The sequence below is a fragment of the Paraburkholderia heleia NBRC 101817 genome (genome assembly GCF_000739775.1).
Lineage (GTDB): Bacteria > Pseudomonadota > Gammaproteobacteria > Burkholderiales > Burkholderiaceae > Paraburkholderia > Paraburkholderia heleia.
Map to the genome: position 1 here is coordinate 1 of NZ_BBJH01000035.1, position 57,201 is coordinate 57,201.

A 57,201-nucleotide genomic window follows, 5' to 3' on the forward strand; every position below is an offset into this window, starting at 1 on the left:
TCGCGGCCGGCAGCGGAGGTTTCCGGCGGATAGTCCCGTCTCATGATCTCCGCCAGAAACGCCGCCACCGCCGTGATTCTCGGCACCCGCCGAAGATATTGATGCGAACTCATCCATACGTCGCGCGTGACCTTTATCTGCTCGGCCAGTACCGGCGCGAGCCCGAACCGCTTGGGCCGGGCGAAAGTCGGCAGCATCACGATGCCGGCGCCGGCGGCCGCCGCGAACATCTGGGAGATCATGCTGGTCGAATGAAAGGCAATCGGCGGGTTGGCGACTGCATCGTCGAGCCAGCGTACGGCATCGAGCTGGATCAATTCGTCGATGTAACCGACGAAGCGGTGGCGGTTCAATTCGCCGGCAGTGTTCGGCGTGCCGAATTCAGCGAGATAGTCGGGATGCGCGTAGAGATGAAGCGCGAAGCGGCCCACCCGCGTGATCTCCAGATTGCTTCCCCGCGGTTCGAAAAATCCGATGAAAAGATCCGCTTCGCGATGGGAGATGCGCACGTCCGTCGACGAGGTGACCAGTTCGATCGTGATACCCGGTTGGCGGCGTTTGAGCGTTACGAACTGCTCGCTCAGGTAAAGCGAAGCGATGCCTTCCATCGTGGCGATGCGCACGTGACCGGCAAGCCCCGGCTGTTCTCCATTCAGCAAATCCCCCAGCGTCAGCACGTTCGCCTCGACGGCCTCGACGAGCCCCAGCATTTCGCGGCCCTGCGGGTTCAATCGGTATCCTTGTCGGTCGCGTTCGAAAACCGGCGTGCCGAGCGCGAATTCGAGCGCCGAAACCCGCCGGCCGACGGTCGCGTGGTCGATGCCGAGCAGCCGGCCGGCCTTCGACAGGCTTCCCGCGCGGGCGACCGCGAGAAACACGCGCAGGTCGTCCCAACTCAGGCGATTCAGGTTCATGGCGGCACCTACGTTTTTTTCCGCCACCATTCTCGCTGTGCAAAATTGCACAGGCCATAGATTGTTTTCCGGTTCGTGGGACTTTGCGACTTTCATAGACTTTCGGGGTGCCGCCGGAGGTCCGGTTCGGCCGCAATTGACCACCTGACGGAGGAATCTGATGACCGACCTCGATCCCGACTGGGAGGCCGTACTGGCAAGCGAGCGCTTCAGGCAGGCGGCACGCCGGCGGCGTCGCACGATCGGCATGCTCGGCGTCCTGTCCGCGCTGTATTACTTTTCCATTCCCGCGCTGATCGCGTGGGCGCCCGACGTGTTCCGGATCCGGCTGGCCGCCGGGATCAACCTCGGCACCCTGTTCGCCGTGTCGCAATACCCATTCGGAGGACTGATCGTCTACGTGTTCATGCGCCGCACGGCCGCGATCGATCGCGCGGCCGCCGACCACGAGACCGGCAACGCGTTCGCGGAGGAACACCATGCGTATTAGCCTGCGTGTCGCCGCCGCCGTTTGCTGCGCATCGGCTGCGTCGGCCCATGCGGCGAACGTGACCGGCTCCGCCGTCAGCCATCGACTGCTTACGTGGCTAGTGTTCGGTCTTGTCATCGCGTCGACCCTGCTGATTACCTGGTTCGCATCGCGCAGCAACCGTACGGCCGGGGACTTTTATACAGCGGGCGGCACCATTGGCCCGGTGAAGAACGGCCTCGCGATCGCCGGTGATTATCTGTCGGCCGCGGCCTTCCTCGGCGCGTCGGGACTCATCGCGCTGTACGGTTTCGACGGGACAATCTACCTCGTCGGATTCTTCGCGGCGTTCATTCCGGTGCTGCTGTTCGTCGCCGAACCGTGCCGCAATCTCGGCCGCTATACGATCGGCGACGTACTGGTCGCACGCAACGGCTTTCGCGCGACCAAGGCGGTGTCCGCCATATCGAGCGTGGTTGTCGCGCTCGCGTACATGATTCCGCAGATCGTCGGCGGCGCGGTTATCGTGCGTGCGCTCGTCGGTATCGACTACGACGTCTCCGTATGCGGCGTCGGCGGCCTGATGCTGATCTACGTCGCGTGCGGCGGCATGAAGGCGACGACGTGGGTGCAGGTGATCAAGGCCGTGCTGCTGATCGGTGCGTCGTTTTTCCTCGTTGTCCTCGCATGGCTGCCGTTCGGGTTCCGCGTTCCCGCGTTCATGGATGCGGTCGTGCACAGCCCGTTGGTGCAGGCGCACGTCGCGTCTCTCGTGGCTGCTCACGACGCGACCGGCCCGACCGGCGAAGCGCTCGGCTGGCGCTTTCTCGAACCGGGCCTGTATCTGAACAAACCGCTCGAACTGTTTTCGCTCGGCCTCGCGCTCGTGCTCGGCACCGCCGCGATGCCGCACATCCTGATGCGTCTGTTCACCGTGAAGGACGCGAAGGCCGCGCGCCAGTCGGTGATGTGGGCGATGCTCGGCATCGGCGTCTGCCATCTGTCGATCATCGTGATCGGATTCGCGGCCGCGTATTTCGTCGGCGCGCCGCTGATCGTCTCGCTCGACAAGGGCGGCAACCTCGCGGCGCCGCTGCTCGCGCAGGCTTTGACAGGCGGGCAGGGCAGCGTCGGCGGCGATCTGATGCTCGCGTTCATCGCCGCGGTGGCGTTTGCGACGATCGTCGCCGTGGTGAGCGGACTCACGCTGGCCGCCGCGTCGGCGCTCGCGCACGACGTCTACGTCGGTGCGATCAGGCAAGGCCGGGCCACGGACAGGCAGCAGGTTGCGGCCGCGCGCGTGGCGACGCTTGCCGTGGGCGCCGTCGCGGTCGCCGTCAGCATCCTCGAGCGCGGCCAGAACGTCGCGCAACTGGTCGGGCTCGGCTATGCGGTCGCCGCGTCGGCCAATCTGCCCGCGCTGGTGCTGACGCTCTACTGGCGGCGGACGACCACGCAGGGCGTGCTCGTCGGCATCGTCGGCGGAACGCTGGCGGCCATCGCGCTGGTGCTGGTGTCGCCGAACATGACCTATCCGTCGATGGTGCGAGACGACGCGTTGCGGCAGATCGCGGCCGTTGATGCGCAACTCGCCGCCACGCCGCCGTCGGCCATCGAAAAAGTCCGTCAGTTGACGCAGCGCCGCGCAGCCGCTCAGGCTGCCGCCGATGCGATCCCTGCCGACGCGACGAGCATCGTCGGGCTGAGAGCGCCGCTCATCGGCCTGCGCAATCCCGGGATCATCTCGATTCCGGTCGGTTTTCTCCTCGTCGTCCTCGTCTCTCTGTTCACGCGCGACACGACCGCCCGCAAACGCTGGGCGGAACTGGTCGTACGCCGCGAAACGGGCTACGGCGCGATTTCCGCAGTCGATCACTGAACCACCCGATCTAACCCGCTGAGCCGATACCATGTCCAGTCTTCCGACCGTCAAGGTCGCTGCAGTCCACGCAGCCCCCGTTTTCCTCAACAAGCGCGCGACCGTCGCGAAAGCGGTCTCGCTGATTCGCGAGGCGAGCCGCCACGGCGCGCAACTGGTCGCCTTTCCCGAGTCCTACATTCCTGCATTTCCGGTATGGGCGTCGCTGTGGGCGCCGATCGACAATCACGATCTGTTCGAACGTTTCGCCGAGGAGAGCCTGTACGCGGACGGCGGCGAACTCGCCGAAATCGCCGCGGAAGCGCGGCGCAACGGCGTGTTCGTATCGATGGGTTTCAGCGAGCGGTCGCGTGCGAGCGTCGGCTGCCTGTGGAATTCGAACGTGTTGATCGACGATCGTGGCGAAGTGCAAAACCTGCATCGCAAACTCGTGCCGACGTTTTACGAAAAGCTCGTATGGGCCGCGGGCGACGGCGCCGGTCTGCAGGTCATCGATACCCGCATCGGCCGCATCGGCAACCTGATCTGCGGCGAAAACACGAATCCGCTCGCCCGCTATACGTTGATCGCGCAGGGCGAGCAGATTCATATTTCGAGCTGGCCGGCGCTGTGGCCGACGCGCCGGCCCGTCACCGGCGGCAATTTCGACAACGTGGCGGCGAACCGGCTGCGCGCCGGGGCGCATTCGTTCGAGGCCAAGGCGTTCGGCATCATCTGCGCGGGTTATATGGATGCCGGAATGCGCGACTTTCTCGTTGCCCGCGACCCCGGTGCAGCGGCGGTGCTCGACGGTTCGCCGCGTGCGGTGACGATGTTCGTCGATCCGACCGGCACGCCGGTGGGCGATTCGCTGAGCGACGAGGAGGGCATCGCGTACGCGGATTTCGACCTGAATCGCTGCATCGAGCCGAAGCAGTTTCACGACGTGGTCGGTTATTACAATCGCTTCGACGTGTTTTCGCTGCGGGTCGATCGCACGCGGCTGCAGCCGGTAAGCTGGGCGGAGCCGGCCGCGGCCTCCCTGCCCGAGGCGGTTTTCTCTGCAACTTCGCCGGTAGGGGAGGAGCAATGACTTTGCCGAGGCCCGCCTCCGCGGAAGTGTTTTCGCCGGGGCGGGTCACGACGGAAGGCGGGATGAAACGCGGTACCGCTGGGACAGGCTCTATCGGTCCGACCTGTTCGTCGGGATAAGTCAGTTTGACGATGGCATTATCGCCAAAGCCAGTTCCGTTTCGGGCGGGACTGTGACCCGATAAAAAAGAGCTTCGCATTCACGGCGTGCGAGGCAGCCGGCGCTCATGCCGCGCGTCTTCGATCTAGCTCCCGGCGACAGGATTCCGTGGCACGTTCGTCGCCTGCGCCCCGACCACTATTTCGTGCTGTCGGGAACACTGACGATTACGACCGGATTTCCTGCCGGCAACGTCGAGCTGGGAGCGGGGGAGCGCTGGCGGGTAGAGCCGGGTACTCATCACGAAGTCTCGAACGTGAGCGATGCGCCGGTCAGTTTTTTGCTGCTTCAAGGTACCGATCTGCCCATGCAGTCGAAGCAGCAAGTCATGGGGCCGATGCTCCAGTCCCGTGCGCAACCATCCCGGCGAGGAACTGCGCAGCGCGCTGGTCGTCGGTGCCTTCGATTTTCGGCAGCTTGTCGAGCACCGATCCGAGCCGCTGCGGATAGACCTCGATCGTCACGATCGACGGAAAGCGCTGCGTCGCCGGATCATAGTCAAGCTTGCGCCGCTGCACGCGCCCGATGGTCGCCTGCTCGTGCCCGCACGGCGGCTCGGCTATGACGCGCTGGTCATCGCGATCGGCAGCGAGGCCAATGATTTCGGGACACCCGGTGTGCAGGAGCACTGCTTCCGCATCGATTCGCGCCGGCAGGCCGACGCGTTCAATCAGGAGGTGCGGATCAGAATGCTGCAGTGTCTCACGCGGGAACAGGACCTGTCGATTGCGATCGTCGGCGGCGGTGCAACCGGTGTGGAACTCGCGGCGGAACTGGTGCAGCTGACCGAGGCCGCCGTGGCATACGGCGCAAAGGGACTGGCGTCGCGGATTCGCATTACCCTGATCGAAAGCGGTCCGCGTCTGCTGGCGGCTTTCCCGGAGGACATCTCGGCTGCTACGCGCGCACGACTCGGAACGCTGGGTATCGAGGTCATGACGGGTACGCGGGTAACGGCGGCCACGGCCGATGGATTCGAGCTTGGTGGTGGTGGACGGGTGGAGGCGTCGCTGAAAGTCTGGGCGGCGGGCGTGAAGGCACCGGAATTTCTGGCCGGCCTCGACGGTCTGGAGACGACGCGCGGCAACCAGCTTGTCGTGCAGCCTTCGTTGCAGACGACGCGCGACCCCGCGATTTATGCGGTTGGCGACTGCGCAAGCTACACGCCGGCCGGCGCTGAAAGGCCGCTCGCGCCGACCGCGCAGGTCGCCCACCAGCAGGCGCAGCATCTGATCCGTCATCTTCCGGGTGCGGTGCTGCGCGGACAGCCGATTCCGGATTTCGTCTATCGGGATTTCGGGGCGCTGGTGTCGCTGGCCGATTACGACGCGTTCGGCTCGCTCGGAAAATTCGGGCTGTTCAAGCGGACGACGATCCGGGGACGGCTCGCGCAGTTCAGTCACGCGATGTTGTATCGAAGCCATCAGGCGCGCCTGTACGGCTTCTGGCGCGGCGGACTGGTTTGGCTCGTCGACCGGCTGAACATGCGGCTGCGATCGTCGATCCGGCTCGACTGACTCATCTTCGCGGGCTTTCGCCTGACCGGCAAGGTGCCCGATGCCTCGACGTTCTCGCGGAATCGTCGGCGGCGCTTCACCGACACGACGGCGTATCAGGCAATCTTCGACGGGATCGTGCGCCAGGCGATGAGCCGCGGCATTACTGCCGTGAAGCAAATTCGCGAGGCGACACGCCAAATCTCTTTTTAAAAATTCGCGAGTAATGCGAGGCATCGTTGAACCCCCATCGCATCGCAACGGCAAGGACGCCACGGCACGCGGGGCTCTGCAGATCGCGCGCGCTTCGCAACAGACGCTGCTCGCGGATCAGGCCACTGACAGATAGCGCACTATCTTCAAACAAGCCATAAAGAGTGCGACGCGATACGCCGAATCGCATGGCAATCGTATTGGGGCTCAGCAACGGATCGGCCAGATGGTCGCTGATGTAGGTCTCGATGGCCCGTCGAAATGCTTCCCGCACAGGTTGTCGGTCGCCCTCCTGAGAGGCTAGCGTTGCCCCCAATGTGATGGCGATAACGCTATTGAGAGCTGTACTCAGCCCCTCCTGAGCATCAATGCCGGTGTCCGTGTTGATACGCTCAAGCGAACAGGCGAATCGGGACGCAACCAGGCCCAGGCCGCCCTTTCCATCTACAGCACGTGCCATCGCCTGCCGCGGTGACGCGAGGCGTGAAATCAACTGGCTCCTGGGAATTCGAAACGACAAGACACGCCAATCCTCGCGGAAATCCAGATAGTAAGGACGCGTTGAGTCTACGACAGCGAAGCCGCCCGGGCTTACGAGTGTTTCCTGGCCATCCTGGCGCACGACACAAGAGCCTTCCAGCTGAAAATTGGCAAAGCAGTACTCCACCGGATTGCGTCGAATTTCCTCCCAACGCCGGTTGATGAACTGTCCGCGGGAGAAAATCTGCGTCTGTGCGGTTTGGTAGAGATCATGGGAACTGACTCGCCCCAGGAATGGCTGGTCGTTTGGCTTGATCACCGGGTCAAGCGAAACAAACGCTTCGCATAAGACCTCCCGCCAATAGGCGAACTGCTGGTCTTCCGGCCGCACGTCGGTTTCCCATATCCGCATGTCATCGCTCCATCCGCTTTTTCCATGATCAGGGTGTCGCTGATTGCCCGATTTGCACAGATATTCAAGGTCTCCTGCACAGTTAGCCAACTACACCGGAAGCCTCCTTGCATGCACCTTCATTACGCAATTCATCGGCTAAAAAGTCAGCTATATGCACCTTTTTTGTGATGAATGTCTCTGCTTTTTTCGCACCGTAGATCAAGCAACTGTCATGCCAACGCGTATTCATGTTCCATGGCATCCATTGGTTTTAATCGGCCTGACATCAGTTGCACTTTTCGGCAATTGGCTTTGCGCGAATCGCCGCGACTCTGCGGAAATCGCCGTGCAGACTGTGTGTTCATTCACACCGTTGGGAGAATTTCCATGGCAATTGATTTCCAGCTCGGCGAATCGCAGCAAGCGCTGCAGGCGGAGGCGCGCCTCTTTGCCGCTCAGGTGCTCAGCAAAGTCCAGCAGACCGTCGCACCCTTTCCCAAGCCGGAAGACCGGTTCTATGCCACGCGACCGTTCTACGCAGCAATGGCCGATGCCGGCTTTATCAAAGCGTTACTACCCGCCTCGGTCGGCGGCGCGGCACTCAGCACGCTGGACTTCGCGTTGGCGGCTGAAGAACTAACGACCGCCGATGTGAACGTGCCTTCGGCCCTGCTGGGCACAGGCCTTGGGTTGCACGCAGTGATACACCATGGCACCGAGGAACAGAAAAAGCGCTTTCTGCCGGAATTCGTGGAAGATGGATCTCGCCTGGCTGCGCTGGCCTTCACCGAAGTCACCGGCGGCTCCAATTACGACAGCACAGATCCGGCTGTCGGGGTACGCACCTTCGCCCGACTCGAAGGTGACGAGTGGGTCATTAATGGCGCCAAGCACTACACCACGAACGGAACCGGTTGGGATGGCAATGGCGCGCACTTATACAGCGTCGTCTGCCGCACCGACCCAGCCCTGCCGCCACAGCAGTCGCTGGCGGTCATCATGGTGCCCGGCAGCGCCCCCGGCATCGAAATTGCCGGCATTCTTGACACAGTCGGCCATCGCGCGACGGTATCTCCGCGGATCCACTTCAACAATGTTCGAGTACCGGCATCGAACATCATCGGTCAGCCAGGCGATGGCATCGGCGTCGTGGAAGATGCTTTCTCCTGGACTGCCGCGCTGATCGGCGCAGCATGTGTAGGCGTGATGCGAGCAGCCTTCGACGTGGCACTGAAGTTCGCCCGTACCGACAACCGTTCCGGTCCAGTGCCCGTAATCGAATATCAGAATGTCGGATTCATGTTGGCCGATATCAAGATGCGTATCGAGGCGTCACGCTATCTAACCTGGAAAGCTTGCCATCAGCTCGATCTCACCGATCGACGCAGTCGTGAACTCGCGATCATGACCAAGGTTTACTGCTCCGAACTATGCGTGCAAGCCGTCTACGACACCATGCGCGTGGTTGGCGTCGATGCCTACACTGACCTGTATCCTCTGGCCGGCCTCATGCAAGACGCGCTTTGCTTCCCGCTGTACGACGGTGGCAACATGGGCGTGCGGCGGCGCCAACTTCATGCGCTCTTGCGCTCGGAGGCCTACGACCCCATGGCGTCAGCGGAGGCACGCGGCTGAGGCGGCTGGGTAACCTTTGAATGGAACCCGCGGCGTAGCGTTGAGCGCGCCGGGCAGCCGCCGGGACGTGATCCGCGGCGCAGAGAGATTGACAATCGACTGGGGGTGAGGGGCACTCTCAGTCACTACCCAGACTTTTACTGTCTTCGATAACGGTGAAAGTCTTCCCCGGAAAGCTCGTTTTACGCGGCTTTCCGGGCATCAACAGGTTTCCCGGTTCGTCATATGCCGGCGTCGTTCAGCGATACCGTCATTGTCGGGTCAATTCCGGTCTGGTTTTGCACCGAGTTTTTCCTCCAATCACGAGGCGACATGTCGAAACACTCTCGAAATGCACGGCTGAAATGAGACATATCATTAAATCCCCATTTCATGGCGATGTCCGAAATTCTCGCGTTCGAACTGACGGGGGCTGCAAGTTCTTTGGCGCAATATTCCAGGCGGGTGTGCCAGACGTAGCGCATCAAGGAGGAGTCTTCCGCCTCGAAGAGTTTGTTGATGTATCTGGGAGAAAGCCCGACCGCGTCGGCTACCGTTTGCGCATCGAGCTCGGGGTTGCCGAGTTGTGTACGGATTTGAGCCTTCACGCGCGTCAACGTAAGCGCCTTTACCCGTGACTGAGCGAGGTCGTTGCTCTTGAGCTTGCCGAGCGCCATCGACAGCAGCGTGATGGCGGTATCCGACAGCTGCTGCATTTCCTGATCGTTGACCGCGCCGATCTGGGATGACATGCCTTCCAGATAGGTACGCAGGATATTGCCTACGCCTTGCGATGTATCGATGGGCGTCGCCGTGCGTTGCTCCACACCGGCGACGAACTGGTCTAGCGTCGCGCGGGGCACGCTGACCACGATTTCCCGCCAGGGTTGGTGAAAAGTCAGGAAGTGAGGGCGGGTCGCGTCATAGAGCGCAAAATCGCCAGGTTTCAGCGTGACTACCTTACCGTCCTGTTCGACGGATTGCGTGCCTTCGAGCATGAGGATGGCGAAGTACTTATCCTCGTATTCCGCACGAGCGTGATTGTATCGACGGTTGACGGTCTGGTCTGAGGACTGGATGTCTGAAAGGCGAAGTCGGTCGCACTTTTGAGAGCGAACGTGTCCAACGAAATCTTGCTTCTGGATCGCCGCGATCTGCACGTCGGCAAACAGGCGCAGGATCATTTCCCGCCAGAAGTCGATGCGCTGGCTCGTCGATCCGTTTGCGCTGATTTCGACGCAGGATGTATCCCATTCGACGGTATCGCCGCGGGTCACAAAATGTGGGGCCGTGGTAAGCGCGCCACCCTGTTGCGACATGGCTGGTGCCCTATAGAAAAAAACTGGACGGGAAAGCGTAATCGTCCAAAATCGTCACGTCCAGATATAGACGACGCATGGTCGCCGCTTTGGCGTGAAAATTCACATGCCACCTGTCACCGGGCGAGCTACCCGGGGACAGAGCACAGCTTCGGCCCACGCCCGCTGAGTATCGGGCGCCGGAGATTTTGGTCTCCGACGCCAACAATACACTGACCGGACTTCAGGAATTCGGCCAGTTGATGCCGACACTTTTCATGCCTTTCGAAACATCCATTTCGGGGTGTGCGAGTACGACGTCCCGATAGGACGGACTGCCAATGACAGCCGGTTTAAACCTGGTCAGAAAAGCAGTGACTTCCTCCCGAATGTCGGCCGGAACCGCGAAGTTCTCGTAACACTCGTCCATACACTCGAGCACCGCTTGCCAGTGGACCTCCGTCAGGCCCATTCCTCGGTGCGCGGTCACCATATCGCGCCCTCTGTATTGGGCATTTCCTCCCCAATGTACAACGAGAAAATCGACAAAGTTAATGTGTTCCTTTTGAAAAGTCGATTCGGACATGTGACTCCAGATATGGCCAATGTCCGGATGCTTCATGCAGGTCCTCAGAACTTCTCCCGCAAATTTATAAATTGCGTCATAACCCCCGAGACGCTCGTAGAGGGAAGGCTTTTGTTCCGCGGATGCTTGTGCGTCGGTCATGTTGCAGATTCTCCATTGGTGTGATTTCTCGATCTTCCGATTTGCATAGGATTGGCTCTGTGTGCAAGCCGAAACACGGAGCGCAAGCAATCGGGCTTTTCATGTCGATGGCCGCGAGGAAGCTTGCTGTATCCCATGGTAGGCCGGGGGAGGCCGTTCGGGCTTGCTTTTGGCGGCCAATCTGTTTGGCAAAAAAAGACAGCGCCGTGGTCGGCTGCTTTACACCTGAATCAACCCGCCTCCGTGTCGCTTGGCTGGTGGCGGAAGGGCGGATGCCTCCCGTCGGTCGGCGACGTGCTATCAGTGACAGCGCAGCGCGCCGCCGTGTGCACCTTACCTGCCAGATCCGCTGCAGCACAATTTTTGTTCCCGTCTGGCACAGAAGGTTTTATTTCGGCTTTTTAATCTCCAACCCATGCAAACGACATGGCTTCCCGGCGCGCATGGCCGTGGATCCATAGCGGAGTGCGAGCCGGATTCGGATCGAAGCGCGGTTAGCCGATGTCTTCGCACTGGTTGTCCCTCATCCCTACACACTGGAGCAAATAATGGAATCCGCGATCGACAAGCATTTGCAATGTCCGCGCACACTCTCCCGCCGGGTGGCCGACGATTACAAGCCGCCGTTTCCGATGTATGCGGCGCGTGCCGGCGAGGAAATGAGCCAGGTCGTCATGGCCTATTTCGGTGTGCAATACCACGGCTCCGAAATGCGCTCGCGGGCGCTGGAAGCCCTGCGGAAAATCGTCGCCGACTTTGGCCTGGACGATGGTCCTGCCCACTACGACCTGACAACCCATCCGGACAACGAGGGCTACGACAATCTAATCGCTGTCGCGTACTGGCGTGATCCGGCGGCCCATCATCGGTGGCTTGCAAGTCCGAGCGTCAGCGAATGGTGGAACTCGGATGAACGGTTGAAGGATGGTATCGGCTATTTCCGCGAAATTGCCGCGCCGCGCGCCGAGCAGTTCGAAACACTCTATGCGTTTACCGACAACTTTCCGGGGGTCGGGGCAATTATGGACGGAGTGAGCGGCGAAGTTCAGGAGCATGGCTACTGGGGTTCGATCCGGGATCGCTTCCCGATCTCCCAGACCGACTGGATGCGCCCGAACGGCACGCTGGAGGTCGTCCACGGCAAACCGGAGCTGAGTGGCCGGGTGATCGTGCGCGGGCACGACAACGTCGCGCTGATCCGCTCGGGCCAGGAATGGCGCGAAGCTGGCGAGGACGAACGCCAGCTTTACCTGGGCGAGATCGAGCCGACATTGCGTGCCGGTATGGACTTCCTTCGCGATCACGGCCACGACTATGGCTGCTACAGCAATCGCTATGTGCAATCGATCGATCTGGACGGAAATCTCCAGGACGAGAGTTACAACATCGGGCACTGGCGTTCGTTGGACAAGCTCGAGCGCTGGGCCGAATCTCATCCGACCCATCTACGGATTTTCGTGACGTTCTTTCGCGTCGTCGCCGGCCTCTCGAAGCTGAGGCTTTATCACGAGGTATCGGTTTTCGACGCAAAAAATCAGGTGTACGAATACATAAACTGTCACGCCCGTACGGGAATGATGCGGGATGCAGTCATTCAGAGTCGGTGACGTGCCGACATCTTGACCTCCCGGACGACATGGTGTCATCGGGAAAAAACGATCTCTCGCGCTTATCTCGGGCTACCCAGACGGGCAGATTCGACTGTCCGATTCTGTCAAGCCGGCTGGCGGGATACACCAAGTGTCTCGATTTTCGTTGCTTTAAATTCTCATTACCGAATTAAGGCAATGGTTAGATATATTTAAAAAATCTGGAAATGCGATGGTGAAAGGTGTTGTGAAATTTATTTTCATAAACATCGGCATTGTCGGTAAACAATTTTGATCAAGGTTCCTAAATCAGTTGTGAAGCGGCGCTTCAAGATCGGTGACAAGCCATCTTCACGACGAGGGGCGGAATTCGGGAGATTCGTATGGCAGTAAAACGACCAACACGCGACCAGCTTTCTGAACTGGCCACTTCCCTCGGTATCCATCTGAGCGATGGAGAGGTTGCGGCCTACGACGCCGCATTGCAGGCGAACTTCGACGCCTACGATGTGCTCGATTCGTTGCCGGACTTCCTTCCCGAGGTGCGTTATCCGCGCCTGCCCGGCTATCGTCCGGAAGGCGAGGAAAACCGCTTCGGTGCCTGGCAACGAAAAGCCGTGATTCAGGGGGCCGCGGAAGGGAAGTTAAAAGGGCGGACCGTGGTCATCAAGGACAACGTGAGCGTGGCCGGGGTCCCGATGATAAACGGCGCAAGCACGTTCGAGGGCTACGTGCCCGACGTCGACGCGACGGTGGTCACACGCCTGCTGGATGCCGGCGCAACGATCCTCGGCAAAGCGGTATGTGAGTACTTCTGTTTTTCCGGTGGATCGCATACAAGCTCGACCGGTCCGGTACAGAACCCTCGCAAGCCTGGCTATTCGGCCGGTGGATCGTCATCCGGTAGTGCCGCGCTGGTGGCGGCCGGTGAGGCCGATATGGCGATCGGCGGCGACCAGGGCGGGTCGGTGCGCATTCCGTCTTCTAACTGCGGTATCTATGGCATGAAGCCGACGCATGGTCTCGTGCCCTATACCGGCGCGATGCCCATCGAAACGACGGTCGACCACCTCGGGCCGTTGACAAACAGCGTAACGGACAATGCGCTGATGCTTGAGGTGATTGCCGGCAGCGATGGACTCGACCCCCGGCAGATCGACGTTCCGGCAGGCGTCAGGTACACGGCCAATCTCGATCAGGGCATTCGCGGTCTGCGCATCGGTATTCTGCGTGAAGGTTTCGGACTGGCCAATTCGGAACCTGTGGTAGATGCTGCCGTGCGGGCCGCCGCGGAGACACTCGGAAAGCTCGGCGCGACTGTAGAGGAGGTCTCGGTGCCGTTGCACGCCGTCGCTCCGGCGATCTGGCTTGGCATCGCAGCCGAGGGGGCGACTCAGCAGATGATGAAAGGCAACAGCCACGGATTCAATTGGCGTGGCATGTATATAACCAGCATGATCGACCATCATGCGCGCTGGCGCGCCCGAGCCGATGAGCTACCCGATACGGTCAAACTCACGATGGTACTCGGCGAATACTTCACGACCCATTACAACGGGCGCTATTACGCCAAGGCTCAAAACCTTGCGCGTCGCGTGCGGCTCGCCTACGACGCGGCGCTGGCCTCATACGATTTGCTGCTGCTACCGACCCTGCCAATGCGTGCGGCGCGGCTTCCGGACGCCCGTTGCCAGATGGACGAGTCGCTTGCTCGAGCCTTCGAAATGCTGGGCAATACCACGCCATTCGATGTTTCCGGCCACCCGGCCATGTCAGTGCCGTGTGGCCTGGTTGACGGACTGCCAATTGGTCTGCAGCTGATCGGTAAGCGTTTCGACGAGGCGACTATCTATCGGTGTGCCTATGCCTACGAGCAGGCCGTGGACTGGAAACACGTTAGTGGCTGAAGCGAAGTTAAAAAACCGTAAACCGTTTGGAGATTGATATGTCGCACGACCATAACCATGAACACACTGAACCGCCTTCGGATATCGCGCTGCGCGTCAAGGCACTCGAATCTCTTCTGACGGAGAAGGGACTGGTGGACCCGGCTGCGCTAGACGAGTTGATCGACACGTATGAACACCGAATCGGACCTCGCAACGGTGCCAAAGTGGTGGCAAAAGCCTGGACCGACCCGGCCTATAAGGCGCGACTGCTGGCTGACGGCACCGCGGCGATCGCGGAACTGGGTTTTACGGGCGTGCAGGGCGAGGACATGCTGGTGGTCGAGAACACCTCGTCCGTACACAACGTGATGGTCTGCACTCTTTGTTCCTGCTATCCGTGGCCGACTCTGGGTCTGCCGCCGGTCTGGTTCAAGACGGCACCTTATCGTTCCCGCATCGTGATTGATCCGCGCGGCGTGCTGGCCGAGTTTGGCTTGACGATCCCCGAGGACAAGGAAGTCCGCGTATGGGACAGCAGCGCGGAGCTGCGATACCTGGTCCTTCCTGAGCGACCGGCTGGAACGGAAGGCTGGAGCGAGGACCAGCTGGCTGAACTCGTGACCCGGGACTCGATGATCGGGACTGGTCTGCCGACGCAGCCCACGGCCAGATAACCGGCACCATTCGATTCGGAAAGGAGAAAAGTATGAACGGTATACACGATTTCGGCGGTATGCATGGTTATGGTCCGGTTGCGATCGAAGCGAACGAACCGGTATTCCACGACGATTGGGAGCGGCGGGTATTCGCATTGTTTCCCGCGCTGTTCGCCGGCGGGTTCTTCAACGTAGACGAGTTTCGACATGCCATCGAACGTATGGCCCCTGCCGAATATCTCTCTTCGCCATACTACGAGCATTGGCTGCATTCGTTCGAAACCTTGCTGGTCGAGAAAGGCGTGGTAACGCAGGCGGAACTCGACAACGGGAAGGCGGCATCCGGCAAGGTCGCCTCGCCTGCCTTGAAGAAGGAGATGGTCGAGACGCTGGTCAAAATCGGTGGCTCTGCGCGTATGAACGATGTGGTTGCACCCAAGTTCGAGGTGGGCGACCGGATTCGCGCGAAGAATTTCAATCCGACAACGCATACCCGCTTGCCGCGTTATGTGCGGGGCAAGCTCGGGACCGTCGAAATCGATCATGGTGTGTTCGTCACGCCGGACACGGCGGCGCACGGCAAGGGCGCGCACCCGCAGCACGTTTACTGTGTGAGCTTTACCGCTGCCGAATTGTGGGGCGAGGGGGCTTCGTCGGTGGACACGGTTCGTATCGATCTGTGGGACGACTATCTCGAGAAGGCCTGAAAATGACGACCACGCTCGACTATCAGGAGTTCTTGAGTGTCCCGGCAAATGCCGACGGTCCGGCGTTCGATGAGCCCTGGCAGGCACAGGCTTTTTCGCTGACGGTCCATCTGTACAAGAAGGGGCTGTTTTCCTGGGCGGACTGGGTCCGAATTTTCAGCGACGAGATCAAGGCTTCACCGGCTTTGCACGGGGAGAGCGTAAACGATACGTACTACCGGCAATGGTTGGCGGCAACCGAAAAACTGGTCGCGATGCTTGGGTTAACCGTGTCGGACGATATTTCCCGCCGCACGGACGAGTGGCGGCAGGCCTATCTCAATACACCGCATGGTCAGCCCGTGGCGCTAACTCACGCCACTTGCCCGCCGGAGCATGTCCACATGCATATGCCGCGCCGTACGCCGGTGATGGTCAGCCCGGCACGCGCCGATTGAACCGGAAAGGCCGGGAATACTTCCAGTAATTTTTCTCATGCCGTCACGCGGGGCGAGTGCAGCAGGCGGGGTGCGGACGCCGCCTGCTGTCCCATAACGAGAGAAGCTGGATCTGTTTAAATAAGTAATACTATATAAAGCGGAGGATTGGTGATGTTTAGAGTATTTAGGAGTGCATCGGTATATATCGGATCGTCTGCACTGCTTTTTGGTTTGCTGGCGGCTCCGGCTCGGGCAGTGGACCTCAATTCTCAGGATCTAATCCCGGCTCCGGCTGGTACCAACGCAATGCTTGGGTACTTCAGCTATGGGGACTATGGCAGCTTTGTATCGACCAATGGCACTACATATAAAGACGGAACGGATATGAAGTCGTTGGTAGGTATCGCTCGTTACGTTCACTATATGAGCGTAGGCGGAGTTGTTGTCGCTCCGCAGGTCCTGCTGCCGTATGGAAAACTGTTTGACGGTTCGTTGGGCGGAGCGAAACTGGACTCGGCTAGTGGTGCGGGCGACCCTATCCTGGCCCTTCCGGTGTGGCTCGTAAACAACCCGCGAACAACCTTTGCTGTCGTACCGTATCTCTATATCCCGACTGGTGCGTATGTGCCGGGGCGAACGCTCAATCTCGGTGAAAACCGGTGGAAGTTCGATTTGCAGGTCGGCGGCACGCAGCAACTTGGTCATGGGTTTGCCACTCAGCTTTCCGCCGACGTGATGTGGTACGGAAACAATGGCGATGCCACAGGTACCGGCACGGGCACGCTGCGGCAGAACAATACCTATCAGTTCCAGGGCTGGCTTACCTACACACCTCCGGCCGACAAAACCTGGACGGTCGCTGCCGGATATTCGAAATATTGGGGAGGCGTTCAGTACCTCGATGGCGCAGCGAACGGTCAGGCGACACGGGTCGACCAGATTCGACTGGAAGTGTCCAAGTTCGTTACGCCGACTTTCCAGATCCAGGGGTTGCTCGAGCACGACATCAAGGTTAACGGAGGTTTCAAGCAAGACATCTACGCCACCCTGCGTCTGCTGAAACTTTTCTGATATCCCGGATCAACCTTCGTATCAAAAGGAAGAGAGGGCTCTGTACATGAACTATCTCGTGGGTTTTATGAGTGGTGACAGAGGCAGTATGCGTTGGCGGGCCGGTGCGATAGCGGCGCTCGTCATGCTTGCGAATCTGGCGATATGGATCTATGCCATCGTGGCACTAAGGGGGCATCCGCTATTGCTGGGTACTGCGCTGCTCGCTTACACGTTCGGTCTTCGACACGCCGTGGACGCGGACCACATTGCTGCGATCGACAACACCACTCGCAAGCTGATGCAAACCGGGCAGCGGCCTGTTTCCGTGGGGTTCTTTTTCGCCGTGGGCCATTCCACCATCGTGATCATGTTGTCGGTTGCCGTGGCTTTTGCGACAACTTCCATCGAAGGGCGTTTCGATGAGTTGAAATCGGTGGGCGCGGTGATTTCCACGTTGGTCTCGGGAATCTTCCTGCTGACCCTGTCGATCGTCAATGTCCAGATTCTGTTGTCCTTGATAAAGACGTTCCGCCGCGTTAAGCGCGGCGAGACCCTGCTGGAGGACGATATGGATATTTTGATGAGCGGGCGCGGCATGCTGAGCCGTCTCTTCCGGCCGCTGTTCAAGCTTGTCACGCGCAGCTGGCACATGCTCCCAATTGGTTTTCTGTTCGGATTGAGTTTCGATACGGCAACCGAAGTGGCTTTGTTCGGTATCTCTGCGACTCAGGCAGCCAAAGGTATGTCGGCCGACGTGATCATGGTGTTTCCGTTGCTGTTCATGGCGGGCATGACGCTGATCGATACCGCTGACGGCCTGCTGATGCTCGGTGCCTACGGATGGGCGTTCCGGCGGCCGACGCGCAAGCTCTTTTATAACATCACGATCACGTTTGTGTCGGTCGCGGTGGCCGTGTTGATCGGTAGTATCGAGATGGCGGCGCTTATCGGACAGGAATTCGATCTCAAAGGGAGATTCTGGGGTTTCGTCGGGAATTTGTCCGACAATTTCGGCACGATCGGTTATCTGGTAATCGGACTTTTTCTTGTTAGCTGGATGATTTCGATCGCAATTTATCGGATCGGAAAATACGACGATTTACCGGCAAATCTGGGATAAGGCCGAGCGCAACGGTGCGGGCGGCCTGTGGTCAGCCCGCATTCTCGATGGATCTAAAGCCGTTCTATAGGTGGTAAGAGAATGACAATCGTATCGACGTTCTCAGATTGGGTGCGCGCAATTTATTCCGCGATGATCCTGGTTGCATGTGCATATGGCTTCGCGACTGACGCCGAACCAGAGATCCACGAGAATTACAGTCGGAACCACGCGTCTTGATCGTTCAACCACCAATCAGCCGGTTAACACCTGGCTTGGTGTGTGGCCGAAATGCTTCTTGAACAGGCGGCAGAAATGCGAAAGATCGTTGAAGCCGCTCAGATAGGCGGCCTGAGCGATCTGCGATACGCGCCGCTCGGATAGCAGCATGAAGCTGTGTTCGAGGCGGCGGTGAGAAAGATGCTGCGAAGGGGTGAGCCCTTGTTTGGCAAACAGGCGCAGGAGCGTGCGTTCCGAGATATTGAGCGCGTTTGCGATATCTGTGACACTCAGGTCGTAATTGTCGAAGTTGGCATCGACGAAGTGAATCGCCTTGTTGTACAGCATAGTATGTTGAGCGCTTTGGCGATCGGTTGCTTCTACGCCGGAGACGAGCTCCAGTACGACAGTGAGCGTGTCCAGCAGCGCAGTGCTTAAACGCGCGCGTACTGCTTCCGTTGCCGTGCCCGAAAGGGTGATGGCTTCCCTGAGCATGGTGCCGATTGCCCCCGTAATAGGGATGTCCGATGGGATGCGGCTACCCGTCATGTGTTCGGCCATTGCAAGTCGCGACAGCAGCAGGCGACGCGGCATGCGCAAGAGCATCATGGAGGTCGGGTTAGACATGACAAACGGGCGGGCCGCATCATACATGCTGATATCGCCGGCATGCAGTGTCGATGCCCGTCCCGACTGCGTCAGTCCAACAGACCCTGACTCGATAAAAATCATAATGATTCCATCGTCGGGATCGTGCTGAACGTCCTGATAAGAACGATGCCACGAGTGGGGGTGGAGGGCGGCGTATTGAGCGGCGTGAAAGGCGCCGAGTGTCTGCCCGTGCATCCGTCCCTCCATGGTTGCCCCGGTACGGCATTCACAACTGACGAAATGCGTACAAACGGAATCGTGCCAGTACTCGAGTCGTTGGTCTGAGGCAACGTGTTGCGTGGAGTAGTCGAACCGCATGGCAGTTTTCCTGGGGGAAGCCCGTGCTTCGTGATGTGCCGGTACTGGGTGGTCAGCTCCCGTAAGCCGTTCGATCGGCGGGAATATGACCGTTTATACGTTGGCCAAAAAAAGTTGACAACTGCGGGCTTTCTCGGCGGCTGTGGTGCCTTGTGAAGCATTGCGCAGGCGTTCGACCCGGCTTCGTATCTCGCGCCGACAGGAGCCAGGGTTTGATCCGGTCCATTTTTTGAGTGCCCGGTGAAACGCGCCTGGCTCTGCGAAGCCAGGTTCGTGGGCCGCTTCCGCAATACCGAAGGCCTCGTTCTCCAGCCGTCATATTTTGAATCGGATCAATGCTTTTGTTTTCCAACAGGCGCTTAATTTGAGATAGCGTTCTTACACTTCGAAGGTTGAGCGATGGAGCTTCCGCCTGGCGGTATCAAGGTTAGCGACTTCACAGGAGTACAGGCGGGGCCGGCCTGTACCCAGGTGCCCGCGTGGTTCGGGGCTGACGTCCTGAAAATCGAACTCCCTGGAACGGGCGGCATGACCCGTCAGCAACTGCGAGACATCCGTGGCAAGGATGGCCTGTACCTCACGATGCTCAACCCGAACGCTCGTCATAGCGGGTATCGCGCGCGGATATCCCGCGTTGCGGGTGCCGGTCGAACTCCCGATTGGCACTGGCGCTCGGGATGCAGGAGGAGACCATCAGCGGCTTCGGCGCCGTTTCCCTGCAGACGCCGGTCGTGGCTAACAACATGGTGAAGTTTTCCGACGCGTTCATCGGTCGTTATTTGGGTGGCAGAGACGCGAAGGAGAAACGTCCTTCACGGGCGGACGTGCTTCTGCCCGGTCCGTCATGGCCGACCTATAGCCTTTCGGCCGCCGTAGGGGCCATCGTGTCGGGCCTCGTGTCGGAACCGCTCATCATCCCGGCGCTGATCCTGATTCGTCACGCTCGCTTTGATCCGGCTGCCGGACCGTTGACCCGCCGGCACGGTCGAGCCGTCAAATAGCCTGATACGAATCGGCTTTCGGGCACACACTGGCACACTGGTCATGCACCCTGACCCAACGACCCCGGTGGGAGGGTGATGCGACTTTCTCAAACCGGATGACCGCGAGTGCCCATTCAAGCATGGAGATATTTTGATGAGTCCTTCACCTCGTAACAAAGCGACGGTTCCGGCGCTACCTATCTTCTGGCCGCTGGTCGCCGCGACCGCGATGTTTGAGGCAGGTACGGCGCTGACGGAGAGGAACCTCGCGTTTATAGCCGAGGAAGAGAAACTCCACACAGGCCTGCAGCCGTCGCTGGCGACGGCCAACCAGCCGCTGCTGGACTTGCGGACGATGGTGTTACGCGATTACTCCGATGCGGATGCCCAGGGGGTGCCGACGATTGTGGATGCGCCTTACGCGGGCCACCACGCGATGATCGCGGATTACCAGCCCGGTCAGAGCCTCATGGAGACGCTACGCGAAAACGGGCTTTCGCGTCTCTTCCTGACCGACTGGAAGTCGGTAACGGAAGACATGAAAGATCTGGAGATCGACCAGTATCTTGCCGAACTCAATGTGTGTGTCGACGAGGTTGGCGGCAGGGTGAAGCTCGTTGGTCTGTGCCAGGGAGGCTGGATGTCCGCGATGTATGCTGCGCGCTTCCCGGAGAAGGTGGTCAGTCTCGTTCTGGCGGGTTCGCCCATCGATACCGATGCGGGCGATGGCCCGATCAAACGGATGGTCCATACCTGGCCCGAGTCGTTTTACGAGGATCTGGTCAAGCTTGGCGGCGGATTGATGCGTGGTCGGTTCATGCTTCGCGGCTGGAAAAACATGCACCCGGAGCAGCACTATATCTCCGAGCATGTCGATCTGTATGAGCACCTGGACGACCCGGCTTATCTGAAGAAGGAAGAAGCATTCGAAAGCTGGTACGAGAATCCGCTCGATCTCCCGGGGCGATGGTATCTGCAGGTCATCCGGCAGATTTTCAGGGAAAACCGCCTGGCAAAAGGGACGTTCGTGGCGCTCGGCCGTACGCTCAACCTCAAATCGATCACGTGTCCGGTCTACCTGCTGGCGGGAGAATCGGACGACATCACGACGCGGGAGCAGGTGTTCGACGCGACGAAGTATCTGGGTACGCCGCTCGAACACGTCGTGCAGAAGCTCGTTCCCGGCGGCCATATCGGTCTTTTCATGGGCTCGCGCACGTTGAAGATACCTGGCCCGGTATCGCTGCGTGGATTGCCGGGTCCGCGTAACGCGAGCCTGCAACAGTGGCAGAACTCCCAGACTTTTTAATCTAGCGCATACTAGGTCGGTGGTGGCGCTAATGCGTCAACACTTGTACCGATCCCGGGCTTCCCTGCTGTTGGCGCTGGTGGCGGAATCAGCCATGCGTAGGTGGCCAGACTTCCGTGGAGTATGGTATTAGCTTCCCGCCGGGTACGGCGGTGAATCCTGTTAGCTACGGGTTGGGGCAGAAAAAGTAGGAGGAACAGGTATCGCTGGACCATCATTTAGGCCGGGCCAATACGAGAAGTTGAGTCGAGGTCAGAAGACCGTTTATTGGATTGCTATTGTTATCGGTTCTACTTTAATCGCCGGGATCTGGATTTATAAACTTGCTTGGGTACGTTGAAAACAAACCCCGGCTGCGGCTGCGGTTTGTGTTTGCGGTTTGCTATCCGCGGTCGGGCGAGATGGTCAGGCATCGATTGCGGTAATCGAAGGCGAAGTACATGCGCTGACCGGGCATAAAGCCCGCGCGTTGCAGCCAGATATCGGCGACCTGCGTCCAGGGCATGAAGGCCGGCGCGGGCTGGCCGGTGCCGTAGTCGGGTTCGGCGCGCAGCGTCACGCAGGCGCTGTCGTTCAGGTGCGCTCGCGGAGCGCGTCGTTTAAGATTGGCGTCAGCCATGATCAACTCCTGGTGTGAGTTGGTGGTGGTCAGCGGGCCGAGAGTGTTGGTAGCACTCCCGGCCCGCGCTTCTTCTACTTCAGAAATCTCCTTCCTTTACCGCCGGGTCTGAGCCAGCACCGTATCGAGCATCTCGGAGACGAACCTTTGCCGTGCCTTGGGCAACTGGCTGATGGCCTCGATCTGCTGTTGCAGCTTCGAGATGGGCCCGCGCCTGCTGTTGTGGGTGGTGCTCTGGCCGAGCAGTTCATCAGCCGAAAGGCCAAGCGTGCGGGTCAGTTCCGGAAGCAGTGACACAGGCAGCCGCAGCCTTCCACCCTCGTAGTGCGCCAGTGTCTGCTGGGCGACGCCAGGCTGTCCGGCCAGTGTCTGCTGGGTGAGTTCGTGGGCCTTGCGGGCGTAGGCAATGCGAGCGCCCAGGGCCCTGAAAAACTGTTCGTCCTTGGGGTTCATGGTTGGTTAAGCGGTGAGAGAGCAGCCATGAAGATGGCTCCCGGTTTACGAGTTCGCTCACCACTTTGCTCTATGGCAGGTTACTCGGCAACCGAGCTATAGGGTTTTAGCCGAAAGGACAAGTCATGCCGCGTATCCCGCAGGAAGAACTGGAACGCATCAAGCACGAGGTATCGCTGCTGCGGCTGATCGAGTCGCAGGGGCATGAGCTGAAGAAGCGCGGAAAAGGCTGGGTGATCCGCGGCGTGTATCGCGAGAGCGGACACGAGCACCTGAACGAGTGCCTGATACCCACGCATGTTACGCGTATAGTCGGTCTCTTCGCTCGCGAACTCGAAGGAAGACATGGCGCAGAATATTTACGACGATCCGGAATTCCTGGCTGGTTATAGCCAGCTCCCGCGCCAGGTGTTGGGGCTTGAAGGCGCGCCCGAATGGCCGGCAATTCGCGCGCTGCTGCCCGATTTGTGCGGCAAGCGCGTGGTCGATCTGGGATGCGGCTTCGGCTGGGCGTCGCGCTGGATGCGCGAGCAGGGCGCAGCCTCGGTGCTCGGCATCGACATCTCGCAGAGCATGATTGCGCGCGCGAGGGCAGATACGACGGACCCCGCCATCGAGTACCGTATCGGCGATCTCGACATGCTGAGCCTGCCCGGCGAGGCGTTCGATCTCGTGTACAGCGCGCTGGCCTTTCACTACGTGGCCGATTTCGCCCGCCTCATACGCACCGTTCGCGGTGCACTCGCAAGCGCCGGCCAACTCGTCTTCACGATCGAGCATCCGGTGTACATGGCGGCGGCGAACCCGCACTGGATTGGCAGCGAGGCGGGCGACCAGCGGGGCCGCAAGACCTGGCCTGTCAACGGCTACGCCATGGAGGGCGAGCGCCGCACTGACTGGTTCGTCAAGGGCGTGCTGAAATACCATCGCACGCTGGGCACCACGCTGAACACGCTGATCGACGCGGGGTTCCATATTCGGCGCGTGAATGAGTTCGCGCCGACGCCCGAGCAGGTTCAGCAAACGCCCGCATTGGCGGAGGAACTCGAACGCCCGATGCTGCTGCTGGTGTCGGCGAATACGTAGCGTAGCGCTTTGTGACCGCCGCCGCCCCGCAAGCCGCAGCGGCGGCGCCAGCCGATCATCCCTGCTTGCCCTGAATGCCCAGCAGATCGCGCACTTTCTGCTCGGTCTGTGCGTAGTCGCCCTCGCCGAAGTGGGTATAAACGAGCTTGCCGTTCTGGTCGATGAGATAAACGGCCGGCCAGTACTGGTTGCCATAGGCGTTCCACGTCGCGTAACCGTTGTCCTGCGCGACAGGGTACGTAATGCCGTACTGCCTGATGGCCTTCTGCAGGTTGCCGGTGTCGCGCTCGAACGAATACTCGGGCGTGTGCACGCCGACCACCACGAGACCCTTGTCGCGATAGCGCGCGTCCAGTTCCTTGACGTGCGGGATAGTGTGCGCGCAGTTGATGCAGTCGTAGGTCCAGAAGTCGACGAGCACGACCTTGCCGTGCAGCTGCCTGAGGTCGAGCGGCGGGCTGTTGAGCCAGGTGTTGATGCCGGTGAAGTTGGGTGCCTGCGCGCCGGTTTGCAGCGCGGCCGAGCCGCCGGACGGCGCTTCGCCCGAAGCGTACGCGGCGAGCCCGGCGGTGGCAGCGAGGCCGACGGCAACAGCGGCAATCTTGAGACGAGAGATCATGAGTGTTCTCCTTGTGTGGACGACGAGCGTATTGGAACGCTCCCACGTATCTGGCGCGTGTCGCGTTTGCGGCGCTGTTGAAACGTAGTGTGTCGCCGCCGGGGCGCGATACGTAGGGATACAAATCGTCCACTGCGCGGCCGCCGCCTCGCGCGCGCCGCTGCACGCCGTGCGCGTGTTTGTATCCGTCTGTATCCAGCCGCTTTCGCGATACATGACGATGCACGGCGAGCGCTTTCCAGACATTCCCCGGATACATGCCCGCGCTGAAATACGGCACATGGCGAGTCCGCCGACATTCGTCTGGAGACCGAACTCATGTTACTCATCGTCATCGCATTCGTGGGCGGTGCGTTCACCGTTCTGAGCCCCTGCATCCTGCCGGTCGTGCCGTTCGTGTTCGCGCGTTCCGAAGAGCCTTTCCTCACTGGCCGGCTGCCCATGCTGCTCGGCCTCGCGCTCACGTTCGCGCTGCTCACGGGGCTCGGCGCCGCCGGCCTCAACGGCGCGGCGCAGTTGAGCGAGTACGGCCGCTGGATCGCGCTCGGGCTCTTCGCGCTGTTCGGCGCAGCGCTGCTCTTTCCTGCACTCGCCACCCATCTCTCCGGCCCGCTCACGGCGCTTGCCGAACGCTTCATGGCGCGCTCGCAGGACGACGGCGCGTCGCGCCGCATCGGCTCCGCCGTGCTGCTCGGCGCGGCCACGGGCCTGCTCTGGGCGCCGTGCGCCGGGCCGATCCTCGGCCTCATCATCACCGGCGCGGCCCGCCACGGCGTGACCTGGCAGACCTGGGCCGCGCTCGCGGCCTATGCCGTGGGCGCCGCCAGTTCGCTCGCGGTGGTGGCGGGACTCGGCCATCGCGCGATGGTCGTGCTCAAGCGCTCGCTCGGCGTGGGCGAGCATGTGCGGCGCGCGATGGGGGCGCTCGTGCTCCTCACGGTCGGCGCGATCGCGCTGGGCGTGGATACGCGCCTGCTTGCGCTGGTGCCGGGCGCGCCGACCAATGGCGTGGAGGCGCGCCTCGTCGACTTGCTTGCGAGTCCTGCCGCGGTACGGCAAACGCCCGGCGCGGAGCGAGTGCGTCATGAGGAGCGGGAAGCCCAGGCACGTCCAGCGGTACAGGACGAACAAGCACACGAACAAGCACACGAACAAGCGGCCCACGTCGTGCGCGTATCGCTGCCGGCCGCGTCGCCCGCCGTCGATCTTCCGGTGGAAGGCCGCCTGCCGGCGCTCGACGGTGCGAACGCGTGGCTCAATTCCGCGCCGCTCACGCCTGAAGCGCTGCGCGGCAAGGTCGTGCTGGTCAACTTCTGGACCTATTCGTGCATCAACTGCCTGCGAACCCTGCCGTATCTGAAGACGTGGGCCGACCGCTACCGTAACGCCGGCCTCGTCGTGATCGGCGTGCACACGCCGGAATTCGGCTTCGAGCATGAAACAGGCAACGTCAAGCGCGCGCTGGCCAACCTGGACATCCGCTATCCCGTCGCCGTGGACAGCGACTACCGCATCTGGAACGCCTTCGGCAACCAGTACTGGCCGGCGTTCTATCTCGTCGATGCGCAGGGCCGTATCCGTTACCACCACTTCGGCGAAGGGGATTACGCGCAGGCCGAGCAGGCGATCCAGCAACTGCTGGCCGACAACGGCCGCGCCGCGCCCGCGGCCACGCCGACAGCACCGCGGGCAAGCGGCGCGCTGGCCCCCGCGGATTCGCGCGACATCGGCTCGGGCGAAACGTATGTGGGGTATCGCGAGGCGCAGGGCAATGCGAATGCGCAGCGCGTGCAGGCCGATACGGCCGTAGCCTACGCATTGCCGGGGCAGCTCGGCCTGAACCAGTGGGCGTTCGGCGGGCGGTGGAACGTGGGCGCCGAGTCTGCGGTGTCAGGCGCGCCGCAGGCGAGCATCGCCTATCGCTTCCATGCGCGCGACCTGCATCTGGTGCTCGCGCCCGCCGCCGACGGCAAGCCCGTGCGCTTTCGCATCAGCATCGACGGTGCGCCGCCGGGCGTTGCGCACGGCACCGATGTTGCAGCGGACGGCAGTGGCGTCGCCACCAGCGCGCGCCTGTATCAGCTCGTGCGGCAGTCCGGCCGCATCGCGGACCACACCTTCGAGATCCGCTTTCTCGACCCGGGCGCGCACGTCTACAGCTTCACGTTCGGCTGATACGCGCCGCGCCATGCCACGCCGCCGTGCCCTCGCGAGCCCGGCGGCATTTGCGTTGCGGCCCGTGCCGCGCTTCGTCGGGAGCTTTTTGTAGCGCAATGTATCTGCGCGCAATTCGGACACGTTCATATGCAAACCGCGCCCCAAATGGAAACACGGCAGATACATCCGGACGTTCAAATACACCTACGCCAGCTCGATTCACCACTCGGGCTGGACCGAACCCGGGTTGAACCCGATCGCTGTCTTCCTCATTCCTCTTTGGAGAACGTCATGAAAGCCCTCAAGCTCCTCGCTCTTGCAGCTCTCGCCGCCGCCCCGGTTGTTTCGTTCGCCCAGTCGAACGAGCCTGTCACCCGTGCCCAGGTGCGCGCCGAACTCGTGCAGTTGCAGAAAGCGCATCGCGCCGCAAACGCCCAGCGCGCCGCGCAGGACGACGTTCCCGGCCTCGGCCCGATCTACGCGCATTCGTAATCCGCCTTTCCCAGCCCACCGAACAACCCGATAAGAGAAGAGAGATAAACGATGGCTTCGATCAAGCGGATTGTCACGTCCGTGGCGCTCCTCGGCGGCCTCTTCGCGCTGCAAGCGGCGCACGCCGCGCCGACGCGGGACCTGAAAGGCACCAACGTCGTGCTGGTGCACGGCGCATTCGCCGACGGTTCCAGCTGGAACCGCGTGATTCCGTTGCTCGAAGCGCGCGGCCTGCACGTCGTTGCCGTGCAGAACCCGCTCAGCTCGCTCGCGGACGACACGGCCGCAACGAAGCGCGTGATCGGGCAGCAGAAGGGCCCGGTGGTGCTGGTCGGCCACTCGTGGGCAGGCGTCGTGATCAGCGAAGCGGGCAACGACGGGAAGGTGAAGTCGCTCGTGTACGTGGCGGCCTTCGCGCCCGACAACGGCCAGTCGATCGCCGATATCACCCAGGGCCAGCCGGCCGCGCCGTGGGCGAGCGAACTGCGCAAAGACTCGGCGGGCTACCTGACGCTCTCCGACAAGGCGATTCGCCAGGACTTCGCGCCCGACCTGCCGCCCGCGCAGCAACGCATCGTGGCGGCCACGCAGGGCCCGTGGTTCAGCGGCGCGCTCTCGCAGAAGGTCACGCAGGCTGCGTGGCACGACAAGCCTTCGTATTTCGTCGTGACGACGCGCGACCGCATGATCGACCCCGCGCTGCAGGAATCGATGGCGAAGCATATCGGCGCGAAGGTGACGCGCGTGAACGGCAGCCACGTGTCGATGCTGAGCCAGCCGAAGGCGGTGGCCGACGCGATCATCGACGCGGCGGAGCACGCGCAGCAGGACGCAAAGTAACCGGCCCGCGCCGGCCGTCGAGTGGGGCCGCTTCCTCTGGGCGGCCGTTCGCCTGCCACCGTCATCGCACCCGAGGAGCACCTGAATGCAGCGCTGGGTACAGGGACTGATACTCTGCACACTTCCGTCATCGTCCGGAATTCCCGCCGTGCGCCCATTCAGTGCCCTCGTCATGCTCGTCGGCGTCCTGCTCGCATCGGCAGGTTATGGCGCGACGTTCCTGTTCTCCATGCACGTGCGTGCCATTGGCGGCAACGACATCAACACCGGCGTGGCGCTCGCGGGCGCCGCGCTCGGCACCTTTGTGGGCGTCTCGCTCACGGGTTGGGTTGCCCAGCATGTGGGCGCGGCGCGCATGGCGGCGCTTGCAGCGCTGTGCGTGGGTGCGGGCGTGGTGAGCTTCGCGCTCGTCGAGCACGTGAGCCGCTTCGAGGTCGTGCCCGGCTTCCTCGTGGGCTTGGGCTGGGGCGCGTTCTGCCTGGCCGCCCCCATGGCGCTCGCCGAGCGCACGAACGACGCCGGGCGCGGCCTCTGGTTCCTGCGCTTCGCCACCATGCAGATGACGGGCATCGGCGCCAGTCCGGCGCTCGCGGGCTTCGCGATCCGCTTCTGGCGCATGCCGCTTGGCGGCGTGCTCTACACGATCGGCGGCCTGTGCGTGCTGGCGGCCGCGCTGCTCGAACTGTTCGGCCGGCTCGCGCCGCACGTGCGCTCCACGTCCGCGGCGCAGGAGCCGGCATCGCCGGACCCATGGCTCCTGAAGATGGGCGTGATCGTCCGCACCCGCGCGGTGTATCCCATCGTCATCATTGCGCTGGGAGGCTGCGTGTTCTCGGGCCTCATGACGTTTCAGATGTCGCTCGTGCAAGGCACCGGGGCGAAAGCGACGACCTTCTTCAGCGTCTACACGGTGACGGTCATCGCCTCGCGCTGGCTGCTCGCGCGCGTGGTCATCAAGATGCGCTCCGAAACCGCGACGAAAGTGCTGCTCATCATGATGGTGATGGGCAGCGCGGCGATGTTCGTCGTGCCGTTTCATGTGCTGTTTCAATCGGCGGCCGCCGTGCTGCTCGGCACCGGGTACGGGCTCGCTTACCCGATCGTCCAACTCCAGGCCGTCAACGACTCCATTGCCGCGCACCGCCGTGCCGCGCTCACCTGGTTCGTCGCGGCGTACTTCGTCGGCGCGTTCGGCTTTCCGAGCGTCGGCGGCTGGGTGCTGGTGCACGGCGGCCGTGCGGCGCTGCTTGCGCTCATTGCTGCGTGCGGACTCGCCGCGCTCGCGCTGGCGGTCCTGCGCGACCGGCGGCGTGTCGAGACGCTATCGGCCAGCGTCTGAACAGGCCCTGGCCATTCTCAATTGCCAACGAACCGGAGGGATCGTGACTGAACTATGGCGTTTGTCCGCAACTGAACTCTTCCTCATTTTTGCCGCTCCGTATCGAGTTCGAGATTGCGCTCAGCCGCCACCAGCCTCACCGGATCCGTCTTCTTCCATTGCGCTTTCGGGACCAGTACCGACCATTCGGCGTTGGTCGTGTCACGGAAGAACGCCGCCACGCCCACATAGTTCGCCTCATCGCCGATCGGTTCGGAAATCTTCAGCGTCTGGCCCGGCCCCAGCGTCAGATCCCTGCTCCAGAGCGTTGCCGCCTTCAGGGCGTCCGTGCCCGAGAGCAGTTGCGCATAGGTCGCCGTCGAGAAGGGCTTGTCATCGCTGAGCTGGTAGATGCGCAGCACCACCGGCAGCGATGCCCCTTCTCCATTCTGGTTCAGCGCGCTGCGCGCGGTGATGACAAGGTCCATCTGCTTGACCCTGGTCTCGAACACCGCCTTCGTTGCGCTCACGGTGCCGTCCTTCACCGACTGCCACGTGCCGCACGCGCCGAGCGTCAGCGCGAGGGCGACGCCTGCCGCACCCTGCATGATCCGGGTACGCGTCAGAATGGCGCTCCGTTGAAATCGGTGCGCGGATAGACCGTCTCCTCGCCATCGATGGTCAGCAGCAGCTGCACGGAGCACTGCACGCTCGCGTAGCGCCCCAGAAAGTGGTTCAGCACGTCGCCGAACAGCACGGCGTCGCCCGGCCCGGCGAAACCACCCGCGTCAAGGCCGACGTGGATGCGCACGACCCGCAGCACGTAGCCGCGCTGCAGGACCTGGTCCAGGGAGAAGTGCACCGTCCGGATCGCGTCGATGCGCTGGGGGACCGCGTCGTCCACCGTCCAGTCGTAGAGTTCGAGCACCTCGCGCAGAACGGGCGCGCCTTCCCCGAGCATCTGGTTGAATTCGTTCTCGCCATTCGCAGTGAAATGGCCCAGCGCGCGCCACTCGTAGCCCGGAAAATAACGCGGCGGATACTGCGGCAGGCTCGGCCCCGTCAGGTTGCGCACCGACGCGATGCCGGTGAAGCCCGATACCGCCTCGGTAATCGTCGCCTCCGAAAGTGCCAGGCGCGGCAGGCGTCCGTTGTTCGCGAGGGCACGCACCGTCAGATGACGGTCCGGCTGTGGGCGGTCCTCGTCATCCCCGGCGTAGCGATACGTCCCCGCCCAGAGCTGCCCCGCGAGCGTGACCCACACCTCCCGGCCCAGCGCCCCGTAGCGCATCGCGGTATGGAAATACCGCTCTGGTTTCTCGTAGCGCAGCATCCAGCCACGATGCCGGAAGCTCGTGAACGCCCGATAGGCATGCCGGGCGCTGCCCTCCGGATCGGCCGCGGTCACGGACAGCACGTCGTAAGGCTCGACGTGGTCCTCCACGGCGGCCTGCACCCGCACGCGGTGCCCGGTATCGTTCCAGTCAACAGGCTGCAGCGGCAGCGCATCGACCTCAAACACGTTGATCACGGGCGTGCAGAAGAGGCGAAAGCTCTCGCGCCCCACCGGCTGGTCACCGGGCATGCGCCCTTGCAGCTCGATCTCGAAGGTCATCCGTGTTTCCCCCGCCGGCACCAGCGTGCTATCGAAGCCGCAGAGGTCGACGAAGTGGAATTTCTGCGGGAACACGAAATACTCCAGCAGCGTCTGCTCGCGGTCGAGTTGCTGGTTGCGCTCCGGGTTCGTCACCGGCCATAGCCGTGTCGACGGACCGAATCCCGCCGCCTCGAAACGTACGCCTTCGAGCGGCAGCAGTTCGCCATTGCGCACCGACGGCAGGCGGAGGTTGATTCCCGCAATCTGGCGCGTGAGCGCCGCGTACAGGGCGGCGGCCGCGGGCCGCTCGCCATGCAGGTACAGGCGGATGCGCGACAGGTCCACGTGCTCGCGCTGGTCCCCGAACCAGAGGCCGAGAGTCAGGCGGATGACCGTGCGCCCGTCCGCGCGCACCGCCACCTCTGCGTCCTCGACCGACAGCGGCAGCAGTTCGACCGCCTGCGTCGTGCGGAACGGGCACTGCACCCCATCGGCGCCGACAGGCGCCGAGCGCACCACGGCCCCGGCGGGAATCTGCGCCATGGCCGTATTCCGGCGATTCAGGGGCGTGCATTCGATGACCGACAGCGACGGGATCGCCCGTGCCATGTGCTCAAAGAGGTTGTCGAGCAGGCCCTCGGTCACCTCCGGCATGGCGTCGTCGAGCTTCATGCGCAACCGTGCCATGAGGAACGCAAAGGCCTCGTTGGCCGCCCGGACCTGGTCGTTCTCCTGGCCATACTGCATGCCCAGGCGCCGCGCGGCCTCGGGCTGATCGCGCACGAACTCGCGGCCAGCCTCGCGCAGGTAGCGCATCTCGGCGTCGAAATATCGCAGGAACGGATTACCACCGTCCTGCTGGAACTCTTTCCACGATGCGGTCATGGCATTAACTCCGGTGGCAGGGGCGGGAGCATCGGTGCGGCACCACCCTTGCCGATGACAAAAATCCTTTCCGGCATCTGGAAGCCACGCAGCTTCAGCAGTTCGAGCGGACCGGTTCCAACCTGCGTGCGCAGCACGTAGCGCAACGGGTCGCCATTCGCATCGTTCCATGTGAGCTCGTAGCGGGTACTGTCCAGTGGCTTCACATCGGCTTTGGCGAGCAGGCGCAGAAATGCCCAGTCGCCCGTCGAATCGAACGCCTGCCTCAGGCCCGCGTTGAGTGCCTGCCATGTCAGACCGGCATGCCCGTTCAGGCCGTCGCCGGGCCATGCGAGCGGCGTCCAGCTTTCCTGCTGGTTGAAGTAGACGATCTGTGTGCCATCGACCGACAGTTCCGAGCGCGTCACGTTCGGCGTCGGCAAGGCCATCATCTCGAAGCGCTCGTTCGCATCGCCCTTCACATAAAGCTGCGCGCCTACGGTCGATAGCTGGCGCAGGCCGGCAAGGAACTTCGGATCGAACTGCAATGCCTGGGGCGCCAGTTCGTTTGGCGTCCAGTGATCGCCTTCGAGCTTCAGTACGCCCGCGAGTTGTGTCGAGATGAAGCGGGCGATCAGGCCGGTGTCGGGGCGCACGAAGCGCCCGAGTTCGGCGAAGGACGCATCGGCCTGCGTGTCGAAGAACGGATAGCGTCCGCTCATCGCGGCGCTGAACGGTGCGGCCACGCTTGCGCGCCACGCCTCGTTCAGGCTCGCGGCAGCCGGTTGCAGGATCGTCTGCCACGCGGCTTCGAGTGGCTGCGCAAACGCCGCGTTGCCAAAGCCCGCCCAGGCGGCACCGAGGCTTGCGGCTGTCAGCGCCGCGTCATCCCGTGCCTGCGACAGCTCCGAGAGCTTGCCCTGGAAGACCGCCTGCGCGAGCGAGCGCGCCATCGCCTGCGAGTCGGGACTGCCCGCGATCTGCTGCAGCTTCAGACGCATCGTCGTGACCGCAGTCAGATAGCGCGACAGGCTTACACCGTTCAGCGCGATGTTCGCCGGGGCGCCTGCCTTGCTGTTTGCGCCGTTCGTCGCTGCAACGCCCGTCTCTCCCATCAGGGCGAGCAGCGGTCCGAATGACTTGTCCAGCGGATTGACGGCTGGCGGATTCGCGTCGTCGCTGTTGCCGATCAGGCTCTGCGCCTTGCGCACCAGCGTATCGGTCAGCGCCTGCGAGGGACGTCCCGCCTGTGCCTGGTACTGTACCGACTTCATCAGGGAGATGAGTGGCGAGGTCTGCGCGTCGGCCAGACGCGCGAGCTGGTCGATCGCGCCGTTCAGGTTCGATGCCGCTAGCCACTGGAGGCTGTTGAGCATGGTCTGCCAGGCGGCGGTGTATTCCGCGAAGTACCGTGCAGTGAGCCGCTGCTTCAGTTCTTCGGCCGCCCGCTTCTCGTCGATCGCGGCGGCGGTTCGGATCGCCCCCTGTGCGAGCGTGTTGCCGATGGTCTGCGATGGCTGCGCGCCGGTCAGCACCCAGTCGCCGCTGACGCGCCGCTCGTTCGCCGCCCTGTCAATCGCGTCCGCGATCATGCCGTCCCACGCGGCGCGGGTGTAGATGCCCGGCACCGTCTGCGACGTCGTGAACAGCCCGTGTGCATCCGCGCCGTTGAGCAGCGTTTCGAGCGACGCGTCTGCGTACTTGCCTTTGACCTCGTCGAGGATGCTTTGGTACACGGTGTCGTCGGCGGACGCCAGTCCCATCTGCGTGACCAGCATGTTGCGGGTTGTGCTGACGAGACTGCTGTCGGGTGTGATGCGCCATTCTGGATGGGCTTTCAGGTGATCCGCGTAGAAGGCTGCGAGCCGACCGCCGGTATCGTCGCGCTCGCCTTCGGACATGTCCACAGGGCGTCGCCACAGGGCAACCAGTGCGCGCCGGAGGAACGTCGCATCGGCGCGGGCGGGGTCTCCGAGCATCAGGTAGGTCTTCAGCGCGTTATAGGTGCTGCCGCGCGTGTCCTGCGATTGCAGCGCATCGGCGCGGGCTTCCCCTGCGGCCTTGAGCAGGTCCGTGATGGTACGTACGACCGGTGCCTGCAGGTTGCGTGTTGTCGCGATCCCGTACGGATGCCAGAGCGCCGCAAGGATGTCGTCGTTGCGCGACAGGCCCGCGCGCAGGTACCACGGTGCGCCGTGCTGCTGGCGGTATTCGAGCTGTTCCATCAACTGCTGGAGCGCGAGCTGGGCGCGCCAGGACTCGGCGGTTTGCGGTTTTGCCTCGACGGCGGTCTGCGCGGTCTGATCTGCCTCGCGCACGAGCTGCCGGTTGCCGATGACGGAGACCGTCATCCACACACACCAGGCGATCGCCGCGGCGATGACGAGCGTAGCCAGCGCGTTGGGCCAGTAGAAGCCGACGCGACGGCCCCGGTAGTTGGGCGACCCCGCCGCGATCTCGCGCCACACCGGTAACAGCGCAGCGGGCTGCACACGAACGACCGTGACTGCCGCCGGCGTGTCGACAGGCACGCCGGGCGTCCCGTCGCCGTTGGCTACCGGCACCGGTACGACGGTCGGTCCTGGAAAGACCGGCGCAAACATGATGCCTGCCAGCGGCGCGCGCAGCCAGTTCGACGCAGCCAGCGTCCGCAGGCGATCGACGATGCGCCCGCAATGATCTCCGACGTACTTTGACACTTCCATCAGCCAGGTCACCCGAAGGTTATTCCCGGTGCAAAGGTGTACGCCCGCATCCGCAGACCTCTGCTCGACCTCGTTCAGCAAATCCGGCAGCCTGGCGGCGGCCTCGTGCGCCTGCCGGCGCGAATCGTTCGGCATGAACGCGCCCACCGCGTCGAAGCGTTCGGACGGACTACCCTTCGCCTCGACTGGATGCAGGAACGTAACGGGCGCGGCCCAGCCCAGCGCGGTGGCGATGCCCGAGAGTGCGCGGGGTAGTTCGGTATCCATATCGTCGGCGCGCGCGACGTGGACGACGCCATCAACCGGGCTCCGGCGGCGCAACTGCCGGAGCTGGCCGAGCCACTTCGCCGCCTCGATGCCGTCTGGCGATGCGTGCACAAGGACGGTTTCGCCCACGTGCATGACACCCGCCTGTTTTAGGCCGGGCGCGACCTGATCGACCCGCTCGTCTGTGCCGTTCACCAGCAGCCAGCGCAGGCGGCCACGCCAGAACCAGCCGTGCGAGACGCGTAGCTCGTCGTACATGCGTTGCAGACGGGCGTCGCGTTTGAGCGGCTTCGGCGGTTTCGTCTGGTCGCCTGTCTCCCTGCGAAATAGCCGCCCCGCGAAGGCGTAGGCACCGACGAAAAACAGGGCGAGGTGAAGGGCGACGACGACAATCAAGGCGATGAGGATGGCGATCACCACCTGCATGCGCGCCTCGCCGGGCGCCAGATCGAAGAGGTCGCCCCGGAACCACACCAGGCCAGTCGCGACAGTGGCGACGATCAGGGCAGCGACCAGCACCCCCCAGAGCGCGACGCGTCCGGATGGTCCAGACTCCGCCACGGAAGCCGGGTCAAGCGGTCGCAGGTTCAGTTTCGGATCGGTCATGCACGGAGTGTTCAGGCGAGGAAGGATCCTTCCCGGGTGCGCCGGGCAGGACATGAAGAATGGCGGACTGCACGCCACCGATAATCAGTTGCGGCCCATCCACAACGCCGCATTCAATGGCGGCCGCCACGGACAGCCAGCCGCTGGCGCTGCCAAAATCGCCAACGATACGGGCCGGCTCGCATTGGGCCTCGCTCTTCGCGATGGCATCCAGGTTCGCGATGCGCAGCCCCCGGTTGCAGCGTTCGACGGCGCGCGTGATCCACGCGCGCGTCACGGCGGCGAAATCGGCCTTGCCCCATAACACCGCATTGGCGAAGCAGTACTCGATCTCGTCGGCCTTGCCCTCGACAGGGCGATGGAGGCGCGCCATCACGGGCACGTCTTCAGGCAGGCGATAGAGGCCAGCATCGAGCAGCACGGCGAGACATCCCTCCGTGCTGCCGACGGCGGGCTGTCCGTCATGCCAGGCGGCTGCGACCACGAGCAGTGGCCGCGCCTCGCGCGCGTCGAGCCAGGCGTCGGCCAGGAGGAGTCCCTGCGAGGCGGGCACCGCCTGCACAGAAAGCGGCGGCAGGCCAGCCAGGTGCAGCGCGTCGCGCACCTGATGCTCGCGCAAGGTTTCTTCGCCGGACTCAGCCAGGACACGCACCTGGGGCCAGTGAGCCGATTCGTATCGCGTGAGCGCATGCAGGCTCGTGGTGAGCGGTTTGAGCGCATCAGCCATCTTGAGCGCGAGCAGGGCAACCATCTTGGCCGGCGGCTGCTCTGCCGCTTCCGTGTCTCCGGTTTCGGTGCCAGCCGCAATCCGCGCGAACGGATCCATTACCGCAGGCGCCTCGACCGTCAGCGCCTTCTCTTCGAAGCGGCAATGTTCGATAACTGCGGCACCCGACCGCGGGAGTTGCTGTCGTGGCAACCGCACGCCGGCGGTTATCGCCTGCGCAAGCGTCTGGCCGCTCAGGGGCAGACAGCAGCCGACACCCAGCACCCGCAGCGGCTTCTGCGCGAAGCAGATGCGCTGCGCAAGCCACCGGTCACGATGACGGTTGCGGTGGTACGCGCGATACCACATGGCCTCATAGCCAGCTCGATCGATCGCGAAGAGCAGCCCGAAGATCCCGTTCGGAATCCCCACAACACAGAACCAGAACCACGCACCGCCCGCCCGTTCGCCCTTCGGCCACAGCAGCAGCGCGATAGCGGCTCCGAGCACAGCGCAGGCAAGCCAGATGCAGAACCACCATGGCCAGAAGCGCGGACGGCGCGGGTAAGCGCTTGGCTGTCCCGCCGAGGAGAGATCAACTGGCATTAGCCGAAGTTCATGTTGGACAGCGACGACAGCAGGCGGCAGCCGCATGCGCAGCGATGGTGATGCATCGCGAACAACTTGCCGTCGCGGTCGGGAAACTTGGCCATGCCTTCGTCGATGACGGTCGGGCCGTGCCGTTCACACACCGCTGCATCGCCCTTGCGGGCCTGTGGCTTGCCCATGAAAACGGTCCATGGGGAACCGCCGGTGACTTCGCCACCGTATTCGAGTTTGTCGCCTTTGCGGATTGGGGATTTCATTTTAAGAAGCATCGCCTTATTTGGATAGAATTGAGTGCAGACCACCTAATGAAACGATGCGTCGTTTTTTAAGGCATACAAGATATTTATAGGTGCCACCACAACATCAGTAGCAGGTTGACGATCCAAATTTGATTACAGAATTTGGTACACGAACCCCGGAAGCAAAATTCCCAGCATCCTCATTCTTGCAAAATTTCTTCGATTCCGGTACATATAAATACGCACTCGTATGATTCACATCAACATCAGCCGCACCATTGGAATGAACCCGCAGCCGAACAACAATCGCCTGGCTACCGTCACCCACAAGATCCTTAATTATCGGATAAGACACCACCTTACATCTATCGAATGAATCAACGATACTATAATCATCGTTAGTTTCATTAAAATCCACCACTCCACACCCGTCTCCCTTATCCCGAAGCATAATTAAATAATGTTTACCCCCTTCATCCCACGAAATGAACTTTCGCTGCGGGAATAGTTTATAGCCATCACCTGTCAAATGCTTAGCCACATCAGGCGGAATCGCCTTCACGAAAGATAGTGTCGGCGCAACCTCTTGTTCTGAAGCATTGACAAGACAGCTCACAGCGAACAGTGAAAAAGAAACATAAATCGACAATTTCTTCATACTTTATGCCTTCACGTTTTCCAGATCCACTACAATCCCCACGTTTTTGCTCGGAGGCTGGTCACTTCACGGCCATGTTCACCTTATCGCCAAATATCCGATACGCTTTTTGTGTTTCTGTCCAGCGTAATGGCGGACTGTTCACGTCGAACGGGTTAACAATTTTGCTTACAGCGCGCACGTCTGCCCACGGCACCGTTCAACATAGTTACGGAAGTTCGTATTGAGACGCCTGCTTACCATCTCGGAATTCCGAAATTGCGTCCGGAGGCAGGCGCAGAGAGGGAAAGCACGCTGCAGATGCATCCGGTGCAGCGTAGTAAAGGATGACAGAACCATCTGGCTGCGGCGCGAATGTGATCGGAATATTCATCAATTCGGTTTCCCAGCCTGTACCGTCAAGACAGGCCCCGCTATTTTTGTTTGCTTGCCTATAGCTTGCCCTGGCTGAACTACCGAGTTCCGGCCGAAGGAACAGATGTCCATCCTGCCTTGTCGCTATGTTATAAATCTGACTTAAATCGAATCGCTTTCCAGTTATTTTATGAAATGCGAGTCCATATTGGTATGACGATGAGTGTATTCCATCGCAGATCATAGATTCTGATACTTCTAATACTGCTATCTTGCTCGTATCTAGAATTTCCTTTATGGAGGCGTTGTATTCTCCGACAGCCTCCATCCCTTTCGCATTCCCCAAGCAATCTTGCGCATCGGACGCAATACGCATTCTTAGCGCGTGAAGCGATTTATTCAACGCAGGCGAGGCGTTCTGGATAGTCGGAATTGGACCTATTTTCGCAGCGTCAGATTTAGCATAGACGAAAGAAGTTATCAGGGGAGCAAGCAACACAAAAATTCTGAAATTTTTCATATGCTTAATATTCTCGTTTCAAGCCGGGTTTTGCGGGTTAAAGTCTACATACACGTGCGAAACCGCCGCGGTGCCTCCCCACGTCGGCATTTGATGTGGATGAGAAACAATTCGCTGCCTTGCGAAGTTTAGCGTCTCACTCGTTGTCGATTCGGTCGTGTCGCCGCGATATCGAAGCAAATAGGCTGCGTACTGCTGCCTTTCGTCGTACCCATTTCCACCCCCATTTACCAAAATCGACATTCGTCCGACCGTGACAGTAGTGATCCCCATATCGGCAATCCGCAAGATGTTCGCGACACCCATGAAATGCTTCCAGATCCAAAAGAAGCCAGCGCTATCGCACGCATTCGAACTTACGGAAACGACAATATCCGGGTCGTACCGCGGGTACCATTGCCGCATGTCAGTATGCGTATGCCCACGAGAATCAACGGTTGGTGGTCCGGACCAGTGATGACTCGATGTCTGTGTAATCCTGGGATCCGCATAATGTCCGGTATTGTTGGACAAGAATCCTCGAAATTTCCCATAGTCATCGTAGAGCGATGGCCACGTAAGCTGCATCAGTCCGCGACCATAGAATGCTTGGTAGTATGGCGAGTTGGCGTCGCTGACCTTCTGCCAACCCATATAGGACAGGAAATCCGCGTCCGAGAACTTCTGGATCTTTGAGTCATTTATATCGATATAACCCACCTGACCCGTAGCCCAGGTGACTTTCATCCAGGTCACGCGCACATCCTCGGCGAGCGTCTTCTGTGCGGCCAGGATGCGGCCAAAACGCAGCAGCTCGTAGATACCATGGGCACATTCGAACCTGTCAACGGCGTCAATCATCGGATCGGGGTAGGTGCCGGATGGGGCCGCAAGACCTGTCTCGGGCAAGAACGGTGGGCTGATGATCATTATTGTGTGTGGCTGTATCTGGGGTTGGGCTGGTAGTTGCTCACGGGCAGCTGCGGCAGGGTGATAGCCGTATTGCCCGGCCCCTCAAACGTGAACGATGCCGCCTTGATGCGGAACTCACCCGGGCAGGTAAAAACGACATTGCCGTTCTCGATGGTCATTGACGCACCCCCGCTGGCCACCATCGCCTTCGTTTTGGCGTCCACGAGTACGTTCGCGCCGGCGCTCGACACGCGCAACTGCTGGCTTGTGGTCGCGATCAGGAAACTTGGCCGCGCCTTCGTCGATGACGGTCGGACCGTGCAGATCGTAGATCGCCAAGTCAGTTGCTAATTTTTACATTGCTGCCTTGAAAAATGTGGCTCCGATATCGGGTCGAATGATTTAATTTTCAACTTTTTTATATCCACGATATCAAATCCGAAACGGCTAGAAATAAATGCCGAATTTTGGTCGGAGCTAATCGCGACATCATATATCCCTCCACCATATGTTCTTTCCATAATCATGTTCAACTTCGGTCTCAAAAGATAAATTGAAAGAAATTCAGATTGAGGGCCTCGAAAGTCTATTTTGTTTGGCACTCCATAAACAACCAAACTCCTTCCATCCAAAGAAAAAACGCCCGCATCAATTCCATGATCAATTTTAACTACCCCTAGTTTTTTTCCGTCCATCTCGACGAGCATCTCGGCTCGACCAGTGGCCCGTGCCGAATACCTTCCATCGCAAGATCTAACGACTTGCGCGCGAGCGTTCGACAGAAAAATTCCCAACAAAAAAAGGAGAAAATATTTCTTCATATCTTATCCCCCAATATTCGATACGCTTTTTGTGTTTCTGCCCAGCGTAATGGCGGACTGTTCACGTCGAACGGGTTAACAATTTTGCTTACAGCGTGCGATGCCGCTTCTGAGATGCCAATATCCGCAGCCTTTTCGACAGGATAAAGCACACAAAAGAAGCCCGCAGTATCAACGCAAGAATACGTATCATTTCCCGCCAACTCGGGATTATTTATAACTGGACCATCGCCGGGCGGATGCTTGCTGAACCAGGCATGGTTGTATGAGTTGCCATCAAGCCAACCCCTAAAGACCCAATATTCGGAATAATTATATCGTCCAGTAAGCTGCTTGAACCCCCGCCCACGGAATTTCACCCCATCACCGGCACTTGTATTGCCCAGTCCAATATTATTTTCATAATGATGAAAATATGCAACAAAATTTGCCGGCGCATGCAGATAACCGTTTGATTCCGGCATAATTGAGGCGTTGTTGGTCTTAACAGCAATGGGCACCCCAACATTCCCCTCGCGAATTGCCATCATATAATACGATTCAACTGCAATTTGCCCAAAAAAATGGGGCGTGCGTACCGAATTGTGGATGCCATATTTCCTAAAGACACGATTGATCGCACCACGATACTTTTCTCGATATTGCTCCCCAGTCTTCTGCACTGCGATGTAATTTGATTCAGAGTAAATTTGCGAAAGCTCATCCTTGCTCAGCCAGCCGCATTTCCTGAAGTGCCGTACAAACGCGAGGGGGTGAAAAAAACATAGCTTTTGCCCGGTTGGCAAACCAGTTTTGTCCCAGAATTGCACCTCCTTCAAATACTTGAGGAAATCGTTGTAGCCCTTGTTGTTACCTCGGTAGAATCCGCCCTCCTCGAGCAGCTTCGTATACCGTTCCTCGTTGTGCGTACTGTCCCATTCGCTCGGCGCGTTACAGACAAATCCGCGTAGCTGCTGGCGCACCTGATCGTTGTTTTTCACGTAGTTTGAAAGCGCGTTTGCTTTCTGCACTTCGGCCGCTTCTACTAGTACCGCTGGCTGTTCATTATCAGTCGCGGCCTTGAGGATTTTTTTCAATGCCTCCACGTCGCACAGTCCGTCGCTATCGAACGGAGTGTTGCCGTCGCTAATCTTCTTCCATCCCATGGAGAACAGAAAATCCGCGTCCGAGAACTTGTGGATACTGGAGTCGTTGATATCGATGTAGCCCACCTGGCCGGTAGCCCAAGTGACTTTCATCCAGGTCACGCGTTGATTAGGTATGTTTGCGGCTTGCGCGTTGCTAGACGATGCTACTTGGGCTGGAGGGGGCGAACTAGCTGCCGGATCCGCCAATGTGGGAGACGTCGAAAGAATACGTCCAAAGCGCAGCAGTTCATACCCATCGCTTGGACATGTTGAATAAAGCGCCTTGGCACGCTTGTACAGTTCGTATTCGTAGCCCTTTTCCTCGACGGGCTGCGGCGAGAGCAGCGTGCGCGTGCCATCCTGTGCGACGCTCCAGACGTTGGTGTATTTGGAGCCACGACTAAAGTACGTCTCCACAAGAAGCGGCAAACTGTTCGAGCCCTCCTGCCCAAGCTCGAATTCAATGCCACGCAGCTTGTTCTTGTGGTGGGCGTCAGTAACCGTCCCCGTCGGCAGGCGGAAGAACCTGCTGCCTGCCGGAATGACGAAATACGCATGCCCCCACCAGTCAGTGCCAGTCGGTGGGGTAGGCGTCACGTTGCCAAGTTGCGTGCGCCCGAAATATGCGTCGAAATCCGCAGGCAGCATGAAGATCTCGAAGTGCAGATGCGGCATGCCCTCGTACTGTCCGAGCCACCCCAGTACGGCCTTGCGCCTGACCTTCAGATTTGCATTGCCCTGGACTGCCGGGGGCACCTGCGCACCGGGATCACCCGTCGGTGTGCGCAGGAATTCCGGCAACTCGTTGGCGTTCGCGCTGTGCTGCTGATATTCCGCCAAGGGTAGCAGATGCATGTAGAGCGAATAGAACGTCAGCGTGCGGCCATCGCCGGTCTCGGTCGTGTGTTTGAGCAGCACAAAGCCCGTATGGCTCGCGCCGTCGTCAATCGCGTGCTGGCAGACCCGGTAGGCAACGACCTCGCCATCGGCGATCGCGTGCACCTTGCCCTTTGTATCCGGCTGAAGATGCACGCCACAATGCCAGCGCCGGTCGAAGGCGATCGGGTAGATACCATGGGCACATTCGAACCTGTCAACGGCGTCCATCATCGGATCGGGGTTGGTGCCGGACGGGGCCGCAAGACCTGCCTCGGGCAAGAACGGTGGGCTGATGATCATTATTGTGTGTGGCTGTATCTGGGGTTGGGCTGGTAGTTGCTCACGGGCAGCTGCGGCAGGGTGATAGCCGTATTGCCCGGCCCCTCGAACGTGAACGACGCCGCCTTGATGCGGAACTCACCCGGGCAGGTGAAAACGACATTGCCGTTCTCGATGGTCATTGACGCACCCCCGCTGGCCACCATCGCCTTCGTTTTGGCGTCCACGAGTACGTTCGCGCTGGCGCTCGACACGCGCAACTGCTGGTCGGAGAAGATGTCCATGGCGGCGCCCTGGGCCTGCATTTCGATCTTGCCCTTCGAGAAAATCTTGATGCCGAGCTTGTGCGCGCACAGCGAAATCAGTTCGCCCGCTGCCATGCGCAGGCGCTTGACGACGCTCACGTCCATGTCCTGACCCGCCGTGACGATCACGTTCTGGCCCGCCGAATGCTGTGCCGATTTCGGTGTCACGAACGCCATGCCGCCCGGAGCGCTGGCCAGCAGCCCCGCGTCGCGAAGCTCGTTCAGCCCGTCCAGGAGAACGGCCTGCGTGGCCCGATCCGCTGGCTCGGCATTGGCCTGCGTCGTCGCAGCAGCCAGCTCCTTCACGCGCTGCAGCGCGGCCTTCAGCTGTGCGACCGCGGCGGGCATGTCGAGGTGCGGCGTATCGGCTCCGGCCGCCGCGTCCGCCGAGAAGAACAGGCCCTTCGCCGCGCGCATCGTCCCCCACGATTTCGTGGTAGCCTCGAAGCCCTCTCCGCGAGGGAGCTTTTTGCTGTTGAGCAGGTAGCCCTGGTTAAAGGCCGTCTGGCTGTACACCGTCGCGATGCGCGCGCTTTCCTTGTCCCGCAGATCGTTGAACACGATCTCCGCGCCGAGCAGCGGCGCGCGCCAGATCGAGTAACTGAACAACGCATCCGAGCCACGCACCGGATCCTGATGGGAATGGTCGTGCAGGGCGCCGCTGATATGAAGGCGATCCACGTCCCCATGAGCCGCCTCGAGCATCACCTCGGTTCCCGGCAGCAGGGGCGAATGGAACCCGCCCTGATACGATGACGAGGGGCGCAGCAGGCGTAGGCTCAGCAGCCTGTTATCGGCGTTGCCCGAGCCCTGCAGGAACTTCGGCAGAACCGGGTAGCGACCGAACTCATCCAGGAAGGCATACGGGGTCGAGTCCAGGGTGCCAACGACGCCAACAACGGGGCCACCCAGAAAACGCCAGTCCCGCTCGTAGGCGAATTCAGGCCGGTAGGTCAGGTGCGCGGGCATCGCCTTGAACCGTGTATAGACCGGCTTCGTGCGGCTGCCCTTCATCCTGAACGAGGTCACCACGAAGCCGTATTCCGCGCTGGGCATCGTCGCGTTGGTCAGCCTGATCACGACGCCCGGTGCGATGCCTTTCGCGTCGGTCCTGCCCGCGAGCGTCACCTGACGCGCTACCTGCTCGTCACGTCGCGCCTGCGCGAGCGCTTCGCCTTGCCCCTGCGTCAGGTGAAACTCCGTGCTGCAACTGATCTGGCCGAACACCGAGCGGTCGTCCGCATCGTCGGAGACGTTCGCCGTGGCCCGCAGCGGATCCTCCGGCGTGCGGTAGTTGCGCTCCCATACCTCGATGGTTGCCGCCACGAGTTCGCGCTGCTCGTGCACGGCCTGCGCCGCCTCGTGCCAGTTGCTGTTCAGGCCCGACCCGGCCAGCAGCGGCAGGTTGACCGACCGGATGTACGCGCGCGGGTTGTCCGCGAAAACGAGGATGTCGAGCAGCCCGTTCTCGCCGCGCTCCTGCCGATAGAACCAGAAAATGCCCTTGCGTTTCGCATGCCGCGTGATGAAGTTCCAGACGGACTCCTCGTACATCACGACCTGCTCCATCTTCTCCTGCGGCCCTTCGAGATGGAACTCAATGTCGAAGGCGTCGAAGTTCTGGCCGTCCACCATCAACTGGCGGACCATTTCCTCGAACGTGACATTCTTCATCACGTCGGATCTGATGATCCGCTTGCACAGGGCGGCAAAGCGCGGCTCGAGGCGAATCTGGTAGGCGGCCTCGTCACGGCTCGTGCGGATGCGCTTCCAGCGCGTTGCCACGCCATTGAGGGTGGCCGCTGCATGGTCGACGGGACTCGTCCAGCTCGCCGAGGGCACCGATGCCCGCTCGTCGACCTGCAGGCCAGCACGCAGCCCCACATAGTCCTTGCCATCAAGATTGAGCTGTGGCGACGTGACCGTGATGTCGACCTTGTAGTCCTTGCAGAGCCCGCCACGTACCCTGAAGTCAAGCACATCGAGCTCAAGCGCCCGCTTGCCGATCCAGATTCTGAAATGCTGGGTGAGCCGCGCGCTCGGGTGGCGCAGCACATCCGTGAAGTTCTTTGTCACAGCATTCATGCGCCATCCCTCTTCCTGTCCGCCTGAATGGAACGAAGCGGAATCATTGCCGTTGCGATTGAACGTGCCGCGAACGGAAGAATCTAGGACCGCAATGCAGACAGGTCAATCGGACTGGCGGGGCGGCGTGTCGAATATCCAACGTATTTGTCAAATGGCTAGAACTTTGGATTCCTATCATTTTTTGAGATGGAATTACGTGATAGCGGCTGCAGATCGTCTGGCGACGCACAGGTGGTGCGAGTGGGTCCAGCGGGGGAAATGGCCAGATCTGCTGTTCGTGACCACGTAGCGCGGTAATGAGGAGCGTGGCGTCGTCGCGGGCATGCGCCTCGAGGCGCTCGGCGACCTGACCGCGCATCGCCAGCATGTCGCCCCGCGTTTCGTTCGCGTCAGGACGTGCCGCCAGGCGCATGAGACCTGCGTATCCTCTTCAACCTGAAGCATATAGGTCGGCAACCGAAACTGACTGGGCCGGACATCTCTGTGCCGCAACCACATGGGTCCGGTCATGGGTCCCGGCATCCCCAACGCCCTTAACGAACCGGGCGCGTAACTCATCGTTTTGCATTTCTCGCGCGATCTGCCTGCTGCCGCGAAGCCAGATGAGATTTCTGGCGAGCATGGGATCCACGCTCTGCCCGGTGGCGATCTGCCGGTCAACCCCGCGCTGCAACCACCAGGGCTCTCTTTATTGTCTTGTGCCGAACTCTATTGTCCGTTCACACCTCGGGTCAATGCAGCAATGCGACACTCAGCGCGATACCTGCCGCATAAGTGCCGATCGCACCGAGAAATCGTGCGGGATTGGGTTTCGCCATCGTAGGAAACGCGATCAGCCCGACGACGAGCAGGCACCGGCAGAAAGTCGCCGCCAGGATCAGCGCGAGTGTCGCGGGCGAGGGCGAGTGTGCGCCCAGATAGAGAAACAGCACGGCCAGGAAGGGCGCATATTCGGCCGTGTTCGCGTGCGCGCGAACGAGCTTGTGCAGCAGGCGTGCCGGGTCTGGCGCGCAACCCGAGAGCGCGCCTTCGCGAAAGCGCAGCATGGAAATGCTCGCGCCGAGGCCAAACAGCAAAAGACCCAGCACGGCCACACAGGCCAGCGCGATTCTGTCCATTAGAGACTCCTTGGCGAAAGGGGGCTAGCCGACTTCCACGCGGTTGCGTCCGTTGTCCTTCGCTCGATACAGCGCGAGGTCCGCGCGCTTGACGAGCGGCCCCAGATCGCGCTCGCCCGGCAGTCGCTCGGTCACGCCAATGCTTACCGTAAAAGGAACGGGTTTGCCCAGCCGCCAGGTGTGTTCGAAATTCTGCTGCTCGATTGCGAGCCGCAATTCTTCTGCCGCCGCCGTTGCCTTCCCGATATCGGAGTCGGGCAGCGCAGCGACGAACTCCTCGCCGCCCCAGCGGGCGAACACGCCGATCCGGCAGTCGGAGTTCATCACGACCTTGGCGAGGACGCGCAGCACTTCGTCGCCGATGTCGTGTCCGTAGCTGTCGTTGATCTTCTTGAAGTAGTCAATATCGAGAATGAAGACGGAGAGCGTGTTGTCCGATTCCAGAAGCTTGTCGACGGTGTCGGTGAATTCACGGCGGTTCGGCAGGCCGGTCAGCTCGTGGTGACGGCCTGCTTCTGGAGCAGGTCCATCAATTGAACGCGGTCGGTGATATCGCGAATCACGGCGGTGAATTCGATCAGCCCGCCGACGTTGATTTTCGAAATCGCAATTTCGACGGGCAGCAGCGACCCATCCCGATGCAGCCCATACACGCGGTTGCGCTCGTCCATCTGGCGCGAGCGCACCGGCGAGCGCGCGAACTGGTGAACGTATTGCGAATGATTGGGGCGGTAGCGCTCGGGCAGAAGGTCCGTAATCGGTTGCCCGAGCATTTCCTCGGCGGAGTACCCGAACAGGTTTTCGGCGGCGCGATTGAATAGCGTGATGCAATGCTGCTGGTCGATCGTGATGATGGCGTCGTAGGCCGCGTCCACGACCGAACGAAAGCGCGACGTGCTGACTTCCAGTTCGTGCGTCAGCAACATTTTCGTGGTGATTTCAAGGCCCGTTACCATGATTTCGAGCACGGAGACACCGCTTTCGGCGTGGCGTATCGGCTTCAACGACAGGCGCCACCAGTGCGTTCCGTCCCTCAGGTCGTATGCCTGCTCGAGTTCGCGGGCAACGCCCGATTCGAAGCAGTCGGTCAGCTTCTGGCGGAATTCGGTTCGGGCGTAGTTGGGAATGAGCGAATCGAACGATGCCGGAAACGATTTGATCGCGCTGCGCCTGCCGCCCGTCATTCGCATGAAATGGTCGTTGCAGGCCGAAACCACGAACTGGCCCCGCTCGTCGCGGCCGATCATGGCCACGCTCGCAGCGATTTCGTCGACGAAATCGCGCATCATGTTCGACCAGTCGGCCATCGAACCTCCTTTGCCGGTTGCCCAATACACTGGCGATATAGTAATCCGCATTGCGCGGCGGCGACGGGGCAATGTCGCCCCCTGGACGTTCTCGAACATGTCGAAGTCCGCAGCCCTGATTCCGCTGCGCAGGCGCGTCCGCGCGGATTTTTTTGCGCATTTTCGTACTTTCATCTTGTCGCGCTACTATTGCCCTACCGTGTCATGGGGAAACCGCGAAGATGAAGTACGAGAACGCTCTGCAGCGAGCGATCAAGGGGCGCCTCGAACGCGCCATGGAACTCGCCGAACTGTTCGGCCTGTTGATCATCGGCATTGGCACTGTGGCGGCTATGGGCGTGTTGATATGGCGCATGGTGCAATCGGACGGCGTGACGCTGACCGACCTGCTGCTGATGTTTCTCTACCTCGAGATCTTCGCCATGGTCGGGCAGTATCTCAAGGCGGGCCAACTGCCGGTACGCTTTCCGCTCTACATCGCCATGGTGTCGATTGCGCGGGACCTCATCCTGCGCGCGGGCGCGAACACGGAGCTGCATTTGCTGGCTTCCGCAGGCGCGATCGTGCTGATCGCGCTGGGCGTGCTGATCATCCGCTTCGGGCAGGCGAAATATCCCAGCAACACCGACGAGCGGCGCATGGAAGAGGCGAAGTAGCCCGCCCCGGCCAGACCTGCCGCCGTTGTGCCGCCAGGTTATCGCACGCAAACCGGGCCGAGCCGCGCGGCAATCGTGCGGCACGCGGCGAGCAGCGGTTCGATATAGCTGCGCTGCGCATCTTCCTGGCGGCGAAACATCGGCATGCTGACGCTCACGCAGCCCACGGCGCGGCCATCGGCGCCGAGGATCGCCGCGCCGTAACACCAGATCGATTGCTCGTTTTCCTCGCGGTCTTCTGCGTAACCGCGCTGCGCCGTGAGTTCGATCTCGTCGCGGATCGCGCCGAGGTCGGTCATCGTATGCTCGGTGAAGCGCACGCGCGGCGCCTGCGCGAGCAAGGGCTCGCGCTCGGCCGGCGTGAGCGTGGCGAGCCAGGCTTTGCCGACCGAACTCGACGTGAGCGCCACGCGCGTGCCGATACGCGAGGCCATGCGCACGGCGTGCGGACTTTCGAGCTTTTCGATGTACACCATGGCGCCGTCGCTGGGCACGGCGAGATGCACGGTTTCCGAGGTGGTGTTGCGCAGTTCCATGAGCGCATCGACGGCGGCGATGCGCAGGTCGGAGCGCTCCCAGCTGCGGCTCGCGAGATTCACGAGACGCGGCCCGAGCGCGAACGTATTGCCGCCGCCACCGCCCACCGCCGCGACGAGCCCCTCGGCCTGCAGTGCGGCGACGATGCGATGCACGGTCGGACGCGGGTAGCCGCTCGCGGCCACGAGCTTCGCGATGTTCGGCGGCGTGCCGGCGTCGGCGATGAGCTGCAGCACGGCGATGAACTTCGAAAAGGCGGCCGTGCCGGCAACGCTCCTGGCGTCGCCGGGTTGGGAGGAGGCGGGGGAATCAGTGGTCGACATCGGAAAGCTTGCGGGCACCATGTGTGGCGCCATTATGCCCGCAATTTCAGGCCATCAGGCGCACAGATAGCCGCCGTCCACGGGCACGATCGCGCCCGTCATGAACGAAGCGGCGGGCGAGCAGAGAAACGCGGCCACATTCGCGACTTCTTGGGGCTGCCCCCAGCGCTTCATCGGCGTGCGCTCGAGTATGCCCTGCGAGCGGCCACTGTCGTCCTGCAGCGCCTGGGTGAGTGGCGTCGCGATCCAGCCAGGCGCAAGCGCATTCACGCGGATAGTGTCGCCCGCATAAGCAATGGCGAGTGAACGCGTGAGCTGCGCCACACCACCCTTGCTGGCGCTATAGGCAGGCACGAGGCCGCCGCCGAAGAAGCTCAGCATCGAAGCCGTGTTCACGATGCAGCCCGAAGAGGCCTTGAGCAGCTCGCGCGCGCTCGAACACACACGCATGGTGCCATTGAGATTGATGTCGAGCACGCGCTCGAACGTCTCGATCTGGTGCTCTTCGCCGCGGCTGATCACGCCCGCGCAGTTCACGACGATATCGAGCCGCTCGAAGCCATTAACCAGTCGCGTCACGTCTTCTGTCGAACGCACGTCGAGCGAGGCGCGCTGCACGCCGGCATCGAGTGCATCGGGCATGCCGGCGGGCGGCGGCAGACCGGCGGCCGTCGTGCGCGCGCCGAGTTGCGCGAGGCGGTTGGCGATGGCCGCGCCGATGCCGGAGTGGCCGCCCGTTACGAGCGCGACCTTGCCCGCGAGGCAGTTGTCCTTGAATGTCATGATACGTAATGCGAATGAATGGATGAATCAGGTGAGTTGGGTCGCGGCCGCCTGGCGCTCGCCTTCAGGCGCGACTTCCCTGACGACGAAGAGATAGACGAACGCCGCGGCGAACGCAACGGCTGCGCTGATAAGCAGGGCGTTCACGAACGAATGCGTCTGGTCGACCACGATGCCGGTGATGACCGGCGCAAACGAGCCGCCGAAATAGCCGCCGAAGTTCTGCATGCTGCCGAGCGACGCAACGAGATGGCGGGGGGCCGCGACGCTCACGAGCGCCCAGGCCGCGCCGCTCGACATGTTCACGAAGAACATCGCAACGGAAACATAGGTGATGGCGAGCGCGGTGCTTGGCGTGTAAGCGGCCGGTACGGTGAACGCCGCCGCGCCGATCAGGCCGACACACAGCGGCCATTTGCGGCTGCGGATGGGCGCCATGCCGCGCTTGAGCAGGTAATCCGAAATAAAGCCGCTGCTCGCCATGCCGATCGTGCCGAACACATAGGGAATGGCGACGAGCCAGCCCGTATGCGCGATGGAAATGTGACGCTCCTTCTCCAGATAGCCCGGCAGCCAGGTGAGATAGAGCCACACCATGTAGATCACGCCCATGAAGCCGAAGATCATGCCCCACGTGTTGCGCTGCTTGAGCAGCATACGCCATTCCGCAAAGCTCAGTGCGCTTTTTTTCGGGGCTTCGGTCGCACCGTCTTCGAGCCATGCGGTTTCTTCTGCCGTGAGCGTGACCTGATCGCGGTTGCGATAGACCCCATACCAGCCGATCGAGACGAGCACGCCCAGCACGCCCATGATGATGAACATCGGACGCCAGCCGAATGTGAGCATCAGCACGGTAAGCAGCGGCGGCGCGATCATCGGCGCGATGGTCGAGGAGGAGACGAACGTGCCGGTTGGCGCGCCGCGTTCGCGCACGGCGAACCATTCATGAATGACCTTGGCGCCCGCCGGAAAGAGCGGCGCTTCGGCTATGCCCAGCACCACGCGCGCCGCCAGAAAATGGTTGAGCGTCTGGATGAAACCGCCCGTGACCTGCGCAAGCGACCACACGAGCATGCCGAGCCCGAGCATCACGCGCGAGCCGAACCGGTCGAGCATCGCGCCCACGGGCAACTGCGCGAACGCATAGGCGAGCGAGAATGCCGAAAGCAGCAAGCCCATTTGCGAAGCGTTCAGATGCAGTTCCTCTGCCACCGAATGATTGGCGATGGAAAGCGTGCTGCGGTCCAGATAGTTCACGATGCCCGCTATCGTCAGAAAGGCGATGGCTATCGTCTGTGTGCGTTTGAGCCTTTGCGATTTTCTGATCATGGGTCGTCTCCTTTTGGCTGTTATCGTGTGGGTGTCTTCGGGCGCGCCGTGTATCAGTACGTGGCGCGGCCGCCGGAAAGATCGAATATCGCGCCTGTGCTGAACGTACAGGAATCCGAACAAAGCCATAGCGTGAGGTCGGCCACTTCGTCGACGGTGCCGAGACGCCCGAGCGGGCTTTTGTCGATCATCGTCTGTACGTGGGAGGGCGACATCTGCGCGAGCAGAGGCGTTTGGACGGCAGCGGGCGCAACGCCGTTGACGAGAATGCCTGTTTGCGCGAGTTCCTTGCCCAGCGATTTCGTGAGCGCGATTACACCGGCCTTCGCCGCGCTGTAGGCGGACGCGTTCGGCGTGCCTTCCTTGCCCGCGAGCGACGCCACATTGACGATGCGTCCCGAACCTGCGCGGCGCATGGCGGGCACAACGAAGCGGCAAACGTGATAGGTACGGACCAGATTGACGTCGACAATGCGTTGCCATTCGGCGGGGTCGCAGGCGTCGAGCGGCGCGGTCGAACCGGCGAAACCCGCGTTGTTCACGAGATAGTCGACGCGCCCGAATTCGGCGAGCGTCGCTGACAAGGCCGCATCGATCGTCTCCGGGCGCGTGACGTCGGCTTCGATGTGACGGGGCGCGTCTTGCGTATCCAGCGGGCCGGGAATGCGGTCCCAGTTGACCGTGCGTGCCCCGCCGCGCGCGAACGCATTGCAGATCGCGCGGCCGATTCCACCCGCCGCGCCGGTCACGACCGCCACGCGCCCCGCGAAATCGTACTGGGCGCGGCTCATCGGATGAACTGGTCCACGTAACTCTCGCCAAGACCCACCGCCGCGTAATGCTTGCGGCACATGTCGATCTTCGTGAACACGTCTTCATAGCCCGCGTAGCCGCCCCACGGATCGCAATAGAACATCACGCCGTTCACCTGGAAGCAGGTGATCATCTCCTCGACGTCGTCCGGTACGTAAAGCGTGTGCGTTTCGCCGGGGGGTTCGAACACGTAGCTGCCTTCGGTCGCTTCCCAGTCGTGCTCCAGATAGCGCCAGCGGCCCTTGAGCACCATGCCGTGAACGGCCTGTGGATGCCGGTGCCTGCTCAGGACACCTGATTTACGCACGCGCAGCAAATTCATCCAGTAACCCTGTGCCGTGTTCAGACACAGCGGGCGGAACCACACGTTCTCGGCCTGGGGCACCCACACGCGCTCGTCGATGGGAATGGCGTGGGGAATCACGATTTCCTGCTGCGCTTCCTTGGGGAACGGAAGCTGATACGGCGTCATGGGGGAATAGGTGTTGTCCGTCATCCGTCGCTCTTGTTTTGTCCACAATATGGACGCGAAGTCCACGATATGGTTCATTGTGCGCGAGGGATTTGATGTAGGTCAATGCCAGGGTTTCCCCCGTGTTCGGCGTCTGCGCACTCAGAATTCAATGCCCCGCTTGTCGCGCAGCGTTTCGATGAGCAGCCGCGCCGCGGGCGCGAGCGGCGCACCCTGGCGCGTGACCAGTTCATACGGTTCGCTGCGCGAAGCGAGGCGCAGCGGCAGGATGCAGGCCATTGCCTGGCTGGCGAAGAACTGCGCGACGTCGATGGACACCAGCGCGACGAACGACGGATTGCCCTGCAGCAGCGCGAGCGTGGCGAAGGCTGAGGTCGTTTCGAGTAGATGCGTTGGAAAGCGGAGTTCGGCCTCGCGAAACTCGCGTTCGAGCAAGAGCCGCATCGGCATGTTCGCGCGGTAGACCACCCAGCGATACTTCTCCATGTCCTTGAGCGTGAGCTTCTTCGCGCGGTGCAGCGGATGCCGCACGTTGGCGATCACGGCGAGCGTTTCGTCCTGAAGCTTGAGGCTCTCGTAGAGCTGCGGCGTCTGGCTGACCGTGGTGCGGCAGATGGCGAGATCGAGCCTGCCTGCATCGATCTGGCTCAGGAGTGCAGCACTCGTGTCTTCGACGATTTCAACCGACATTTCCGGATGCGCCGCGATCAATATGGAGATCGCATCAGTCAGCAGCGGCACCGCGCCCATGATGACCCCCACCGCTATGCGTCCGCCACGCCCGCGCGAGAGACCGACAAGCTCATCGCGCAAATGGGTGAGATCAGTGTGGATCAGGCGCGCGTAACGGATCGCGCAGTGTCCGGCCTCAGTGGGTTCGAGGCCTCGATTGGTACGCTTGAAGAGCGCGGTGCCAAAGGTCGTTTCGATCTCCTGCAATGCCTTGCTGGCGCCGGGCTGCGTAAGTGCGACCTGTTGTGCGGCCTTCAGCAGCGAGCCGTGATCGCCCAGGGCGATCAAAAGCCGGAGCTGCTTCACATGGAGGCGGGAGATGATCGAATTGAGCGACGGGGTCATGGGGTTGAGGAAAAGTCATAGCTGTATCAAATCTTCTCAATTACCGCGTAATGGGCGTCTCCTTATACTGGCCCAAAACAATAGCACCTTGCTGCTGAAATGCGGTAATCAATGTTGCGGTTGCCGGCAATTGCTGCCGTGACGGTCGAATTCACTATAACTGAAGCTCAATCCTGTGTCCCTCATCAACTACATCACGCAGATCCAGTTCGATTTTGGCTCCATTCGTCTGCTCAAGAACGAATGCGAACGTGTGGGCATAAGCCGGCCATTGATCGTCACGGACAAGGGGGTGCGGGCGGCGGGGATAATCGATAGCGTGCTTGGCGCGCTGCCAGGCGTTGCGCCCGCAACGATCTACGACGGCACCCCGCCCAATCCGAACGAGGCGGCAGTGCGAGAGGCCGTGGCGGCCTATCGTGCAGGCGAATGCGACGGCATCGTCGCCGTTGGCGGCGGTTCGTCAATCGACCTCGCCAAGGGCGTCGCCGTTTGCGCGACGCACGAAGGACCGCTGCAGCGCTTCGCCGTGATCGAAGGCGGCGCGGCGAACATCACGGCGAAGACGGCGCCGGTGATCGCCGTGCCGACGACTGCAGGCACCGGCAGCGAAGTGGGGCGCGGCGCCATTCTGATTCTCGACGACGGCCGCAAGGTCGGCGTGATCTCGCCATACGTCGTGCCGCGCGTGGCGATTTGCGATCCCGAACTCACGCTGGGCCTTCCGCCCGTTTTGACGGCGGCGACGGGCATGGATGCCATCGCGCATTGCATGGAGACCTTCCTCGCGCCGGCCTTCAATCCACCCGCGGACGGCATCGCGCTGGACGGATTGTGGCGCGCGTGGCGCCACATCGAGCGCGCGACGCGTCATGGCGGCGACCGCGAGGCGCGGCTGAACATGATGAGCGCATCGATGCAGGGCGCGCTAGCGTTCCAGAAGGGGCTGGGTTGCGTGCACAGCCTGAGCCATTCGCTCGGCGGCATCAACCCGCGTTTGCATCATGGCACGCTGAACGCGATTTTCCTGCCGGCTGTGCTGCGGTTCAACGAGGAAGCGCCTTCGGTGCGCGAGGAAGGCAAGCTCGACCGTCTCGCCACCGCAATGAGGCTGGGCAGCGGAGCCGACGTGGCGCCTGCCGTGCGCACGATGACCGAACGCCTCGGTTTGCCGACGGGCCTCGCGCAGCTTGGCGTGAGCGCCGGTCTGTTCCCGCAGATCATCAAGGGCGCGCTCAAGGATCACAGCCACAAGACCAATCCTCGAGAGGCCTCCGAAGGCGATTATCGCGCCATGCTCGAATCGTCGATGTGAAGTGATTTCCGTCAAGCGCGAGCGCGGGAATTTTCCTCCTGCTCCTCTCCAGGAAAAATGATTTGGTTGCCTAAGCGAATCATGATTTAACGCGCGCGCCGCTTCATGACGATCTGGATGACGACGAGCGCAACGCCGCCAAATGCAATGAGCGCACCGACAATCGGCACCGCGCCGTAGCCGAGACCGGCAGAGAGTGCGGCGCTGCCCGCGGCGGCGCCCAGCGCGTTGCCGAGATTGAACGCGCCGACATTGACGGACGAGGCGAGCCCCGGGGCATCGTGAGCGGCGCGCATCACGCGCATTTGCAGCGGCGGGACTACCGCGAAGGTCGCGATGCCCCACACGAGCAGGGCAGCGGCCGCGCCCACATGCGTCGCGGCCAGCACAGGGAACGCGAGCATCACGCTGATCAACAGTGCGAGGAAACCCAGCAGCGTGCCGTCGAGCGAGCGGTCGGCAAGACGTCCGCCCGCGGCGTTGCCGATAGAAAAGCCCACGCCGATCAGCACGAGCATGGCGGTCACGAAGCCAGGCGTCGCGCCCGTGAGATGCGTGAGCGTGGGCGTGACATACGTGTAGAGCGTGAACATCGCGCCTGCGCCGAGCACCGTGGTCGCGAGCGCGGCCACCACCACTGGGCGCGTGAGCACGCCGAGCTCGGCGCGCAGGTTGGGCATGTCGCCCGCATCGCCTTGCGGCAGCGCAGCCCACAAGCCCGCGATGGCGAGCGCGCCGAGCCCGGCGGTCGCGGCGAACGACATGCGCCAACCTATCGTCTCGCCGAGCCACGTGGCCGCGGGCACGCCGCCGATGTTCGCGATGGTGAGGCCCATGAACATCGTCGCGACGGCGCTTGCCTGGCGTTCGCGCGGCACGAAACTCGCCGCGACCACCGAGCCGATGCCGAAGAATGCGCCGTGATTCAGGCTCGTGACGAGCCGCGCGAGCAGCAGCGTGGTGTAGTCGGGGGCGATGGCGGAAAGCACGTTGCCGAGCGTGAAGATGCCCATCAGCGCCATGAGCGCGGTGCGCCGCGGCCAGCGGGCGAGGGCGAGCGTCATGAGCGGCGCGCCCAGCATCACCCCGATTGCGTAGGCGCTGATCAGCATGCCGGCGCTGGGAATCGACACATGCACGCCCTCGGCGATCACGGGCAGCAGGCCCATCGGCGAGAATTCGGTCGTGCCGATACCGAAGGCGCCAACGGCGAGCGCGAGGAGTGGCAGGGCGGCACCGCGCTGCGCCGGCGGGCTGGCGGGATGCTGCCGGCGGGCCGGGCGGCCCGCGGGGGGGAGACTGAGGTCGCGGTCGAGCATGGCGTCGTGCCTGGTTGGGCATGGGCGAGTTGGGACCGCTGCATTGTGCGGGTTTTACTTTTGACTAAAAACGCGCTGATAGACCAAAGTGTTTTGATTTCGAGTCAAGAATGAAGGCCGCTTGGCCGGCGGCGCCCGCGTGATGCGACGCCCGGCGGGCGCGCTTACTCCGTCATGCACTCCGGCGCCTCGAGTCCGCGCAATGCCGCCTCGAACTCATCGACCGGGATCGGGCGGCAGAACAGATAGCCCTGATACGCGTAACATCCGGCCGAGGCGAGGAAGGCGCGCTGCTCCTCGGTCTCGACCCCTTCGGCGATCACGCCGAGGCCCAGGCTGTGCGCGAGCGCCACAATGGTGCGGGCGATCACGGCGTCGTTCGGATCGACGAGGACATCGCGCACGAATGAGCGGTCAATCTTCAGTTGATCGAGCGGCAGGCGCTTCAAATACGAAAGCGACGAATAGCCGATGCCGAAATCGTCGAGTGCGAAGACGATGCCGTTCGCCTTCAGCGCCTCCATTTTCTCGATGATCTCCTGCACGTTGTCGACCAGCACGCTTTCCGTCAACTCGAGCTTCAGCCGGTCCGCTCTCGCGCCGGTCTGTTCGAGCGTGGCCAGCACGCTTTGCACGAAGTCCGGCTGATGAAGCTGCTGCACGCTGACGTTGACCGCGATGGTCAGATGCCCGGTGTCGGGCTGCGTGGCCCAGCGCGCGAGCTGGGTGCAGGCCGCGCGCAGCACCCAGCTGCCCAGTGCGGCGATGAGCCCGGTTTCTTCGGCCACGGGAATGAAATCGGCTGGGTACACGAGCCCGCGCAGGGGATGGTGCCAGCGCACCAGCGCCTCGACGCCGGTGACACGGCCGCTGTCGATCTGCATCTGGTAGTGAAGCACGAACTGTTCGTTTTCGATGGCTTCGCGCAGCGCCGTTTCGAGCGCGGCGCGCTCCACCACGACCGTTTGCATGTCGGGGTCGAAGAGGCGCACCGCGTTGCGTCCGCGTTCCTTGGACTTGTACATGGCGAGGTCGGCCTGCTTCATGAGGTCGTCCGTCGAGGCCTGGAATCCCTTGAATACGGTTGCGCCAATACTCGCCGTGCTGCGGTAGTCGATCTCGTCGAGCCGATAAGGATTCCCGAGCACGGCGAGAATCCGCTCGCCCAGGGCCTCGGCCTGGCGGGCCGCTTCGCATGGAACGGGGTTCAGATTGCCCACCACGACGACGAACTCGTCGCCGCCCACGCGCGCCACGGTGTCGCCCGCGGGGATGCTCGCCGCGAGGCGTTTGGCCACTTCCCGCAGCAGCAGGTCGCCCTTGTCGTGACCCAGCGTGTCGTTCAGCGTCTTGAAATGATCCAGATCGATGAACAGCAGGGCGCCGCTCGTGCCGTTCCTCGCGCTGTCAGTCAGGGCGTCTTTCAGGTTGTCGAGCAGCAGCGTG

The 57,201-nt window shown here is 61.7% G+C and carries 49 protein-coding genes and 6 pseudogenes (1 of these 55 only partly in view); 25 read left to right on the forward strand and 30 right to left on the reverse strand.

All coding sequences use genetic code 11. The annotated features are described in order from the left end of the window. A partial coding sequence (locus tag BHE01S_RS25850; RefSeq protein WP_042268964.1) for a LysR family transcriptional regulator occupies positions 1-914 on the reverse strand: 914 nt, incomplete at its 3' end. Positions 915-1,074: 160 nt separating this feature from the next. Between BHE01S_RS25850 and BHE01S_RS25855 the strand changes: the two genes are divergently transcribed. From BHE01S_RS25855 to BHE01S_RS38045, 6 genes and pseudogenes are all read left to right on the forward strand, one after another. Next, positions 1,075-1,404 carry a DUF485 domain-containing protein gene (locus tag BHE01S_RS25855; RefSeq protein ID WP_042268886.1) on the forward strand — a complete coding sequence of 110 codons (330 nt, stop codon included), beginning with the start codon at positions 1,075-1,077 and terminating at the stop codon, positions 1,402-1,404. Beyond that, positions 1,394-3,262 carry a solute symporter family protein gene (locus BHE01S_RS25860; protein ID WP_042268887.1) on the forward strand — a complete coding sequence of 623 codons (1,869 nt, stop codon included), beginning with the start codon at positions 1,394-1,396 and terminating at the stop codon, positions 3,260-3,262. Before BHE01S_RS25855 ends, BHE01S_RS25860 begins: the two co-directional genes overlap by 11 nt. A 31-nt stretch (positions 3,263-3,293) precedes the next feature. After that, positions 3,294-4,334 (forward strand): carbon-nitrogen hydrolase family protein, encoded by a 1,041-nt coding sequence (locus BHE01S_RS25865; protein ID WP_042268888.1) that lies wholly within the window; start codon positions 3,294-3,296, stop codon positions 4,332-4,334. Positions 4,335-4,560: 226 nt separating this feature from the next. Then, positions 4,561-4,767 (forward strand): annotated as a pseudogene (locus BHE01S_RS39910) (cupin domain-containing protein); the annotation flags it as partial. Positions 4,768-4,843: 76 nt separating this feature from the next. Beyond that, positions 4,844-6,010, forward strand: coding sequence for an NAD(P)/FAD-dependent oxidoreductase (locus tag BHE01S_RS25870; protein ID WP_245639862.1), 1,167 nt, complete (start codon positions 4,844-4,846; stop codon positions 6,008-6,010). Between the two features lie 6 nt (positions 6,011-6,016). After that, positions 6,017-6,154 (forward strand): annotated as a pseudogene (locus BHE01S_RS38045) (transposase); the annotation flags it as partial. On the opposite strand, the gene BHE01S_RS25875 reads toward BHE01S_RS38045, so the two are convergent. After that, entirely contained in the window at positions 6,153-7,094 is a 942-nt protein-coding gene (locus BHE01S_RS25875; RefSeq protein ID WP_042268889.1) for a helix-turn-helix domain-containing protein, read from the reverse strand. The pseudogene BHE01S_RS38045 and the gene BHE01S_RS25875 sit on opposite strands and share 2 nt — an antisense overlap. A 369-nt stretch (positions 7,095-7,463) precedes the next feature. Here BHE01S_RS25875 and BHE01S_RS25880 point away from each other — a divergent pair, with 369 nt between their 5' ends. After that, complete coding sequence (locus tag BHE01S_RS25880) at positions 7,464-8,711, forward strand: acyl-CoA dehydrogenase family protein (RefSeq protein ID WP_042268890.1); 1,248 nt, start codon at positions 7,464-7,466, stop codon at positions 8,709-8,711. Positions 8,712-8,932: 221 nt separating this feature from the next. Here BHE01S_RS25880 and BHE01S_RS25885 read toward each other — a convergent pair whose 3' ends face one another. Continuing rightward, positions 8,933-10,009 carry an AraC-like ligand-binding domain-containing protein gene (locus tag BHE01S_RS25885; RefSeq protein WP_042268891.1) on the reverse strand — a complete coding sequence of 359 codons (1,077 nt, stop codon included), beginning with the start codon at positions 10,007-10,009 and terminating at the stop codon, positions 8,933-8,935. Positions 10,010-10,232: 223 nt separating this feature from the next. Beyond that, on the reverse strand, positions 10,233-10,715 hold the full coding sequence (locus BHE01S_RS25890; RefSeq protein WP_042268892.1) for a group I truncated hemoglobin: 483 nt from the start codon (positions 10,713-10,715) through the stop codon (positions 10,233-10,235). A gap of 548 nt (positions 10,716-11,263) precedes the next feature. On the opposite strand from BHE01S_RS25890, the gene oxdA reads away from it, so the two are divergent. From oxdA to BHE01S_RS25925, 7 genes are all read left to right on the forward strand, one after another. Then, entirely contained in the window at positions 11,264-12,322 is a 1,059-nt protein-coding gene (gene oxdA / locus BHE01S_RS25895) for an aliphatic aldoxime dehydratase (RefSeq protein WP_042268893.1), read from the forward strand. 365 nt (positions 12,323-12,687) lie between these two features. Continuing rightward, a complete protein-coding gene (locus BHE01S_RS25900; protein ID WP_042268894.1) occupies positions 12,688-14,211 on the forward strand; it encodes an amidase in 1,524 nt (507 codons plus the stop codon). A gap of 38 nt (positions 14,212-14,249) precedes the next feature. Further along, a complete protein-coding gene (gene nthA, locus BHE01S_RS25905; protein ID WP_042268895.1) occupies positions 14,250-14,867 on the forward strand; it encodes a nitrile hydratase subunit alpha in 618 nt (205 codons plus the stop codon). Between the two features lie 32 nt (positions 14,868-14,899). Next, on the forward strand, positions 14,900-15,556 hold the full coding sequence (gene nthB / locus BHE01S_RS25910; protein WP_042268896.1) for a nitrile hydratase subunit beta: 657 nt from the start codon (positions 14,900-14,902) through the stop codon (positions 15,554-15,556). A 2-nt stretch (positions 15,557-15,558) separates the two neighbouring features. Beyond that, entirely contained in the window at positions 15,559-15,993 is a 435-nt protein-coding gene (locus tag BHE01S_RS25915) for a nitrile hydratase accessory protein (RefSeq protein WP_042268897.1), read from the forward strand. Positions 15,994-16,281: 288 nt separating this feature from the next. After that, complete coding sequence (locus BHE01S_RS25920) at positions 16,282-17,046, forward strand: transporter (protein WP_281177773.1); 765 nt, start codon at positions 16,282-16,284, stop codon at positions 17,044-17,046. A 46-nt stretch (positions 17,047-17,092) separates the two neighbouring features. Further along, positions 17,093-18,148, forward strand: a complete 1,056-nt coding sequence (locus BHE01S_RS25925) for a HoxN/HupN/NixA family nickel/cobalt transporter (RefSeq protein WP_042268898.1) — start codon at positions 17,093-17,095, stop codon at positions 18,146-18,148. A gap of 234 nt (positions 18,149-18,382) precedes the next feature. On the opposite strand, the gene BHE01S_RS25930 is transcribed toward BHE01S_RS25925, so the two are convergent. Next, the gene (locus BHE01S_RS25930) at positions 18,383-19,315 is read right to left on the reverse strand and encodes an AraC family transcriptional regulator (protein WP_084069223.1); all 933 of its coding nucleotides are present in this window, start codon (positions 19,313-19,315) and stop codon (positions 18,383-18,385) included. Positions 19,316-19,714: 399 nt separating this feature from the next. Between BHE01S_RS25930 and BHE01S_RS39265 the strand changes: the two are divergent. The 3 genes and pseudogenes from BHE01S_RS39265 to BHE01S_RS25940 form a co-directional block, all read left to right on the forward strand. Next, positions 19,715-19,918, forward strand: a pseudogene (locus BHE01S_RS39265) (CoA transferase); the annotation flags it as partial. Positions 19,919-19,974: 56 nt separating this feature from the next. Further along, positions 19,975-20,316 (forward strand): hypothetical protein, encoded by a 342-nt coding sequence (locus tag BHE01S_RS25935; protein ID WP_052406116.1) that lies wholly within the window; start codon positions 19,975-19,977, stop codon positions 20,314-20,316. Between the two features lie 136 nt (positions 20,317-20,452). After that, positions 20,453-21,567 (forward strand): annotated as a pseudogene (locus BHE01S_RS25940) (alpha/beta fold hydrolase). 422 nt (positions 21,568-21,989) lie between these two features. On the opposite strand, the gene BHE01S_RS25945 reads toward BHE01S_RS25940, so the two are convergent. Further along, positions 21,990-22,226: a hypothetical protein gene (locus BHE01S_RS25945; RefSeq protein ID WP_042268900.1), complete on the reverse strand. Its 237-nt coding sequence runs from the start codon at positions 22,224-22,226 to the stop codon at positions 21,990-21,992. Between the two features lie 96 nt (positions 22,227-22,322). Continuing rightward, positions 22,323-22,679: a helix-turn-helix domain-containing protein gene (locus BHE01S_RS25950; protein WP_042268901.1), complete on the reverse strand. Its 357-nt coding sequence runs from the start codon at positions 22,677-22,679 to the stop codon at positions 22,323-22,325. A gap of 125 nt (positions 22,680-22,804) precedes the next feature. Here BHE01S_RS25950 and BHE01S_RS38050 point away from each other — a divergent pair, with 125 nt between their 5' ends. Further along, positions 22,805-23,071, forward strand: coding sequence for a hypothetical protein (locus BHE01S_RS38050; RefSeq protein ID WP_157025645.1), 267 nt, complete (start codon positions 22,805-22,807; stop codon positions 23,069-23,071). Continuing rightward, positions 23,025-23,765 (forward strand): class I SAM-dependent methyltransferase, encoded by a 741-nt coding sequence (locus BHE01S_RS25960; RefSeq protein WP_042268903.1) that lies wholly within the window; start codon positions 23,025-23,027, stop codon positions 23,763-23,765. The genes BHE01S_RS38050 and BHE01S_RS25960 overlap by 47 nt, the downstream gene beginning before the upstream one ends. 55 nt (positions 23,766-23,820) lie before the next feature. Here the strand turns inward: BHE01S_RS25960 and BHE01S_RS25965 are convergent, their stop codons facing one another. After that, positions 23,821-24,384 (reverse strand): thioredoxin family protein, encoded by a 564-nt coding sequence (locus BHE01S_RS25965; RefSeq protein WP_042268904.1) that lies wholly within the window; start codon positions 24,382-24,384, stop codon positions 23,821-23,823. Positions 24,385-24,702: 318 nt separating this feature from the next. Between BHE01S_RS25965 and BHE01S_RS25970 the strand changes: the two genes are divergently transcribed. From BHE01S_RS25970 to BHE01S_RS25985, 4 genes and pseudogenes are all read left to right on the forward strand, one after another. Next, on the forward strand, positions 24,703-26,559 hold the full coding sequence (locus tag BHE01S_RS25970; protein WP_042268905.1) for a cytochrome c biogenesis protein DipZ: 1,857 nt from the start codon (positions 24,703-24,705) through the stop codon (positions 26,557-26,559). 273 nt (positions 26,560-26,832) lie between these two features. Next, positions 26,833-26,958, forward strand: a pseudogene (locus BHE01S_RS39700) (DUF4148 domain-containing protein); the annotation flags it as partial. Between the two features lie 126 nt (positions 26,959-27,084). Beyond that, entirely contained in the window at positions 27,085-27,873 is a 789-nt protein-coding gene (locus BHE01S_RS25980; RefSeq protein ID WP_042268909.1) for an alpha/beta hydrolase, read from the forward strand. A gap of 148 nt (positions 27,874-28,021) precedes the next feature. Continuing rightward, positions 28,022-29,212, forward strand: a complete 1,191-nt coding sequence (locus BHE01S_RS25985) for an MFS transporter (protein ID WP_042268910.1) — start codon at positions 28,022-28,024, stop codon at positions 29,210-29,212. Between the two features lie 83 nt (positions 29,213-29,295). Here BHE01S_RS25985 and tssJ read toward each other — a convergent pair whose 3' ends face one another. The 14 genes and pseudogenes from tssJ to BHE01S_RS26040 all read right to left on the reverse strand — a co-directional run bounded on the left by tssJ (position 29,296) and on the right by BHE01S_RS26040 (position 47,131). Further along, positions 29,296-29,799, reverse strand: a complete 504-nt coding sequence (gene tssJ, locus BHE01S_RS25990) for a type VI secretion system lipoprotein TssJ (protein ID WP_042268911.1) — start codon at positions 29,797-29,799, stop codon at positions 29,296-29,298. 14 nt (positions 29,800-29,813) lie between these two features. Next, the gene (tssF, locus tag BHE01S_RS25995; RefSeq protein WP_052406119.1) at positions 29,814-31,673 is read right to left on the reverse strand and encodes a type VI secretion system baseplate subunit TssF; all 1,860 of its coding nucleotides are present in this window, start codon (positions 31,671-31,673) and stop codon (positions 29,814-29,816) included. After that, a complete protein-coding gene (locus BHE01S_RS26000; RefSeq protein ID WP_042268912.1) occupies positions 31,670-35,230 on the reverse strand; it encodes an ImcF-related family protein in 3,561 nt (1,186 codons plus the stop codon). Before BHE01S_RS26000 ends, tssF begins: the two co-directional genes overlap by 4 nt. After that, a complete protein-coding gene (locus BHE01S_RS26005; RefSeq protein ID WP_042268913.1) occupies positions 35,196-36,542 on the reverse strand; it encodes a hypothetical protein in 1,347 nt (448 codons plus the stop codon). Before BHE01S_RS26005 ends, BHE01S_RS26000 begins: the two co-directional genes overlap by 35 nt. Beyond that, a complete protein-coding gene (locus BHE01S_RS26010) occupies positions 36,542-36,802 on the reverse strand; it encodes a PAAR domain-containing protein (protein ID WP_042268914.1) in 261 nt (86 codons plus the stop codon). The genes BHE01S_RS26005 and BHE01S_RS26010 overlap by 1 nt, the downstream gene beginning before the upstream one ends. A 106-nt stretch (positions 36,803-36,908) precedes the next feature. Further along, complete coding sequence (locus tag BHE01S_RS38055) at positions 36,909-37,442, reverse strand: hypothetical protein (protein ID WP_157025648.1); 534 nt, start codon at positions 37,440-37,442, stop codon at positions 36,909-36,911. A gap of 208 nt (positions 37,443-37,650) precedes the next feature. Continuing rightward, positions 37,651-38,316 (reverse strand): hypothetical protein, encoded by a 666-nt coding sequence (locus BHE01S_RS37125; protein ID WP_084069229.1) that lies wholly within the window; start codon positions 38,314-38,316, stop codon positions 37,651-37,653. An 18-nt stretch (positions 38,317-38,334) separates the two neighbouring features. After that, positions 38,335-39,225: a hypothetical protein gene (locus tag BHE01S_RS26015; RefSeq protein WP_042268915.1), complete on the reverse strand. Its 891-nt coding sequence runs from the start codon at positions 39,223-39,225 to the stop codon at positions 38,335-38,337. Next, the gene (locus BHE01S_RS26020) at positions 39,225-39,458 is read right to left on the reverse strand and encodes a DUF2345 domain-containing protein (protein WP_407669552.1); all 234 of its coding nucleotides are present in this window, start codon (positions 39,456-39,458) and stop codon (positions 39,225-39,227) included. Before BHE01S_RS26020 ends, BHE01S_RS26015 begins: the two co-directional genes overlap by 1 nt. 96 nt (positions 39,459-39,554) lie before the next feature. Further along, complete coding sequence (locus tag BHE01S_RS38060) at positions 39,555-40,028, reverse strand: hypothetical protein (RefSeq protein WP_157025650.1); 474 nt, start codon at positions 40,026-40,028, stop codon at positions 39,555-39,557. Continuing rightward, complete coding sequence (locus BHE01S_RS26025) at positions 40,025-42,334, reverse strand: M23 family metallopeptidase (protein ID WP_052406121.1); 2,310 nt, start codon at positions 42,332-42,334, stop codon at positions 40,025-40,027. The genes BHE01S_RS38060 and BHE01S_RS26025 overlap by 4 nt, the downstream gene beginning before the upstream one ends. Beyond that, positions 42,334-44,673 carry a type VI secretion system tip protein VgrG gene (gene vgrG, locus BHE01S_RS26030; RefSeq protein WP_245639864.1) on the reverse strand — a complete coding sequence of 780 codons (2,340 nt, stop codon included), beginning with the start codon at positions 44,671-44,673 and terminating at the stop codon, positions 42,334-42,336. Before vgrG ends, BHE01S_RS26025 begins: the two co-directional genes overlap by 1 nt. A 764-nt stretch (positions 44,674-45,437) precedes the next feature. Beyond that, complete coding sequence (locus tag BHE01S_RS26035; protein WP_042268918.1) at positions 45,438-45,824, reverse strand: MAPEG family protein; 387 nt, start codon at positions 45,822-45,824, stop codon at positions 45,438-45,440. A gap of 24 nt (positions 45,825-45,848) precedes the next feature. Further along, positions 45,849-47,131: pseudogene (locus tag BHE01S_RS26040) on the reverse strand (sensor domain-containing diguanylate cyclase). Between the two features lie 221 nt (positions 47,132-47,352). Here BHE01S_RS26040 and BHE01S_RS26045 point away from each other — a divergent pair. Next, positions 47,353-47,787, forward strand: a complete 435-nt coding sequence (locus tag BHE01S_RS26045; RefSeq protein ID WP_042268919.1) for a phosphate-starvation-inducible protein PsiE — start codon at positions 47,353-47,355, stop codon at positions 47,785-47,787. A 38-nt stretch (positions 47,788-47,825) separates the two neighbouring features. On the opposite strand, the gene BHE01S_RS26050 is transcribed toward BHE01S_RS26045, so the two are convergent. The 6 genes from BHE01S_RS26050 to BHE01S_RS26075 form a co-directional block, all read right to left on the reverse strand. Continuing rightward, positions 47,826-48,647, reverse strand: coding sequence for an IclR family transcriptional regulator (locus BHE01S_RS26050; protein WP_042268970.1), 822 nt, complete (start codon positions 48,645-48,647; stop codon positions 47,826-47,828). 54 nt (positions 48,648-48,701) lie between these two features. Then, positions 48,702-49,430 carry an SDR family NAD(P)-dependent oxidoreductase gene (locus BHE01S_RS26055; RefSeq protein ID WP_042268920.1) on the reverse strand — a complete coding sequence of 243 codons (729 nt, stop codon included), beginning with the start codon at positions 49,428-49,430 and terminating at the stop codon, positions 48,702-48,704. Positions 49,431-49,457: 27 nt separating this feature from the next. After that, complete coding sequence (locus tag BHE01S_RS26060) at positions 49,458-50,759, reverse strand: MFS transporter (protein WP_042268921.1); 1,302 nt, start codon at positions 50,757-50,759, stop codon at positions 49,458-49,460. Positions 50,760-50,812: 53 nt separating this feature from the next. Then, positions 50,813-51,550 carry an SDR family NAD(P)-dependent oxidoreductase gene (locus BHE01S_RS26065; protein WP_042268922.1) on the reverse strand — a complete coding sequence of 246 codons (738 nt, stop codon included), beginning with the start codon at positions 51,548-51,550 and terminating at the stop codon, positions 50,813-50,815. After that, positions 51,547-52,068, reverse strand: coding sequence for a 2,4'-dihydroxyacetophenone dioxygenase family protein (locus tag BHE01S_RS26070; protein ID WP_042268923.1), 522 nt, complete (start codon positions 52,066-52,068; stop codon positions 51,547-51,549). The genes BHE01S_RS26065 and BHE01S_RS26070 overlap by 4 nt, the downstream gene beginning before the upstream one ends. Positions 52,069-52,185: 117 nt before the next feature. Then, positions 52,186-53,121 carry a LysR family transcriptional regulator gene (locus BHE01S_RS26075; protein ID WP_042268924.1) on the reverse strand — a complete coding sequence of 312 codons (936 nt, stop codon included), beginning with the start codon at positions 53,119-53,121 and terminating at the stop codon, positions 52,186-52,188. A gap of 175 nt (positions 53,122-53,296) precedes the next feature. Here BHE01S_RS26075 and BHE01S_RS26080 point away from each other — a divergent pair, with 175 nt between their 5' ends. Further along, positions 53,297-54,436, forward strand: coding sequence for an iron-containing alcohol dehydrogenase (locus BHE01S_RS26080; protein ID WP_042268925.1), 1,140 nt, complete (start codon positions 53,297-53,299; stop codon positions 54,434-54,436). A gap of 86 nt (positions 54,437-54,522) precedes the next feature. On the opposite strand, the gene BHE01S_RS26085 is transcribed toward BHE01S_RS26080, so the two are convergent. Beyond that, a complete protein-coding gene (locus tag BHE01S_RS26085) occupies positions 54,523-55,755 on the reverse strand; it encodes an MFS transporter (protein WP_042268926.1) in 1,233 nt (410 codons plus the stop codon). A 164-nt stretch (positions 55,756-55,919) separates the two neighbouring features. Then, on the reverse strand, positions 55,920-57,201 hold the final stretch of the coding sequence (locus BHE01S_RS26090) for a bifunctional diguanylate cyclase/phosphodiesterase (RefSeq protein ID WP_042268927.1). It continues 1,466 nt past the right edge of the window; 1,282 of the gene's 2,748 nt are visible here — the last part of the coding sequence; the start codon falls outside the window, past its right edge; it ends in the stop codon at positions 55,920-55,922.

What these genes read in the sequence shown, in the direction of transcription:
- BHE01S_RS25855 (WP_042268886.1), top strand. Translation starts at nt 1,075, where the DNA reads ATGACCGACCTCGATCCCGACTGGGAGGCCGTACTGGCAAGCGAGCGC.
- BHE01S_RS25860 (WP_042268887.1), top strand. Translation starts at nt 1,394, where the DNA reads ATGCGTATTAGCCTGCGTGTCGCCGCCGCCGTTTGCTGCGCATCGGCT.
- BHE01S_RS25865 (WP_042268888.1), top strand. Translation starts at nt 3,294, where the DNA reads ATGTCCAGTCTTCCGACCGTCAAGGTCGCTGCAGTCCACGCAGCCCCC.
- BHE01S_RS25875 (WP_042268889.1), bottom strand. Translation starts at nt 7,094, where the DNA reads ATGCGGATATGGGAAACCGACGTGCGGCCGGAAGACCAGCAGTTCGCC.
- BHE01S_RS25880 (WP_042268890.1), top strand. Translation starts at nt 7,464, where the DNA reads ATGGCAATTGATTTCCAGCTCGGCGAATCGCAGCAAGCGCTGCAGGCG.
- BHE01S_RS25885 (WP_042268891.1), bottom strand. Translation starts at nt 10,009, where the DNA reads ATGTCGCAACAGGGTGGCGCGCTTACCACGGCCCCACATTTTGTGACC.
- BHE01S_RS25890 (WP_042268892.1), bottom strand. Translation starts at nt 10,715, where the DNA reads ATGACCGACGCACAAGCATCCGCGGAACAAAAGCCTTCCCTCTACGAG.
- oxdA (WP_042268893.1), top strand. Translation starts at nt 11,264, where the DNA reads ATGGAATCCGCGATCGACAAGCATTTGCAATGTCCGCGCACACTCTCC.
- BHE01S_RS25900 (WP_042268894.1), top strand. Translation starts at nt 12,688, where the DNA reads ATGGCAGTAAAACGACCAACACGCGACCAGCTTTCTGAACTGGCCACT.
- nthA (WP_042268895.1), top strand. Translation starts at nt 14,250, where the DNA reads ATGTCGCACGACCATAACCATGAACACACTGAACCGCCTTCGGATATC.
- nthB (WP_042268896.1), top strand. Translation starts at nt 14,900, where the DNA reads ATGAACGGTATACACGATTTCGGCGGTATGCATGGTTATGGTCCGGTT.
- BHE01S_RS25915 (WP_042268897.1), top strand. Translation starts at nt 15,559, where the DNA reads ATGACGACCACGCTCGACTATCAGGAGTTCTTGAGTGTCCCGGCAAAT.
- BHE01S_RS25920 (WP_281177773.1), top strand. Translation starts at nt 16,282, where the DNA reads ATGCTTGGGTACTTCAGCTATGGGGACTATGGCAGCTTTGTATCGACC.
- BHE01S_RS25925 (WP_042268898.1), top strand. Translation starts at nt 17,093, where the DNA reads ATGAACTATCTCGTGGGTTTTATGAGTGGTGACAGAGGCAGTATGCGT.
- BHE01S_RS25930 (WP_084069223.1), bottom strand. Translation starts at nt 19,315, where the DNA reads ATGCGGTTCGACTACTCCACGCAACACGTTGCCTCAGACCAACGACTC.
- BHE01S_RS25945 (WP_042268900.1), bottom strand. Translation starts at nt 22,226, where the DNA reads ATGGCTGACGCCAATCTTAAACGACGCGCTCCGCGAGCGCACCTGAAC.
- BHE01S_RS25950 (WP_042268901.1), bottom strand. Translation starts at nt 22,679, where the DNA reads ATGAACCCCAAGGACGAACAGTTTTTCAGGGCCCTGGGCGCTCGCATT.
- BHE01S_RS38050 (WP_157025645.1), top strand. Translation starts at nt 22,805, where the DNA reads ATGCCGCGTATCCCGCAGGAAGAACTGGAACGCATCAAGCACGAGGTA.
- BHE01S_RS25960 (WP_042268903.1), top strand. Translation starts at nt 23,025, where the DNA reads ATGGCGCAGAATATTTACGACGATCCGGAATTCCTGGCTGGTTATAGC.
- BHE01S_RS25965 (WP_042268904.1), bottom strand. Translation starts at nt 24,384, where the DNA reads ATGATCTCTCGTCTCAAGATTGCCGCTGTTGCCGTCGGCCTCGCTGCC.
- BHE01S_RS25970 (WP_042268905.1), top strand. Translation starts at nt 24,703, where the DNA reads ATGTTACTCATCGTCATCGCATTCGTGGGCGGTGCGTTCACCGTTCTG.
- BHE01S_RS25980 (WP_042268909.1), top strand. Translation starts at nt 27,085, where the DNA reads ATGGCTTCGATCAAGCGGATTGTCACGTCCGTGGCGCTCCTCGGCGGC.
- tssJ (WP_042268911.1), bottom strand. Translation starts at nt 29,799, where the DNA reads ATGCAGGGTGCGGCAGGCGTCGCCCTCGCGCTGACGCTCGGCGCGTGC.
- tssF (WP_052406119.1), bottom strand. Translation starts at nt 31,673, where the DNA reads ATGACCGCATCGTGGAAAGAGTTCCAGCAGGACGGTGGTAATCCGTTC.
- BHE01S_RS26000 (WP_042268912.1), bottom strand. Translation starts at nt 35,230, where the DNA reads ATGACCGATCCGAAACTGAACCTGCGACCGCTTGACCCGGCTTCCGTG.
- BHE01S_RS26005 (WP_042268913.1), bottom strand. Translation starts at nt 36,542, where the DNA reads ATGCCAGTTGATCTCTCCTCGGCGGGACAGCCAAGCGCTTACCCGCGC.
- BHE01S_RS26010 (WP_042268914.1), bottom strand. Translation starts at nt 36,802, where the DNA reads ATGAAATCCCCAATCCGCAAAGGCGACAAACTCGAATACGGTGGCGAA.
- BHE01S_RS38055 (WP_157025648.1), bottom strand. Translation starts at nt 37,442, where the DNA reads ATGAAGAAATTGTCGATTTATGTTTCTTTTTCACTGTTCGCTGTGAGC.
- BHE01S_RS37125 (WP_084069229.1), bottom strand. Translation starts at nt 38,316, where the DNA reads ATGAAAAATTTCAGAATTTTTGTGTTGCTTGCTCCCCTGATAACTTCT.
- BHE01S_RS26015 (WP_042268915.1), bottom strand. Translation starts at nt 39,225, where the DNA reads ATGATCATCAGCCCACCGTTCTTGCCCGAGACAGGTCTTGCGGCCCCA.
- BHE01S_RS38060 (WP_157025650.1), bottom strand. Translation starts at nt 40,028, where the DNA reads ATGAAGAAATATTTTCTCCTTTTTTTGTTGGGAATTTTTCTGTCGAAC.
- BHE01S_RS26025 (WP_052406121.1), bottom strand. Translation starts at nt 42,334, where the DNA reads ATGATCATCAGCCCACCGTTCTTGCCCGAGGCAGGTCTTGCGGCCCCG.
- BHE01S_RS26035 (WP_042268918.1), bottom strand. Translation starts at nt 45,824, where the DNA reads ATGGACAGAATCGCGCTGGCCTGTGTGGCCGTGCTGGGTCTTTTGCTG.
- BHE01S_RS26045 (WP_042268919.1), top strand. Translation starts at nt 47,353, where the DNA reads ATGAAGTACGAGAACGCTCTGCAGCGAGCGATCAAGGGGCGCCTCGAA.
- BHE01S_RS26050 (WP_042268970.1), bottom strand. Translation starts at nt 48,647, where the DNA reads ATGTCGACCACTGATTCCCCCGCCTCCTCCCAACCCGGCGACGCCAGG.
- BHE01S_RS26055 (WP_042268920.1), bottom strand. Translation starts at nt 49,430, where the DNA reads ATGACATTCAAGGACAACTGCCTCGCGGGCAAGGTCGCGCTCGTAACG.
- BHE01S_RS26060 (WP_042268921.1), bottom strand. Translation starts at nt 50,759, where the DNA reads ATGATCAGAAAATCGCAAAGGCTCAAACGCACACAGACGATAGCCATC.
- BHE01S_RS26065 (WP_042268922.1), bottom strand. Translation starts at nt 51,550, where the DNA reads ATGAGCCGCGCCCAGTACGATTTCGCGGGGCGCGTGGCGGTCGTGACC.
- BHE01S_RS26070 (WP_042268923.1), bottom strand. Translation starts at nt 52,068, where the DNA reads ATGACGGACAACACCTATTCCCCCATGACGCCGTATCAGCTTCCGTTC.
- BHE01S_RS26075 (WP_042268924.1), bottom strand. Translation starts at nt 53,121, where the DNA reads ATGACCCCGTCGCTCAATTCGATCATCTCCCGCCTCCATGTGAAGCAG.
- BHE01S_RS26085 (WP_042268926.1), bottom strand. Translation starts at nt 55,755, where the DNA reads ATGCTCGACCGCGACCTCAGTCTCCCCCCCGCGGGCCGCCCGGCCCGC.